We start from the raw sequence: 51608 nt of genomic DNA on the forward strand, positions 1-51608 counted from the left end.
GCGGCGAGGACACAGGCGCGGACGCGGCGGCGACGGCGCGGGAGTGGCGGCGAGGGCGCGGGAGCGGCGGACGGGGCGGGGTGCGGGGGCCGGGGCGGGAGCACTGGGCGTACCGACGACTAGCGGGAAATGATCGTGAACACGCCGCCGTTGGGGTCCTCGATCACGGCCAGGCGGCCGTGCGGGGAGTCGAACGGGCCGTGCTGCACGCGGCCGCCCGCGGCCACGACGCGCTGTGCGGCGGCGTCGGTGTCGTCGGTGGCGAAGTAGACCGTCCAGTGCGCCGGCACGCCGTCCCAGGCCGACGTCATCGTGAGGCGGCCCGCGACCGGGTCCGCGTCACCGAGGCTCCACGCTGAGTAGTCGAAGGGTTGGTCCCCCGAATCGGACACGGTGCCGGCGATGCGGGTTTGGCGGTAACCGAAGAGGCCGTGGTAGAAGAAGTCGGTCACCGTGGGTTCACGGGTGTTCACCTCGGCCCAGCACATGGCGCCGTTCTCGTCGAACAGCTGCGAGCCGGTGTGCCGGCCCGGCTCCCACGCGCCGAACGTCGCGCCCGACGGGTCCATCGCGAACAGCATGCGGCCGTTGTCCGGGATGTCCATCGGCGCGACGAGCAGCTTGCCGCCGTGCTCCTCGATGCGGTGCGCGGTGCCCGGCAGGTCGTGCGACATGAGGTACAGGCTCCAGGCGGCGGGGAGCTGCTCGGACCCTGGCATCGGCGGGCTCATCCCGGCGACGATGCGGCCGTCCTTCAGGCACATCACGTAGTGGCCGAACTCGGCACCGGTGTCCACGTACGTCCACCCGAACAACGCCTCGTAGAAGTGCCGCGCGGCCGGCAGGTCGGCCGCGACGACGTCCGCCCAGCACGGCTCGCCGTCGATGTACCCGGTGCGCTCGACCATCGCTACGCCGCCTCCCGTCGAATCGGTCAACTGCCTCCCTACCAGCCGCAACGGCAGCGCGCGGGCGAATCGCGACAGACGGCACGATCGGCTTAACCGCAAAGTGGGCAACCCGAACCGCGAACCGGCGAAAATGGCAACGGTCGCGGGGGCGGTCAGCCGATACCATGAAGAGCCTGGACATGAGTGCAGGCTGGAGCGAGCCCGGAAGCAGGTGCTTGAGGCCCAACGCGGCCAAGGTATGACCGAGACCCCAAACCCCGTGCCGGCAGCATCGTCGGAGCAGCCCGTGCGGGCCATCAGCAAGATCACGGTTCCCGACCCGCACGTCATGGTCAGGCTGCTCGGCGCCGGGGACGAGATCCTCAAGCTCGTCGAGCGGTCGGTGCAGAGCGATGTGCACGTGCGGGGCAACGAGATCACCATCACCGGCGCGGCCGCGGACAACGCGCTGGCCGAGCGCATCTTCAGCGAACTCATCGAGCTGGTACGCAAGGGCGAGATCCTGACCACGGACAACGTCCGGCGTACCGTCGGGATGCTGCAGCAGAACACGGCCGAGCGCCCGGCCGAGGTGCTGACCCTCAACATCCTGTCCCGCCGCGGCCGCACGATCCGGCCCAAGACCCTGGGCCAGAAGCGCTACGTCGACTCCATCGACCAGCACACCATCGTGTTCGGCATCGGCCCGGCAGGTACGGGTAAGACCTACCTCGCCATGGCCAAGGCCGTCCAGGCGCTGCAGGCCAAGCAGGTCAACCGGATCATCCTGACCCGCCCGGCGGTCGAGGCCGGCGAGCGGCTGGGCTTCCTGCCCGGCACGCTCTACGACAAGATCGACCCCTACCTGCGGCCGCTGTACGACGCGCTGCACGACATGATCGACCCCGAGTCCATCCCGAAGCTGATGGCCGCCGGGACGATCGAGGTGGCGCCGCTGGCGTACATGCGCGGCCGCACCCTCAACGACGCCTTCATCATCCTGGACGAGGCGCAGAACACCACGCCCGAGCAGATGAAGATGTTCCTGACCCGCCTCGGCTTCGGGTCGAGGATCGTCGTCACCGGCGACGTGACGCAGGTCGACCTCCCCGGGGGGACCCGCAGCGGCCTTCGCGTCGTACGTGAGATCCTCGACGGCGTCGAGGATGTCCACTTCGCCCAGCTCGGCAGCGCCGACGTCGTGCGCCACCGGCTGGTCAGTGACATCGTCGACGCATACGCCCGCTGGGACGAAGCGCAGGAGGCACAGCAGCCGGTGCGCGCCGTCCCGGACCGAGCCGCACAGGGCGGCCGGCCCGGGCGACGCAGATAGCCACGGGAGCGCTGTTGTCCATCGAGATCGCCAATGAGTCCGGCGTCGACGTCAACTCCGACACCATTCTCGCGGTGGCCCGGCACGCCCTCGACGACATGGGCGTCAACCCGCTCGCCGAGCTGTCGATCCTGCTCGTCGACGTGGAGTACATGACCGAGCTCAACCACCGCTGGATGGACGGCGACGGCCCGACGGACGTGCTGGCCTTCCCGATGGACGAGGGCAGCGTCGACCACGGGCCCGGCGAGGGCTCCGGCGAGCCGGCCCTGCTCGGCGACATCGTGCTCTGCCCGGAGGTGGCCGCCAAGCAGGCCGCCACCGCCGGGCACGCCACGATCGACGAGCTCGCGCTGCTCACCGTCCACGGCATCCTGCATCTGCTCGGGTACGACCACGCCGAGCCCGAGGAGGAGGCCGAGATGTTCGGCCTGCAGGCTCGTCTACTGGAGAGCTGGCGAAAGTCATGACCGCGAGCGGTTCGGAGCGGGACGGAGGGGCCGGGCACCATACGCACCGCCGGCTCCCGCGCGGGAGCCGGAACGAAGCGGAGGTGGCGGCGTGAGTGATGTCACGCTGTTGACCACGGCGGCCGGCCTGGTCGTGCTGGCAGGCCTGTTCGCCATGACCGACGCCGCGCTCAACGTGGTCTCGCCGGCGCGCGCACACGAGCTGGCCCGCGAGGGCCGCCCGGGCGCGGGCGCGCTGGAGGTCATCGCCGCCGACCCGGCCCGATACATCAACCTGCTCCTGCTGCTGCGCCTGCTGTGCGAGCTGACCGCGACCACGCTCGTGGCGCTGGAGACCGCCGCCTGGGTCGGCGGCGACCGGGACTGGCTCGCCGCGCTCATCACCGCCGGCGTCATGAGCGTCGTCAGCTTCGTCGTCGTCGGCGTTGCGCCGCGCACGATGGGGCGCCAGCACGCCTATAACGTGGCCCGGTTCGCCGCGCCGCCGGTGCGCTGGCTCGGCACGGCGCTGGGCCCCCTCGCACGCCTGCTGATCCTCATCGGCAACGCGGTCACGCCCGGCAAGGGGTACCGCGAAGGCCCCTTCGCCACCACCATCGAGCTCCGCGAGCTCGTCGACATCGCCGAACAGCGCGGCGTCGTCGAGCACGGCGAGCGGGACATGATCCACTCCGTCTTCGCCCTGGGCACCACGATCGCCCGCGAGGTGATGGTGCCCCGCACCGAGATGGTCTGGATCGAGGCGCACAAGACCGTCCGGCAGGGGCTCATGCTCGCGATGCGCAGCGGCTTCTCGCGCATCCCCGTCGTCGGCGAGAACGTCGACGACGTGCTCGGCATCGTGTACCTCAAGGACCTCGTGCGCCGCACCGCCGGCGACGACCCGGCGGCGTCGGAGATGCCCGTGGCCCAGGTCATGCGCGACGCCACGTTCGTGCCGGAGTCCAAGCCGGTCGACGACCTGCTGCGCGAGATGCAGGCCAAGCGCACCCACATGGCGGTCATCATCGACGAGTACGGCGGAACGGCCGGCCTCGTCACCATCGAGGACATCCTCGAGGAGATCGTCGGCGAGATCACCGACGAGTACGACGTGGCCGAGCGCCCGCCCGTCGAGGAACTGCCCGACGGCGCCGTCCGGGTCACCAGCCGCCTGCCGATCGAGGACCTCGGCGAGCTGTTCGACGTGGAGCTGCCCGCCGACGAGGTCGAGACGGTCGCCGGCCTGCTCGCACAGGCCCTGGGCCGCGTCCCGATCCCCGGCGCGACCGCGGTCGTCGGCGGCCTCGTCCTCGTCGCCGAGGGCACCGCGGGCCGGCGCAACCGCATCGACACCCTGCTCGTCCGGCGGGCCGAGCCGTCCGACGAGGACCAGGCCAGCCACGACACCGAGAGGCAGCACGCCGATGCCTGACCTGTCCGCCGAGGACGCCAAGCTGGTCACCCTGGCCCGGGCGGCGCGCGCCCGGGTCGGCGCCGCGGAGGGTGCGGCCGTGCGCGACCAGGACGGCCGCACGTACAACGCGGCCTCCATCGCCCTGCCGTCCCTCTCGCTGACGGCCCTGCAGCTGGCGGTCGCGGCCGCGGTGTCCTCGGGGGCGACGAAGCTGGAGGCGGCGGCGGTGGTCACGGAGGCCTCGACCCTCGACGGGCTCGGGCACGCTGCGGTGCGCGACGTGTCCCCGGCGGCGCCGATCCACCTGGCCGCCCCGGACGCCACGGTCTTCGCCACCGTCGACGACTGACCGGCCGCGCCCTGCGGCGCTTTCTGTCCACGATCGTGCATTTTCGACCCTCGTGCGGGCCGGTTTCTCGTGATCGTGGAGCAACAGCGTCGCCCTGGGTACGTTATGTCTCCACGTTGATGCAGAACCGGCCTGAACGCATCATCGTGGAGCGAAAATGCTGCCCGTCGACCGATGACGGCGGCGTTGTGGCTTACGCGCCGATGTATCTCCTGCCGGGGTATAAATCCGACAAGTCGTGGCGCGCCAGCGCCCGACTTGTCGCAAAAGCCCGCGCCTACGTGGTCAGCGTGGGGATGACCGGGTTGGGGATGGCGCCGCCGAAGCGGCGGTCGCGCTTCGCGTAGACCTCGCAGGCGTACCAGAGGTGGCGGCGGTCGAAGTCGGGCCACAGGGTGTCGATGGAGACGAACTCGGCGTACGCGGCCTGCCAGATCATGAAGTTCGACGTGCGCATCTCGCCGGAGCTGCGGATCATCAGGTCCACGTCCGGGAGGTCGGGCTCGTCGAGGTAACGCGCGAAGGTCTTCTCCGAGATGCGGTCGGCCTTCAGGCGGCCGGCGGCCACGTCCGCGGCGATGCGGGCCGCGGCGTCGGCGACCTCGGCGCGGCCGCCGTAGTTGACGCACATGGTGAACGTCAGCTTGTCGTTGTGGCGGGTGAGGTGCTCCGCGTACTCGAGCTCGTTGATCACCGAGCGCCACAGGCGGGGGCGGCGGCCGGCCCAGCGCACGCGGATGCCCATCTCGTGGAACTCGTCGCGGCGGCGGTGGATCGTGTCGCGGTTGAAGTTCATGAGAAAGCGGACCTCGTCGGGGGAGCGCTTCCAGTTCTCGGTGGAGAAGGCGTAGGCGCTGACGTACTTGACGCCGAGCTCCAGCGCGCCCTCGATGACGTCGAAGAGCGCCGCCTCGCCCGCCGTGTGGCCGGCGGTGCGCGGCAGGCCGCGCTGCTTCGCCCAGCGGCCGTTGCCGTCCATGATGATCGCCACGTGCTGCGGCACGGCCTCCTTCGGCAGCGCCGGCGGGCGCGCACCGCTGGGGTGCGTCGACGGCGGGCGGAAGTCCCTGTCCCTGCTCACGAGCGTTCCTTTCCAAGCGGGCGATCGTCCCGGAGGGGGCGTTCATCGCGGTCGACCAGCGGGAGCGAGCGTAGTGCGCGCTCCAGGTGCCACTGCAAGTGCGCGGCGACCAGGCCGCTCGCCTCGCGCTGGTGGTTGGGCGCGGAGGCGTCCGCCACCGTCCAGTCTCCCTCGGCCAGCGCCGACATCAGCTCCAGCGTGGCGGGGGCCGGATGGGCGGCGCCGGGCGGGCGGCAGTCGGGGCACACGGCGCCGCCGGCCGGGACGGAGAAGCCCCGGTGCGGGCCGGGCGTGCCGCAGACCGCGCACCCGCGCAGCGCGGGCGCCCAGCCGGCCACGCTCATCGCGCGCAGCAGGTAGGCGTCCAGCACCAGGCCGCCGGCGTGCTCGGCGACGGCGAGCGCGCGCAGGGCGCCGAGCGTGAGCTGGAAGAGCCGCAGCGACGGCTCCTGCTCGATCGGCGTGAGCCGCTCGGCGGTCTCGGCGATGGCGCTGGCCAGGGTGTACCGCGAATAGTCCTCGAGGAACCGCCGCCCGAACAGGTCGACGCCCTCCACCTGGCTGATCACGTCGAGGCTGCGCCCCTCCAGCAGCTGCACGTCGACGTGGCCGAACGGTTCGAGGCGGCCGCCGAACTTCGAGGTGGTGCGGCGCACGCCCTTCGCCACGGCGCGGATGCGGCCGTGGTGGCGCGTGAACAGCGTGATGATCCGGTCCGACTCGCCGAGCTTCTGCACCCGCAGCACCACGGCGTCGTCCCGGTAGAGCTTCCCCCTGAAGCCGGAGCCGGGCATCAGAAGCCCAGGCGGCGCAACTGCTTCGGGTCGCGCTGCCAGTCCTTGGCCACCCGCACGTGCAGGTCCAGGTACACGCGCCCGCCGAGCAGGTCCTCGATCGCGCGGCGGGCCCGGGTGCCGACCTCCTTGAGCCGGCTCGCCTGGTGGCCGATCACGATCGCCTTCTGGCTCGAGCGCTCCACGTAGATGTCGGCGAAGATGCGGGTCAGCCCGCTGTCCTCCACCAGTACCTCCTCGACCAGAACGGCGATCGAGTGCGGCAGCTCGTCGCGCACGCCGTCCAGGGCGGCCTCGCGGATGAGCTCGGCCATCAGCACCTGCTCGGGCTCGTCGGTGAGCATGTCGTCCGGGTACAGCTGCGGCGAGCGCGGCAGATGCCCGATTATGACGTCGACGAGGGTCTGCAACTGCGCGCCGGAGACGGCGCTCACCGGCACGATGTCGGCGAACTCACCCAGCTCCTGCACGGCCAGCAGGCGCTGGGCCAGGGTGCCCCGGTCCACCAGGTCGGTCTTCGTGACGATCGCGACCAGCTTCGCCTTGAGCTCGGCGATCTCGCCGCTGATGAACCGGTCGCCGCGGCCGATCTCCTCGTCCGCGGGCAGGCACAGGCCGATCACGTCGACCTCGCTCCACGTCGAGCGCACGAGGTCGTTGAGGCGCTCGCCGAGCAGCGTCCGCGGGCGGTGCAGCCCGGGCGTGTCGACGAGGACGAGCTGGGCGTCCGGCCGATGTACCACGCCGCGCACCGTGTGCCGCGTCGTCTGCGGCTTGGGCGAGGTGATCGCGATCTTCTGGCCGACGATGGCGTTGGTCAGCGTCGACTTGCCGGCGTTGGGACGGCCGACGAAGCAGGCGAAGCCCGCGCGGTACTCACCTTCACGTTGCTGCACGATGCTTCAGGGTACTCAGACTTCCAGCTGCAACTGGCGGGGGCGCTGTGAAGGAGTTGTGGGCAACGCCTGCGCGGCCCGCTCGCCGGCGGTGGCCACCTGCAGTTCGATGGTGTTCTCGACCAGTCCCCGGCCCGCCGAGCGCAGCACGATCCGCCCCGGCATGAGCCGCGACAGCGACGTCGGCACGGCGCTGCGCTGCTCGGTGGCGAGCACCAGGTGCACGCCGACCGCCCTGCCGCCGGCGGCCACCGCGGTGAGCGCGTCGTTGAGCTGCGGGTCGTGGCCGTCGACCAGCACCAGCACCCGGGCGACGTCCGGCTCCTGCAGGTCGGCCCGCTCGGCGACCAGGTCCCCGAGGATGCCCAGCAGCTCCGCCGCGGTCGCCGCGTTGGTGCCGTCGATGCGGCACACCCGCAGCGCGGCGGCGTCGTAGAGCCGGCCGAAGGACGCCGCGATGGTGTCGAGCAGCGTGGTCTTGCCGGAGCCGACCGGGCCGTACACGAGCACGTGCCCGATCTCGTCGAGGTCCAGCGGCCACACCTGCACCGACTGGGAGCCGGGCAGGTCGACCATCCCGATCGGCGCGGCGAACGCGGCCTTCGCGCCGATCGCCCGCGCGCCGTGCTCGCTGTCGCGTCCCGGCGCGCCCGGCGAACCGGAGAAATCCGAAATCTCCGAGATGTCGTACGTGGCGGCCAGCGGCGGCTGCCACGCCCGCGGCTGGTCCGGCACGCGAGCCTCGCGATGCGCCCCACCGATCGCCGCCACGAGCCGCTGCAGGTCGCTCGGGCCGTCGAGCGGCACCAGGGCCGAACCGGAAGCATCGGAGACATCCGATGCTTCCGTCGCCTCCAGCAGGCCGGACTCGAAACGCCACTCGGTGACGATCGTCGGGCCGGCCGAGCGGTCCGAAGGCGAGCGAGCACCGCCGTAGGCGACCTGCACCGGCTCCGGGTCCGAGGCGCCCGAGCGCACGAACGCCCGCCCGGGCAGCAGCGGCGACAGGTGCGCCGCGTCCGGCCGCTCGAGGATCTCGAGGCTGTCCTGCTCCGTCTCCACGCGCAGCGCGATCCGCAGCGGCGCCTCGGCGCGCAGGTCGTCGTCGAGGACGTCGTGCGGCTGCGCGGTCGACAGCAGCAGGTGTACCCCGGCCGGCCGCCCTCGCCGCGCCAGCTCCCGCAGCCCGGTCACGAAGTCGGCGGGCGTCGCCGCGAGCTCGGCGACGACGATGAGCAGGTTGGCCGGGGCCGCGCCCGGGTGGCGCCGCTCCATCTCCACGATGTCCTTGACCGCGTGCCGGCGCAGGACCGCCTCCCGGCGGCGCACCTCGGCGCCGAGGGAGACGAGCACGCGCCGGGCCTGGTAGCCGTCGTCGCTGGTGAAGACCCCGACGGTGTGCGGCAGGTCGGCGCACTCCCCGAACGTGTCGCCGTCGGGGTCGACGAGGACGAAGGTCAGCCGGCTGGCCGGGTACGTCGCGGCGAGCCCGGCCAGGTAGGAGCGCAGCAGCCAGGAGCGGCCCGACCCGGCGGCGCCGGCGATGATGCCGTGTGGCCCGTCGCGGCGAAGGTCGACCACGACCGGGCCGGCGCCGCCGAGCCCGATCGGCGCGGCGAGGCCCCGGTCGCGGGTCGACGGGACCCAGCGCTTCACGATCGCGCTCGGGGCCGGCTCCCCGCCGAGCCTGAGCGCCTCGCCGAGCGTGGCGATGCGCGGCGCCGCGCCGCCCACGGTGTCGCGGGTGGCGGCCAGGGCGTGCGCGACCCGGTCGGCGACGGCGTGCGCGATGCCCTCGCCGTCCAGGGCGACGACGCCGGGCGGCAGCCGGTGCGCCGTCTCGGCGGCGGTGAGCAGGCTGATCCCGCCACGGGGGCCGTCCTCGACGAGGCGGGCCAGCGACTCCCGCGGTACCGAATCCGGATCCGGAAGCACCACCACCACATGCGGCGTGAACTGCTCGGCGATCGCGTGCCGGCCCAGCCGCCGCTGCCGCAGCAGCGCCTCGACCAGGGCGAGCACCCGCCGCCGGTCGTCCTCCTGGGCCGCCACCGTGCGCGCGCCGGGCGCGAACGCGCTGGTCAGCGTCCTGGTGTGCGGCAGCCAGCCGGTCCACACCCAGTGCTCGGCCTCCTGCGGCGAGCACAGCACGACCAGGGCCAGGTCGGCGGCCCCGGCGAGCGTCGTGAGCTGCACGATCCAGGAGCGCAGCACCGCGCGGCGCTGCTCGGGCGGGCCGGCCGCGCCGAGCGCGCCGAGGGCCCGCAGGTCGGCCTCGAGCGGCACGTCGGGGTCGACGGCGTAGCGCCGGCGCAGCGCCGCGATCCGGCCGGTGTGCGCGGGGTCGACGTCGCCGGCCGGCGGCGCCTGCTCGAAGCGCAGCCGGCTCGGCTGGTCGGCGGTGGCCAGGCGCAGCGCGAGGAAGTCCCGGTCGTCGGGGCGGCGGGCCGGCTTCTCCTGCCGGTCGGCGGCCCGCGCCAGGTGCGCGACGCTGGGCGCCTCGGCCCGCCGCGCCTGCACCACGGCCCGGTGCTTGATCGCCGCGTCCACCTCCGCGCGGTCCATCGCCGCCGCGAACTCCGCGGCCGGATCGGGGCCACGGCGGCGCAGCGTGAGACGGCGTCGTTTCGGCGGTTGCGGTACCACGGGAAGCCACACCGCCGGCGGCGGACCCTTCGGCGCGGGCGGCTCCGCCGGCACCTCTTCGACGGCGATGAGCGTGTCGCCGAGGCGCAGCACCTGTCCGCCGGCCAGCGTCACGGTCCCGCGCAGCGGCTCCCCGTCGAGGCGGGTGCCGCCCGGCGAGCGCAGGTCGGTGGCGGCCACCTCGTGGCTGCCGATGCCCAGGTGCAGGTGGCGGCGCCCGGCGCCGGCGTCGGTGAGCACGAGGTCGCTCGCCGGGTCGGTGCCGATCACGAACTCGCCCGGCGGCAGCGGCGCCCAGGCGCCGGCGTCCGGCCCGGCCACGACGAGCAGCTCGAAGCGGTGCGCCTCGCAGCGGGCCGGCTGCTCGGGCCGCTGCTCGGGCGGGGCCAGCAGGATCGTGTCGCCGCAGCGCAGGCCCTGGTCGCCGAGCGGCCGGCCCGGGTCGAGGCGGCGGCCGGTGCGCGCCAGCCAGGCCCACGTCGTCTGCTGCGGCCGGTCGGCCGGGTCGAGGAGGTCCAGCAGTGCGGTGACCAGCTCCGCCACCGCGCCGCTCGGGTCGGCCCGCAGCCGTACGGTGCGATCCAGTGTCGCGGTCGAATCTCGCCTCGCCACTCGCACGTCGATCAGCAGGTCCATCGACCAGCCCCTTTCTTCCCGCGCAGCATCGATCCGTCGTCGGTTCCAGAAAGCCTGGTGGCGGGGCGGGCGCACTGCAGGGCTCTGCCTCGACAGTAAGCGCCGCAACGCCGAGTGGATCGCATCGACGCGCGCCAGGATTTCGCGCTATTCGCAGTAAAACGGGCGGAACGCCGCGTGGGTTACCCTCGTGGACCATGACGGTGCGAGTCGCGATGTGGTCAGGACCCCGCAACATCTCCACGGCGATGATGCGCAGCTTCGGCGCGCGGCCCGACACGGTGGTCGTCGACGAGCCGCTGTACGCGCACTACCTGGCCGAGACCGGGCTCGAGCACCCCGGCCGGGAGGAGATCCTCGCCTCGCAGCCGCGACGCTGGGCCGACGCCGTCGCCGGGCTGCTCGCGCCGGTGGGCGCCGGGGTGTACTACCAGAAGCACATGACGCACCACCTGCTGGCGCAGGTCGGGCGGGAGTGGCTCGGCGAGGTCGCCAACGCCTACCTGATCCGCGACCCGGCGCACGTCGTCGCCTCCTACGCCAAGGTGCGCGGTGAGCCGACCCTGGAGGATCTCGGGTACCCGCAGCAGGTCGAGATCTTCCGCGCGCACGGCGGCCCGGTCGTCGACGCGGCCGACGTGCTGCGCGACCCGGCGGGCACGCTGTCGGCCCTGTGCGCGGCGCTGGGGCTGCCCTGGGACCCGGCGATGCTGTCCTGGCCGGCCGGCCGGCGCGACACCGACGGGGTGTGGGCGCCGCACTGGTACGCCGCGGTCGAGCGCTCCACCGGCTTCGCGCCCTACGACCCGCGCCCGGCCGAGGTGCCGGTTCGACTGTTGCCGCTCGTCGAGCGCGCGATGCCGCTCTACGAGGAGCTCGCCGCGCGACGGCTCTAGACGGGCACCGCGTTGGCGCGGGCGTGCGCGCGGTAGAGCTCGGCGATCTGCCGGGTCACCGGGCCGACCTTGCCGTCGCCGATGGGGCGGCCGTCGATCGTCACCACGCCCGCGATCTCGCCCATGGTGCCGGTGCAGAAGACCTCGTCGGCGGTGTACATCTCCACCTGGGCCAGGTCCCGCACGTGCACCGCAACGGGGGAGATGCGCAGCACCGTGTCGCGGGTGATGCCCTCCGGGCAGGCGACCGCGCGCGGGGTGTGCAGCTCGCCGCCGGCGACGGCGAAGAGGTGCGTGGCGTTGGTCTCGGCCACGAAGCCGCGCCCGTCGAGCATCATCGCATCGTCGGCACCGGCCACGTTCGCCTCGATCTTGGCCAGGATCGAGTTGATCAGGTTGTTGTGGTGGATGCGCGGGTCCAGCACGTCCGGGCCCGGCCGGCGCACGCTGCTCGTCACGAGCGTGAGGCCGCCGGTGTCGTACACCGGCGCCTTGAACTCGGCGAGCACGATGAGCGTGCAGCCCGAGGCGTTGAGGCGCGGGTCCATGCCGCTGGTGACCTTGACGCCGCGGGTCAGCGTGAGCCGCACGTGCGCGCCGTCGCGCATCCCGTTGGCGGCCAGGGTCTCGCGCAGTGCCGCGATGATCTCCGCGTCGGCGGGCACGCCCTCGAAGCCGAGCGCGACCGCCGAGCGCCGCAGCCGGGCCAGGTGCTCGTGCAGGCCGTAGATGCCGCCGTCGTAGAGCCGCAGGCCCTCCCACACGGCGTCGCCGCCCTGCACGACGGAGTCGAACGGCGAGATGCCGGGCTCGTCGCGATGGCGCAGGGCGCCGTTCACCCAGTAGCGCAGGTCCGCGTTGCGTTCGTCGTAGCGCTGCAGCATCAGTCTTCCTTTGCGATGTCCCCGAGGGCGATCAACACGTCGCGCAGCCGGTCCGCGGCCTCGCCGACGAGCGCGTCCGGCGCCGGCGCGAACAGCCGCGCCTGCGCGCCGGTGACGGCCCGCACGATCTTCTCGGCCGCGGCGACGCCGGCCTCGCTCAGGCGCACCCAGGCCACCCGCGCGTCGGCGGCGTCGCCCGCCCGCTCGATGAGGCCGTCCTGCTGCAGCCGGCGCAGCACGTTGCTGATCCCGCCGGAGGTGAGCAGCAGCCCGCTGGCCAGGTCCGAGGGCTTCACCGCGTAGGGCGGGCCGGCCCGGCGCAGCGCGGAGAGTACGTCGTACTCGGCCGGGGTCAGCCCGGCGGCGGCGGTCTCGCTGCGCACGACCTCCTGCAGCCGCAGCGCCAGGCGGTGGATGCGCTTGCCCAGGGCCATGGACGGCCCGACGACGTCGGGCAGCTGCTCGCGCCACTCGTCGATGACGGCGTCGAGGTGGTCTCTGGGCATGTCAGAAGACTAGTAGGGCCCGCCGCGATGCGACGGGCCCCCTGATCAGTGCTGCTCAGTGATCGGCGCAGCAGGGCCGGTTGTTCGGCGGTTCGAACGGGACCAGCACGCCGTTGCGAGCGAACTGGGTCACCAGCGTCAGGACGCCGTCGCGCCAGATGGGGCGCACGAAGTCCCGCGTGTCGACGAGCATCTCCGGCACCGCCGTCATGCCGCCGAGGATCACCACCTGGTCGATCGCCGACCCGGCCAGGATGGCCTGGACTGCGACCGTGCCCTTGAGCCGCTCCGCGCCCTCGAAGAGCACCTGGCGGGCGCCCTCCGGTGGCGTTTGCGCCTCGGCGCCGACGGCGACCTGGCCGCCGTCGAAGTACGTGAACGCGGGGCGGCCGGCCGCCAGGATGTGGTGGTCGGCCGCCTGCACGTCGGCGAAGCGCGTCATTACCGCGGGTAGACGAAGATCGGGTTCGCGTAGAACCAGAGGTCCTTCCACGGGTCGGCGTCGCCGAGCACGTCGATCGCCGGGCCGACCGGGTCGATGGCCGCGCCGAGGTAGCCGGGGGCGGTGCGGTTGCCGTCGGTGCCGCGCAGGCGGACGTAGAACGGCTGGTCGGCGACGCCCAGGTCGTAGGTGAACGACACGGTGCCGGTCGACTTGTTGACCTCGAAGGACTGCACGACCTTCGTGTTCGGGGCCTTGAACGTGTCCTGGTCGGACACGGCGCCCTTGATGTCGCCGCGGATGACGTCGACGCGGGCCAGGGTCGGCACGAAGTTCGCCCAGTTCGGCGTGTTCGCCAGGTTGATCTTGATGACCAGCTCGGCGCGCTGGCCGCGCCGCAGCACCAGCGAGTCGCCCAGGGTCACGCCGAACGGCGTGCCCTTGACCCGCACCTGGACGTCGAGGTCGCTGATCAGGGCGCCGTGGTCGACCCAGACGCGACCGGCGCGCAGGCCGTCCATGACCGAGGCGTAGCTGAAGTTGCGCGAGCCGACGTGGGTGCGGCTGTAGTAGCCCGGCCAGAAGTCACCGGCGGTGAGGTTGGTCGGCTGGCCGTACACCGGGTCGAAGTGGAACCCGTTGGTGTTGAAGTCCGTGTTGTCGGGGCGCTTCGCCGTCTCCTCGTAGACGACGTGCGAGTCCGAGTTCGCGGTGATCCACCACGTCTTGCCCTCGGCCAGGAGGCTGTCCCAGAGGCCGCCGACGGTCGCGGTCATCCAGTCGAAGCCGCCCCAGGTGCGGTAGCTCTCCAGCGGGAAGCCGGGGAACGACTTGGCGTTGGGGGCGTTCTCGTAGAAGCCACGGCCGGCGCCGCCGCCGTTCGGCTTCGCGATGCCCGCGGCCTGGTGGCCCGGCGCGCCCTCGAAGCCGATCGCGATCTTCGGGTTGGCGTCGCGCCAGCCGCGGATCTCGTGCGGCGAGTCGATGCCGTTGCGGGCCGGGTGGTTGGCCAGGAACAGCGCGTCCTGGACCCGCCGCTTGGTGACCTGGTCGCCGAGGAACTTGATGCCGGCGATGGCCAGGGCCTCGGTGACGGCGTTGGGGTCAACGGCGCCGACGACCGAGCCGTCGAACGTGCCCTCGAACTCCTTGAGCACGGCGAGCTCGTTGGCGCCCGGGTGCACGAACACGGTGCCGTGCTCGGCAGCCGGGATGTTCCACTCCAGGCCCTGGAAGACCAGCATGTCCTTGAAGTCGTCGCGGGCGGCCCGGATGAGCGGGTTGACCTTGTCGACGCCGATCTTGGAGTGCTGGACGGTGCCGTGGTCGGTGATGACCATCCAGTCCAGGCCGTAGGCGGAGGCGTGCTTCACGTGGTCGGAGACCCGGTACATGCCGTCGCTGGAGAACTGGGTGTGGATGTGGTGGTCGCCGGCGAGCCACTTGAAGTTGTTGAACGTCGGGCGGCTGTGCCCGTGGCGGTCCCAGCCGTCGAAGTCGTGGTCGCCGTTCTCGTCGTGCGCGTGCGCGACGCCGGCGTTGGCCAGCGCGCCGCCCGCGGCGGCGGCGGCGCCGAGCAGGCCGGCGCGGCGCAGGAACCCGCGGCGGGAGACGTCACCGGGGGAGAGCTCGCTGTCGGGGATCGACGCGTCGAGCACCGCGGGGACGTCGCCGGCGGCCTGCGGCATGTCCTCGTGGTGGTGGTGATGGTGGCCACTAGAGCTGCCCATGGAGGCTCCGTTCAGGGTCGATGGTCCTCACGGGCGAATCTCGACGGCTCGGGCGAACAACAGGTAGCGATATGCCTATGTCCGCGCGAACTTCAGCGCGATCACGGCCGTCGCGAGTGCCACACCAGCGATGACCACCAATGCGTCCGACCAGCCGAAACGGGTCTCGCGGGCGATGGTGCGCGGCCCCCGGTCGAAGCCGCGGGCCTCCATCGCCGTCGCCAGCCGGATGCCCCGGCGGATGGCGGCCACCAGCAGCCCGAACAGGGTGGAGAAGAGCCCGCGGCGGGTACCGCGGGCCCGCCGCGCCAGCCGGATCAGCCGGTACTCGGCGGCCAGCAACGGCGCCAGGCGCAGCGCCGCCAGGGCGCCGATCGCGAAGCGGGGCGAGATGCGCAGGTGCGCCACGAGCGAGTCGGCGAGGTCCGTCGGGTCGATGGTGGCGAAGACCACGAACCCGGGCAGCCCGACCGCGAGCAGCCGCAGCGCGTACCCGGCGGCGTTCTCGCGCACCGCGAGCCCGCCCAGCTGCCACACGACCGGCGAGTCCGCGGCGCCGAAGAGCACGCCGAAGGTGAGGATGCCGGCGGCGGAGGCGAGCAGCGGCCAGCCGCGCCGCCACAGCGCGGCGGGGGAGTACCCGGTGAACGGCAGCACCACCAGCAGCACGCCGATGACGGTCAGCGAGGCGAGCGGGTCGAGGGTGGTGACCACCGCCGCGGTGACGAGCAGCGCGGCGAGCAGCTTCGCGGTGGCGTCGCGCCGTCCCAGCCAGGTCGTCATCGGGTCAGCTCCAGGCGCCGGTCGCCGATCGCGTCGACCAGCTGGGGGTCGTGGGTGACGAGCACGAGCGCGCGGCCCTCGTCGCGCAGGTCGGCCAGCAGCCCGACCAGCTCCCGCCAGGTGCGCAGGTCCTGGCCGAACGTCGGCTCGTCGAGGACCAGCACCCGCGGCGCCGCGGCCAGCGCGGTCGCCACGCTGAGCCGGCGCTGCTCGCCGCCGGAGAGCGTGAACGGGTTGGCCAGGGCGAGCCGGTCGAGGTGCAGCCGGGCCAGCAGCTCGTCCACGACCGCGGGGCTCGCGCCGCCCAGCGCGAGCTCGGCGCGCACGGTGTCGGTCACGAACTGGTGCTCCGGGTTCTGGAACACCGAGCCGATGCGCTGCGCCAGCCGGGCCGCGCGCCACCGGTGCGGCGGGCGGCCCGCGTCGCGCCCGGCGAGCGCCGCCGACGCCACGACCCGGCCGGCGGCGGGCTTCGTGAGGCCGCCGAGCAGCAGCGCGAGCGTGGTCTTGCCGGCGCCGTTGGGCCCCTGCACGGCCAGGGCCTCGCCCTGGCGTACCACCTCGTCGAGCTCGGTGAACGGCAGCCGCAGCGCCTCCGCGGTGAGCAGCGCGTCGCCCGGCGGCCCGGGCGCGCGGCGCGCGGGCAGCGCCGCGCCCGGCGCCCACACCGCGCCGGAGTCCTCGCCGATCACGATCGTGCGGTCGACCAGCGGCATCGCCTCCTCGACCCGGTGCTCGACGAGCACCATCGTCGCGTCGAGGTCCTGCAGCGCCTTGGCGATGGCCGTGCGCACCAGCTGCGCCCCGTCCGGGTCCAGGTTGGCGGTCGGCTCGTCGAGCAGCAGCAGGCGGGGCCGCAGCGCGATGGCGCCGGCGATGGCGAGGCGCTGCTGCTCGCCGCCGGACAGCGCCGCGGTGTCGCGGTCGCGGCCGTAGGGGAAGCCGACGGCGGCCAGCGCCGCGTCGACCGCGGGCCAGATCTGCTCGCGCGGCACGGCCCGGTTCTCCAGGCCGAACGCGACGTCGTCGCCGCTGCGGCGCATCACCAGCTGGGTCTGCGGGTCCTGGAAGACGATGCCGGTCTCGTGGCGGGCCTGCGTCGCGGGCCTGCCGTCGACGAGGACCTCGCCCTCCTGCTCGCCGGAGTCCTCGGCGAGCAGGCCGGCGAGCGCGGCGAGCAGGGTCGACTTGCCCGCGCCGGAGGCGCCGAGCAGCAGGACCCGCTCGCCGTGCTCGATGCGCAGGTCCAGGTGGCGCACCGCCCAGGCTTTACGCCCGGCGTGGCGCCACCCGAACCCGCGGAGTTCGACCGTGCTCAGACCGCGACCCGCTCCCGGCCGGAGGGGAAGCGGTCCAGCACGCCGGTCCTGGACAGCGCGCGCTGCAGCGCCCAGCTGCCGGCGCCGGCGACCACGGCGCCGCTGAGGACGACGAGCGCCACGTAGGTCCACTTCTGGCCGACCGTGAACGTGCTGCTGTAGTACACGGTCAGGTCCAGCAGCGACGCGCCCAGCCCGGCCAGGCCGCCCGCGACGACGGCGTTGCCGACGCGGTACCCGCGGTAGCCGGTCGCGGCGAAGCCGAACTCGCCGCCGATGCCCTGCACCAGGCCGGACACGACGACGCCCAGCCCCCACGCGGAGCCGAACAGCGCGGACACGGTCGCGGCGACGATCTCGGTGTAGAGGCCGGCGCCGGGCTTGCGGATGACCATCGGGCCGAGCACGCCCGGGATCAGCCACACGCCGTAGATGACGGCCCGCCACGGCAGCGCGAAGCTGCCCTCCAGGGCGGTCCAGAGGTTGTTCCAGGCGTAGAACACCGCCGCGAACGCCACGGCGATGACGGACGCCACGACGATGTCGACGGTGCGCCAACGGGTCTGCATGGTTGGTGAACCTCCTAGTTCGGGGGGAACCAGAAGGAGACGCGCCGCCACGACCGCCTGATTGTTGGACGGACATGGCGGTCTGGCGTGAGGTGACCGAGCTCCCTGCGCTGGCATTACCCAGATCAGGTTCGAGGGTCTGCGACGCCCGCATGGCGGCCGCCGCACTCTCAGCGCTGTGCGCTCCCCTGTCGGATGTGAAGTTGTTTCCCGAAGGTAACAGTGAACCTTCTTGACTCGTAGTCTCTGGTCATGAAAATCACGGCGCGCGATCTGACGTTCGACGTGGTCGCCGGCGGGCCGGACGGCGGGGCGCCGGTCCTGCTGCTGCACGGCTTCCCCCAGCACAGCGGCGAGTGGGCGGCGGTCACCCCGGCGCTGCACGCCGCCGGCCTGCGCACCTACGCCCTCGACCAGCGCGGCACGTCGCCGGGCGCCCGGCCGCAGGGCGCCGAGGCCTACCGCATCGCCGAGTGCGCCCTGGACGCCGTGGCCGTTCTCGACGCCCTGGATCTTGCGTCGGTACACCTGGTGGGCCACGACTGGGGGGCCATCTGCGCCTGGCATGTGGCGCTTCGCCATCCGGCGCGGGTCCGCACGCTCACGGCGGTCTCGGTGCCGCACCCGCACGCCTCGGCGTACGCCTACGCCAACGACCCCGACCAGCGCGCCCGCTCCGCCTACATCAAGCTCTTCCGCCAGCCCGGCAAGGCCGAGGAGGTGCTGCTGGAGGGCGACGCGCGGCGGCTGCGGGCGATCTTCGACGGCGCCGGGCTCGATGCGGCCGGCGTGGACGCCTACGTGCGGCCGCTGCTCGAGCCGGGCGCGCTGACGGCGGCGCTGAACTGGTACCGGGCGATGAGCTCACTCGACCTGGTGGGCCTGGGGCAGGCGACGGTCCCGACGACGTACGTGTGGAGCGACGGCGACCTGGCCATCGGCGCCACGGCCGCCCGGGCCTGCGCGGAGTACGTGAGCGCGGACTACCGGTTCGTCCCCCTTGCGGGGGTCAGTCACTGGATCCCCGATCAGGCGCCATCTGAGGTCGCCGCCGCCGTGGTTGCCCGCTGCCTGGCTTGAGGCATGGTGCCGGCTACCCGCGGGTAATAACCTGGTGTTAGGCCCGTCTACCTGGGGGTGGCCATGGTTTCCACGGAGGTGCGCGCGGAACGGGAGGCGCGCAAGGTCATCGAGGAGAGTCGCGAAACCGAGTGGAGGAAGCCCAGCTTCGGCAAGGAGCTCTTCCTCGGCCGGCTCCGCCTCGATCTCATCGACCCACTGCCGGAGCTCGACCCGGTAGCCGAGGCCCGCGGCGCCGAGTTCCGCGCGAAGCTGGCCGCGTTCATGTCCGCCGAGGTCGACGGGCAGCAGATCGAGCGCGACGCGCGCATCCCGGACGAGGTGCTCACCTCCCTCGGTGAGCTGGGCGCCTTCGGGATGAAGATCGACGAGAAGTACGGCGGGCTCGGCCTGACCAACCTGGACTACTGCCGCGCGCTGATGCTCGTCGGCTCGGTCAACCCGTCCATCGGCGCGCTGCTGTCGGCGCACCAGTCCATCGGCGTGCCGCAGCCGCTCAAGCTGGTCGGCACCGACGAGCAGAAGCAGCGCTTCCTGCCCCGCCTGGCCGGCGGCGAGGTGTCGGCGTTCCTGCTCACCGAGCCGGAGGTCGGCTCCTACCCGGCCAACATGCGCACGTCCGCGGTACCGACGCCGGAGGGTGACTACCTGCTCAACGGGGTCAAGCTGTGGGCCACCAACGGCACCCTGGCCACACTGTTCGTGGTCATGGCGCTGGTGCCCAAGAGCGAGGGCCACCGCGGCGGCATCACCGCGTTCGTGGTCGAGGGCGACGCGCCCGGCGTCACGATCGAGCGGCGCAACGCCTTCATGGGCCTGCGCGGCCTGGAGAACAGCGTCACCCGCTTCCACGACGTGCGGGTGCCGGCGGCCAACGTCATCGGCGGCGAGGGCCAGGGCCTTCGCATCGCGCTGAGCACGCTCAACACGGGCCGGCTGTCGCTGCCCGCGATGTGCGTCGGCGCCGGCAAGTGGTGCCTCGGCGTCGCGCGCTCCTGGTCGGCCGAGCGCGTGCAGATGGGCCGCCCGATCGGCGCCTACGAGGCGATCGCGAAGAAGATCGCGTTCATCGCGGGCTCGACGTACGGCATGGAGGCGATGCTCGAGGTCTCCTGCCGCCTGGCCGACGACAACCGCAACGACATCCGCATCGAGGCGGCCCTGGTCAAGCTCTACGCCAGCGAGCTGGCCTGGAAGGTCGCCGACGAGCTGGTGCAGATCCGCGGCGGCCGCGGCTACGAAACCGCGGACTCGCTGGCCGCGCGCGGCGAGCGCCCGATCCCGGCCGAGCAGATCCTGCGCGACCTGCGGATCAACCGCATCTTCGAGGGCTCGACCGAGATCATGCACCTGGCGATCGCCCGCGAGGCCGTCGACGCCCACCTCTCGGTCGCCGGCGACATCATCGACCCGGAGGCCGGCCTGGGCCGCAAGGCCCGCGCGGCGGGCCGGGCGGGCGGCTTCTACGCCAAGTGGCTCCCGACGCTGGTCGCCGGCAAGGGCCAGCTGCCCGGCGGCTACGGCGAGTTCGGCCCCCTGGCCGCGCACCTGCGCTACGTCGAGCGCGCGTCGCGCCGCCTCGCGCGCGAGACGTTCTACGCGATGGCCCGCTGGCAGGGCAAGCTCGAGCACAAGCAGGGCTTCCTCGGCCGGGTCGTGGACATCGGCGCCGAGCTCTTCGCCATGTCCGCGGCCTGCGTCAAGGCGCGCGCCGAGCGGGCGGAGCGGCCCGAGGGCGTCGAGCTCGCCGACCTGTTCTGCCGGCAGGCCGCGCTTCGGGCCGAGGCGCTCTTCCGCGAGCTGTGGGACAACGCCGACGCCGTCGAAGTGGCGGCCACCAAGCGGGTGCTCCAGGGACGGTACCTGTCGCTGGAGGAAGGCGTCGTGCCCGCGCCCGCGGAAGGCTCGTCCACGGCGTCGTGGTCGCCGGGGCCGTCCACCGAATCCGACGTCCGTCGCCGGCCGCAGTGACGGATGCCAGGTGCCGTGAGCGCGCCTCCTGCTTCATCGCACGCTACACCCGGCCACCAAACCGCTCGGACAAAACGGGCGGCGTAACTCCGGAACGTAACCGCAACGCTACCTGAGGCCGAGGGACCGCAGTTCCAGGCGGGCCAGGGCCTCGACCGCATCGGGATCGCCGCGCCGCCACAGCGCGGCGATCTCCGGGTCGACCCGCAGGAGACGCCGCAAGGGCTGCGTCGCCAGGGCGCGCAACGCCAGCAGGTCCCGGCCGGCCGCCACCGACCGCAGGCGCGCGGCCGAGCCGGCCCGGCGGATCCAGCGGATGCGCAGCGGCAGCCACACGCCGACCACCAACAGCAGCGGCACCACCACGACCACGATCGACAGGACCCACGCCAGGTCGTTGACGATGTCCTGCTGCTCGCGGCCGGCGTTGGCCAGCGACATGGCGGCGTTCGCGGCGTTGGTGAACGGCGCGGCCACCGAGTCGGGCACGCCCGGCACGCCCTTGATCTTGTCGCCGGCCGAGTTGAGATTGGCGGCGAGCCCGTCGCCGGCGCCCTCGAGCTTGCGGCCCGGTGCGGCCAGACGCTGGATCAGGTCGAACAGTGCCATGCCCAGCCTCACCCAGGCGTAGACCCACGCCACGACGAGGGCGTCGGTGAGGAGCTGCCGGATGGCGACGGGGGTGCGGTCGGCATAGAGCTTCATGACTCCAGCGTGCGGCACCCGGCCGTCCGCCGCAGCGCACGCCGGCGTGGGGTTACTGCAGGGCCTGGTACAGCTCGTCCGGCGCCTGCTGGACCTCCGCGGAGTCCGGCCGCTCGATGGCGATCGGCTGTGCGAAGTCGGCGAACTTCGACGTCGACGTCGAGGCGGGGCCGCTGCCGACCGGCGGGGTGTGGATGACCAGCGACGTGACGTACCCCTGCGGATTGACCGTCGCCTCGAACGGCACGCTCTTGAGCGCCTCGCTCACCCCGCCGGCGCCGGCGACGACCGGGTTCTTCGTGCGGTCGAGGGTGCCGCTGTAGGCGCCGGGCGCGGTCCGGGTCACCGCGACCACCTCGGCGTCCAGCGTGCCGAGGTTGGTGGGGTTGCCGCTGGCGTCCAGGCCGAGCTTGGACAGCGACTTCACCTTCGTCATGTCCATGTGGGCCCAGCGGTCGCCGCTGGTGACGCCGGGCACCTTCAGGTACAGGTCGGAGCCCACGAGGATCGCATCGATCGTGACGCTGCGGCCCGACAGGGTGAGGTCGGAGTGGTACCCGGTCGCCTTCGCCTTCGGGTCGGCCGCGCCGCTGGCCTTCTGTGAGCCCAGGGTGCCGAGGTCGGCGTCGATCGTGAACGTCATCGTCGCCTGGTTGGTCTTCGTCACCGCCGCCTTGAACGCGGTCGCCGGGTCGGAGGCCTCCACGGTCGGGGCGGCGCTCGCCACCGCGCCGTTCTCGGCCGATTTATCCGATTTATCGGTACACCCGGACAGCGCCACCAGCGCCACCAGGCAGACGGCCGCGGCGCGCTTACCCCTCACGGGCGTGGCTGACCGCATCGGCGACGATGTGCGCAATGTGCTCATCAATCAGAGAATATGCGATTTCGCGGCCCCGCCGAGCGCCGTGCACCACGCCGGCGCCGCGCAGCACGCGCAGGTGCTGCGAGATCAGCGGCTGCGGCGCCTCGAGCGTCTCGACCAGCTCGTGCACGCACCTGGGCCCCTCGGCGAGCTCGGTGACGATCCGGATACGCAGCGGCGCGGACAACGCCCGCAGCAGCTCCCCGGCGGCCTCGTAGCCGTCGGGCCGAGTGGCCGCGCGGCGGCCCTCAGGCGCCGGCCCGCTGCGGCCGTCAGGCGCCGGCCCGCTGCGGCCGTCAGGCGCCGGCCCGCTGCGGCCGTCAGGCCCCGGCACGCGCTTCACCCGTGTGGTCCAGCGGCCCGGCCCCGCCCGGCGCCGCGGCGGTCAGGCCCGGTTCGGCGGGTGCGGACGGTTCGCCGGCGCCGGTATCCGACGACCGGTGCCGTGCGCCGCGCGCGGCCCGCGCGGCCGAGGCGCCGACCGTGACCGCGAAGAAGCCGGCGATCGCGAGCAGCACCACCGTGGCACCGGGCCCGGTGTCGATCGCGGTGGACAGCCACACCCCGCCGCCGGAGACGAGCAGGCCGAGCCCGATCGCGGCCAGCATGGTGGCCCGGAAGCCGCGGGTGAGCTGCTGCGCGGTCGCCACCGGCACCACCATGAGCGCGCTGACGAGCAGCAGCCCGACGGCCCGCATGGCGACGGTGACGGTGACCGCGGTGGTGATGGCGAGGATGAGGTTGAGGGTGCGCACCGGCAGGCCCGACACCCGCGCGTACTCCTCGTCGTGGCACACCGCGAACAGCCACGGCCGCAGCAGGATCGACACGGCGAGCACGGCGACGCCGAGGATGAGCATCACCGTCAGGTCCTGCCGGCTGGTCGTCAGCGGCGAGCCGAACAGGTAGGTCACCAGGCTGCGGCTGCTCTGCGCGTCGGAGAGGTTCACCAGCACCACGCCGCCGGAGATGCCGCCGTAGAACAGCATCGACAACGCGATGTCGCCGGAGGTGCGGCCCCGCTCGCGGACCAGCTCGATGACGACCGCGCCCGCCGCGGCGGCGATGACCGCCATGATCACGGGGGAGCGGTGCAGCAGCAGGCCGAGCCCGACGCCGGTGAGCGCGACGTGTCCGAGGCCGTCGCCGATGAGCGAGAGCCGCCGCTGCACCAGGTACACCCCGATGGCCGGCGCCGCCGCGCCCGTGATCAGCGCCCCGAGCAGGGCGCGGATCATGAAGTCGTACGTAAAGATGCTCATGCCGTGGCGGCGTGCGGGTGCACGTGGTCGTTGTCGATCGCCGGCGGCGCACCGTCGTGGACGATCTCGCCGCGACTCACCACGACCGCGCGGGTGATCAGCGGGCGCAGCGGGCCCAACTCGTGCGCGACGAACACGACCGTGCCGCCGTACGTGACGAAGCGTTGCAGGCACCCGGCGAACAGCTCCTGGCTGACCGCGTCGACGCCCGCCGTGGGCTCGTCGAGCACCAGCAGCTCGGGGCCGCCGGCCAGGGCGCGGGCGATGAGCACCCGCTGCTGCTGGCCGCCGGAGAGCACCGAGACGGGCTCGCGGGCGCGCTCGGCGAGGCCGACCGCGTCGAGCGCCTCGGCGACGGCGCGCCGGTCGGCGGTGGACGCGGGGCGCAGGAAGCCGCGCCGGGCCAGCCGCCCCTCGGCGACGACCTCGGCGACGGTGGCGGGCACACCGCTGCCGGCGCCGACGCGCTGCGGGACGTAGCCGATGCGGTGCCAGCCGCGGAAGCGCCGCAGCGGGGTGCCGAACAGCCGCACCTCGCCGGCGGTCAGCGGTGCGAGGCCCATCGCGGCCTTGACGAGCGTGGACTTGCCGGAGCCGTTGGCGCCGAGCACGGCGACCACCTCGCCGGCGTGCACCGTGAGCGAGACCCCGTCGAGCACGGGCCGGCCATCGTAGGCGACGACCGCCCGTTCGACCTGGAGAACCACCCTCCGAGCGTGCCTGATAATGGGAATCGTTGTCAACTTGCCTCGTAGGCGGCCACGCAGACGAGCAGCAGGAGAATGATCACGCGGACGGCTCGCAGCGGGGGAGGCGTCACCGCCCAGGTGCGGCTGAGCACCCAGCCCAGGCCGGCCGCCAGGACCAGCAGGATCGCCGAGCCCACGACGCCCGGCAGCAGCATGCCGGCGAACACGACGGCGGCGCCGGCCAGGAAGACGAGGGTCTTGTTGAGCCGGGCCAGCCGGATGAGCACGCGCTCGGTCATGGGGCGGGGGTCCTTCCGTATGCTCGTTGCATGCTCGTGATCACCAGATTTGTGGTCGAGGACGGCGAGGACTTCGCGGGGCGCGCCCACGCCGCGCTCAACGCCCTCGCGGCCTGCCCAGGGTACCGGCGCGGAGCGCTCGGACGCGCGTACGACGACCCGGAGCACTGGAGCATCCTCACCGAATGGGAGTCCGTCGGGTCCTACCGGCGGGCGCTGTCGAACTTCGACGTGAAGGTGCACGCCACCCCGCTGCTCGCACAGGCGCACGACGAGCCCTCGGCCTTCGAGGTGCTGGCCGAGAGCGCGCCGGGCGGGGCGCTCGAGGTCACGACGAGTGACCGCGCCTGACGTTGGATAGGCTGATCGCATGATGCCGCCTCAGGTCGGCCCCCAGCCGCAGTGGCAGGCACCCGACGAGGTTCCACCGCCGCCGCGCGGACCGGGCGTGCTCACCCCCTTCGCCGCGCCGCCGCGCGACCGCGACCTGCGCGGGCTGTGGATCGGCCTGGGCATCGGCGGCCTGGCGCTGGTGCTGTGCTGCATCGGCGGCGTGGTCGGCATCGCCTTCCTGCTGCCATATGCCGACAACATCGCCAAGTCGCAGGTCGCCTCTGTCGTGGAGGTGTATCTCGCCGCCGTGCGCGACGAGGACTACACCACGGCCCGGCGCCAGCTGTGCGACGCCGAGCAGCGCACGCACACCATCGGCTGGTTCGAGGACCACTTCGGCCAGTCGCCGATCATGGACTACCGGGTCGACCCGGCCGACGTGCGGATCGGCAACGAGAGCATCACCGTCGACGCCCAGGTCCTGCAGAACGGCAGGTGGGCCGACGAACGCTACGACATGGAACAGGCCGGCAGCCGCTACGTGATCTGCGGCGGACTGGATTAGGCCGCCCGGCGGCCCGCCGCCCGGCGCTCGCCGGTTAATCTGGTGCGGCCCGCCCCGGCGTAACCGTACCGTCGATGGTGACGTTGACGGTTTGTCCAGGGTCGACCGGCTTTTTGCGCTGAACCCGACCAATCCGACAAACACGACCAGCCTTGCCGACAGCCAGTCGCCGTAAGGCCGAGGAGGAACCATGGCCGCAGATCGCATCGATTCCGTCGTCAGCCTCGCGAAGCGCCGCGGCTTTGTCTTCCCGTCGAGCGAGATCTACGGGGGCACGCGCTCGGCCTGGGACTACGGCCCGCTGGGCGTGGAGCTCAAGGACAACGTCCGCCGGCAGTGGTGGCGCACCATGGTCCAGCAGCGCGACGACATCGTCGGCCTGGACTCCGCGGTCATCCTGGCCCGCGACGTGTGGGTCGCCTCCGGCCACGTCGACGCCTTCGTCGACCCGCTGACCGAGTGCGCCTCCTGCCACAAGCGCTTCCGCGCCGACCACCTCGAGGAGGCCTGGGTCGAGAAGAACGGCACGAGCAAGCCGTTCGTGCTGAGCGAGATCAACTGCCCGAACTGCGGCAACAAGGGCACCTTCAGCGAGCCGCGCATGTTCAACGGCCTCATGAAGACCTACCTCGGCGCCGTTGAGAACGACGAGGGCCTGCACTACCTGCGCCCGGAGACGGCGCAGGGCATCTTCGTCAACTTCAACAACGTCGCCCTCGCCGCGCGCAAGAAGCCGCCGTTCGGCATCGCGCAGGTCGGCAAGAGCTTCCGCAACGAGATCACCCCGGGCAACTTCATCTTCCGCACCCGCGAGTTCGAGCAGATGGAGATGGAGTTCTTCGTCGAGCCCGGCAGCGACGAGCAGTGGCACGAGTACTGGCTCCAGGAGCGCTGGAACTGGTACATCGACCTCGGCATCTCCCCGGAGAACATGCGCTTCTACGAGCACCCGAAGGAGAAGCTGTCGCACTACTCGAAGCGCACCGTCGACATCGAGTACCGCTTCCGCTTCGGCGGCCAGGAGTTCTCCGAGCTCGAGGGCATCGCCAACCGCACCGACTTCGACCTGAACACGCACTCGAAGCACTCCGGCGTCGACCTGTCCTACTTCGACCAGGAGAAGAAGGAGCGCTGGGTCCCCTTCGTCATCGAGCCGGCCGCCGGCCTCACCCGCGCGGTGCTCGCCTTCCTGCTCGAGGCCTACGACGAGGACGAGGCCCCGAACACCAGCGGCGGCGTCGACCGGCGCACCGTCATGCGGTTCGACAAGCGCCTCGCCCCGGTGAAGGCGGCCGTGCTGCCGCTGTCGCGCAACGCCGACCTGTCGCCGAAGGCGCGCGACCTCGCCGCCCAGCTGCGCAAGCGCTGGACGGTCGACTTCGACGACGCGCAGGGCATCGGCCGGCGGTACCGCCGCCAGGACGAGATCGGCACGCCGTTCTGCCTCACGGTGGACTTCGAGACGCTCAACGACGACTCGGTGACCGTCCGCGACCGCGACTCGATGAGCCAGGACCGGGTGTCGCTCGACCAGGTCGAGCGCTACCTGATCGAGCGCCTCCCGGGCTGCTAACCCCAAGAACGGGCTGCCAGCTACGAGAAGCTGAACCCGCCGGGCCGGTCGTTCCTGTCGGCGACCAGCCCGGCGAGGGTCGCCAGCGCGATCTCCGCCGGCGTGCGGGAGCCGATGTTGAGGCCGATCGGCCGGTGCACCCGGGCGATGTCCGCCTCGGCGACGCCCAGCTCCCGCAGGGCCGCCACGTGCGGCGCGGTGTGCCGCGGGCTGCCCATCACCCCGACCCAGCGGGCCGGCGAGGCCAGCGCGTCGCGCAGCGCCGCGCCGAGCTCGGGCCGATCGTGGTCGCACACCACCACGTCGGTGTTCGCGTCGATGCTCACCCCGGACAGGCCCGGCTCGGCCAGCGCCACCCGGTAGCCCAGCGTGGCGGCGAGGTGCAGCAGGTGGGTGGCGACGGGCGAGTCGAAGACCGCTACCACGGCGCGGCCGTCGGGCGCAGCCTCGACGGCGCCGTGTGCCAGTGCGCACGCCTGAGAGTCAAACATGGATTCACGCTCCGAAGTATTCGTCGGCGCTTCATGCCGACGGTACCTAACGGCTTACCGTCAATCGGGCGCGCCGCCCAGCGCACGCGGTAGCCTCCTCACCGTGACGCTGACCGCCGGCCCCGATCCCGCGACGAGCGCGCCGCCGGAGGCGCCGCCCGAGCGGAAGCGGTGGCGACCCGGCTCGGTCGAGGTGCTCGCGGCACTGCTCGTCCTCGTGGTGCTGCTGCGCGGGCCGATCGCCCGGTCGCTGGCCACGCCGGCGCTGCAGACCTGGCTCACCGTGTTCGTGTCGGTGCTGACCCAGGCGATCCCGTTCCTCGTCTTCGGCGTCGTGCTCTCCGCGGTCATCGCCGTCTTCGTGCCGCCGTCGTTCTTCGCCAAGGCGTTGCCGCGGCACCCGGCCCTCGCGGTGCCGACGGCGAGCGTCGCCGGCGTCGTGCTGCCCGGATGCGAGTGTGCCTCGGTGCCGGTCGCCGGCGCCCTGGTTCGCCGCGGCGTCACCCCGGCGGCCGCGTTCGCGTTCCTGCTCGCCTCGCCCGCCGTCAACCCGGTCGTGCTCGTCTCCACCGCCGTCGCCTTCCCGGGCCAGCCGCGGATGGTGCTCGCCCGGGCCGTGGCCAGCCTCGTGACCGCCTGCGTCATGGGCTGGCTGTGGCAGGCGTTCGGCAAGGGCAGCTGGCTGCGCATGCCGTCGCGCGCCCATCTGGACGGCATGGCGAAGTGGCCGGCGTTCTGGGCGTCGGTACGTCACGATGTGCTGCACGCCGGCGGCTTCCTCGTCGTCGGGGCCGCGTGCGCCGCCGTCATCGCCGTGGTGGTGCCCAAGTCGTGGCTCGAGCACGTGGCGTCCAACCCGGCCCTCGCGATCGTCGTGCTCGGCCTGCTCGCCGTGCTGCTGTCGATCTGCTCCGAGGCCGACGCGTTCGTGGCCGCCTCGCTGACCCAGTTCTCGCTCACCGCGCGGCTGGCGTTCCTGGTCGTCGGCCCGATGATCGACCTCAAGCTGTTCGCGATGCAGGCCGGGATCTTCGGCCGCCGCTTCGCCATGCGCTTCGCGCCCGCCACCTTCGTCGTGGCGATCCTCGTCTCCGCCGCGTTGGGACCGGTACTGCTGTGAACAAGCAAGCCCAGGCCGTCATTCTGCTGCTCGTGGGCGGCGCGGTGCTGCGCGCCAGCCTCACGGGGCAGTACCTCAACTATGTGAAGCCCGGCCTGCAGCCCTACCTCGTGGCCGCCGGCGCCATCCTCGTGCTCGCCGGGGCGTTCACGCTGTGGTACGAGCTGCGTGGCCCCAAGAACGCGGCAGCGCACACGAACGCCGAAGAGCGCACGAACGCCGAAGAGCACAAGGGGGCCGAAGAGCACGCGCACGACGACGACGGGCACGGGCACGCGCACGGCGGGCCGAAGGTGGCCTGGCTGCTGCTCGCCCCGGTGCTCGGCCTGCTGCTGTTCGCGCCGCCGGCGCTGGGCTCCTACGCGGCCGGGCGCTCCGGCTCGGCGGTCACGGCCCGCTCGGAGTACGCGCCGCTGCCGGCCGGCGACCCGCTGCGCCTGACGATGCTCGACTACGCCTCCCGGGCCGTGTTCGACAAGGGCGCCTCCCTCGGCGAGCGGCGCATCCGGCTCACCGGCTTCGCGATGCGCGGCCCGCAGGACACCTGGCTGCTGGCCCGGATGATGGTCAGCTGCTGCGCTGCCGACGCCCGGCCGGTGAAGGTCGCGCTCGGCGGCGACCTGCCCGACGGCCTCGCCGACCAGCAGTGGCTCGACATCACCGGCAAGTACAGCGGCCGCGAGCTGCAGGACGAGGTCAACGGCGAGGCGATCCCGTTCATCGAGGTGTCGGAGGTCACCTTGATACCCGTGCCGCAGGAGCAGTACGAGTCGTAGGTGGCCTTTTCACACCCCGCACTGCTCGTCCTCGTGCGGCACGCCGAGTCCGCGCGCAACATCGCCAAGAAGGGCAGCGTCTACTTCGCCGACGACGCGGCCCGCCAGGTGGTGCGCGGCGTGCCCGACCACCTCATCGAGCTCACGCCGGACGGCCGCAAGCAGGCCCTGCAGACCGGCAATGGCATCCGGGAACGTTTCGGGACCTTCGACTACGTGTACACCAGCGGCTATGCCCGAACCGAGCAGACCGCCGAGGGGATTCTCGAGGCATATCCGGCCGCCGAGCGCTCCGCGATGCGCGTCAAGCCGGAGCTGTTCATCCGCGAGCGCGACTCGGGCTTCGCCTACGACATGACGACCGCCGAGGCCGAGGCGGCGTTCCCCTGGCTGAACGAGTACTGGCAGACCTTCGGCGGCTTCATGGCCCGCCCGCCGGGCGGCGAGAGCCTCGCCGACGTCGCCGGCCGCGTGCACATGTTCCTCGTCGAGCTGGCCGCCCGCCACGCCGGGCAGAAGATCCTCGTCGTCACGCACGGCGGCACACTGCGCTGCTTCCGGTTCCTGCTGGAGGGCTGGAGCTACTCGCAGGCCCAGCAGTGGCCCGAGGGCGGCGCACCGGCCAACTGCGGCGTCACCACCTACCGCGGCACCGGCTCCGGCCTCGAGCTGGAGGACTACAACCGCGTCTACTGGACCGTCGGTTCCTCCACCGACGGCATCTGAGCCATCTGAGCCACCGCCGGGACCTGGGCCGCTCGCAGCTGGTCGACCTCCGCCCGGAGGCTGGCCAGCTCCGCGAGGACGAGCGCGATGTCGCTCTTCGTCGCGTCCTGCGTCTTGTCGTCCTTCACCGAGATCCGGTCCACGATCCACGTCGCCAGCGACCCGGTCACGAAGCCGATGAGCCCGATACCGCCGATCATCAGCCCGACGGCGACGAGCCGGCCGTCGGTGGTGACCGGGAAGTGGTCGCCGTAGCCGACGGTCGTGATCGTCACGCACGACCACCACAGCGCCTCGGTGTAGCTGGTGATGTTCGCGTCCGGGTTGTTCCGCTCGGCGTCGAGGACGGCCAGCGCGGCGACGAAGATGAGCAGCACGCTCGTGGCGCCGACGTACAGCGCGAGCCGCCCGCGAGCCCACTCCTCGGTCCGCCGGGTCAGCACCAGCACCGCGGTGAACAGCCGCATGACCCGCAACGGGCGCAGCGCCGGCAGCAGCAGCACGGCGAGGTCGAACATGTGGCTGCGGACAAACCGGGCCCGGTTGACATGCAGCCAGAAGCGCACCGAGTAGTCGGCCACGAAAAGCGCCCAGATCGCAACATTGGCCGCCTCGCAGGCATCGTGCCAGGCCCGGGGGATGCCGGGGCGCAGGATCGGCACCGCGTACGCCACCAGGAACACGACCGCGAGCCCCGTCAGCGGGCCGGCGGTGCGCCGCTCCCAGGCGTCCGCGCGCAGGTCACTGCGGATGTTCATGCCGACAGCATGCACCCCGGGTGCCGCGGCGGACAGGGATCGGCGATGGCGTACTGTCGCCCCAGCAATCGATGAACGGGGAACCATGCACATCACGCTGACGGTCCAGCCGGACAGCGGCCGGACGCGCAGGTCGCTGCGGGCGCGGATGCGCGGCGGGCTGCGTTCGTGGAACCTCATCGGCGGCGGGCTCTCGGCGGCCGGCCTCGGCGCGCTGCTGCTCGGCGCCCCGGTCGGCGGCGGAGTCATGCTGACCCCCGGCGTGGTCATGCTGGTCGGGCCGTGGCTGCTCACCCGCGCGGCGGCGAACGCCCGCACGGGCGTGTTCGTCGAGATCGCCACCTACGAGCTCACCGACGACGCCGTCCGCGTGCGCACCCCGAGCCTGCGGGCCGGCTACAAGTGGTCGACGGTCGAGCGCGTCGAGGACAACGGCGAGTTCTGGGTCGTGGTGACCGGCGGCACCGGCGTGCTCGTGCTGCCGTGGACGCTGCTGCCGGCCGTCGACGTCGCCCAGGCCCGCGACTTCCTACGCCAGCGCGGCCTGCTCGTCGCCGTCTAGGCGCTCAACGCCGCACCGCCACTGCGTAGAAGCGGTCCTCGCCGTCGTCGTACTCGCACAGCTCCCACCCCGACCGCTCGCACGTCGCGGCGAGGGGCCCGCGGGCCAGCGGCTCGTCCGGGCGCAGCACCCGGCCGTGGCGCGCGGCCAGCGCCGCCCGGCCCGACGGGTGGAACAGCACGAGCCGGCCGCCCGGCCGCGTGACCCGGGCCAGCTCGCGGAAGCCCTCGCCGGCGTCGGGCAGGTGCATGACGAGCCCGGCGGCGAAGATCGCGTCCAGGGCGCCGTCGGCGAACGGCAGCCGCCGCGCGTCCGCCAGGACCAGTCGCTCGCCCCGGGCGCGGGCCACGTCGAGCATCTGCGGGGTGTGGTCCAGGCCCAGGACCAGGCCCGCCGGGCCGACGGCGTTGCGCAGGGCCGGCAGCGCGCGGCCGGTGCCGCAGCCGGCGTCGAGCACGACGCCGCCGCACGGCAGGGCGGCGCGGCGGACCGCGGCGGCGTAGGCGGGCCCGTCGTCGCCGAACTTCGCGTCCCACGTCGCGGCCCGCACGCCGAAGAAGGCGCGGGACTCCCGCAGATACCACCGGCCGTGCTCGAGCAGCCGCGGCGCGACGTGGCGCACCACCGGCCACGCCGGGTCGTGCAGGTCGACGACGATGTCGGCGGCGTCGCCCCGGTTGGCCTCCGCGGCGTGGTGATGCCGGGACGTCCGCAGCCACACCAGCACCGCGTCGCCGCCGCCGTCGACCGCGATGGTGCGCTCGTCGTCGACGGCGGCGCGCAGGGTGTCGGCCAGCCGCGTCGAGGTCGAGCGCACGGTCGCCGGGTCCGTGCCGTCGACCACCACGGTGACCGGGCCGCGGGCCGTGACGGCCGCCGCCACCAGGTCGAGCACCTCGCGCCACCGCTGCGTCATGCCTCCATCATGCCCCGCGCCGATTCTCTTGGGCAGATGCGAGCCCATTGGCCTATTCGTCCTCGCAAGTGCGGCCACTAGGCTTTCGTTCATGACCATGTTCCGGATCGGCGAAGCGGCCGAACTGCTCGGCGTCAGCGCCGACACGCTGCGCCGCTGGGTCGACTCCGGGCGGCTCGCAGCGGGCCGGGACGACAACGGCCACCGCGTGATCGACGGCGTCGACCTGGCCGCGTTCGCGCGGGCGCAGGCCGCCGAGGCGGAGGAGCGCTCCGACGGCTCGTCGGCCCGCAACCGCCTGCGCGGCATCGTCACCGCGGTGGTCAAGGACACGGTCATGGCGCAGGTCGACATCCAGGCCGGGCCGTTCCGGATCGTTTCGCTGATGAGCCGCGAGGCCGCCGACGAACTCGACCTGCAGGTCGGCTCGCTGGCCGTCGCGGTGATCAAGTCGACCACCGTTGTGGTGGAGCGTGTCGACAAGGGGAGGAGTCACTCATGAGGCGCACCGCACTGGCGGCGCTCATGGTCGCGCTGGTCGGGCTCGCCGGGTGCGGCGACAATGCCGACAAGCCCGCGAATACCGCACAGCCCACATCGAGCGGCACCGCGAGCACGGTCAAGGGCACCGTCACCGTCTTCGCGGCGGCGTCGCTGACCGAGTCGTTCAACCAGATCGGCAAGGACTTCGAGGCGGCCAACCCGGGCGCCAAGGTGACGTTCAACTACGCCGGCAGCTCGGCCCTGGCGACCCAGATCAACAACGGCGCGCCGGCGGACGTGTTCGCCTCGGCGGCGCCGGCCAACATGAAGACCGTGACCGACGCCGGCAACGGCTCCGGCGCCCCGACCACGTTCGTCAAGAACCAGCTCGTGATCGCCGTGCCGAAGGGCAACCCGAAGGGCGTCAAGGGCCTGTCCGACCTCACCAAGCCCGGCGTGAAGGTGGCGCTGTGCGCGGAGCAGGTGCCGTGCGGCGCGGCCGCGAAGAAGGCCCTCGACGCCGCCGGCGTGAAGCTCACCCCGGTCACGCTGGAGCAGGACGTCAAGGGCGCCCTGTCGAAGGTGAAGCTCGGCGAGGTCGACGCGGCGCTGGTGTACCGCACCGACGCCAAGGCCTCCGCCGCCGACGTCGAGGGCGTCGAGTTCCCCGAGTCGGCGGGTGCCATCAACGACTACCCGATCGTCGTGCTCAAGAACGCGCCCAACGCGGCCGGAGCACAGGCGTTCGTGGCCTGGGTGCTGTCCGACAAGGGCAAGACCGTCCTGGCGAATGCCGGCTTCCAGGCGCCGTGACCGCTCGCGGCGGGTGCCGGCAGCACTGCTGGTACCCGCCGCGCTCGGCCTCGCCTTCCTCGTCCTGCCGCTGGCCGGCCTGCTGATCCGGGCGCCGTGGACCACGCTGCCGCAGCGGCTCACCCAGCCGGGCGTGCTCACCGCGCTGCGGCTGTCATTGCAGAGCGCCACGATCGCGACGGTGGTGTGCATGCTGCTGGGGGTGCCGCTGGCCTGGCTGCTCGCCCGGGTCGAGTTCCCGGGCCGGCGGGTCGTGCGCGCGCTGGTGACGGTGCCGCTGGTGCTGCCGCCCGTGGTCGGCGGTGTCGCGCTGCTGCTCGTCTTCGGCCGCCGCGGCCTGCTCGGCGAGTGGCTGGACCGCACGTTCGGCGTCACGCTGCCGTTCACCACGACCGCGGTCGTGCTCGCCGAGGCGTTCGTGGCGATGCCGTTCCTCATCATCGCCGTCGAGGGCGCCCTGCGCGGCGCCGACAGCCGCTACGAGGAGGCCGCCGCCACGCTGGGCGCCGGGCGGTGGACGACGTTCACGCACGTGACGCTGCCGCTGGTGGCGCCCGGCATCGCCGCCGGCGGCGTGCTGTGCTGGGCGCGGGCGCTGGGCGAGTTCGGCGCCACCATCACGTTCGCCGGCAGCTTCCCGGGCAGGACCAGGACGATGCCGCTGGAGGTTTACCTGGCGTTGGAGACCGACCTGCAGGCGGCGATCGTGCTGAGCCTCATCCTCTTGGCCGTCTCGGTGGCGATCCTGGCCTCGCTGCGCGACAAATGGGTCACCACGGCATGACCTACCTCGATGCGCACCTGGTTGTGGAGCGGGGCTCGTTCCGGCTCGACGCACGCCTCGGCATCGCCGCCGGCGAGGTCGTCGCGCTGCTCGGCCCCAACGGCGCCGGCAAGACCACGGCGCTGCGGGCCCTCGCCGGCCTCGCCGCGCTCACCGACGGGCACATCGCGCTCGACGGGCGCGATCTGGACCGGCCCGAAACGAGGCTGTGGACGCCGCCGGAGAACCGGCCGATCGGCGTGGTGTTCCAGGACTACCTGCTGTTCCCGCACCTGAGCGCGCTCGACAACGTGGCGTTCGGGCCGCGCCGGCACGGCCGCGACCGGCGCGCCGCCCGGGTCGAGGCGCTGGCCTGGCTCGACCGCGTCGGCCTGGCCGACCATGCGCGCCGCAAGCCCCGCCAGCTCTCCGGCGGCCAGGCGCAGCGGGTGGCCCTGGCGCGGGCTCTTGCGGTACAACCGCGGCTGTTGCTCTTGGATGAACCCCTCGCCGCGCTCGACGCCGGCACGCGGGCCGACACCCGGGCCGAGCTGCAGCGGCACCTCACGGATCATCCGGGCGCCACGCTGCTGGTGACACACGACCCGCTCGACGCGCTGGTGCTCGCCGACCGGCTGGTGATCCTCGAGGGCGGCGCCGTGGTGCAGGAGGGCGACGCGGCCGAGATCACCGCGCGGCCCCGCACCGAGTACGTGGCGCGGCTGGTCGGGCTCAACCTGTACCGCGGGCGGGCCGACGGCCACGCGGTCGACGTCGGCGGCGTGGCGCTGACCACGGCCGACGCGCTGCAGGGCGAGGCGTTCGTGGCGTTCCCGCCTGCCGCGGTCGCGCTGCACCCGGCCCGGCCCGACGGCAGCCCGCGCAACGCCTGGCCGGCCACCATCGCCGGCATCCAGCGCCACGGCGACAACCTGCGCATCCAGCTGACCGGCGCGCTGAGCGTGGCCGCCGACGTCACGCCCGCGGCGGCGGCGCACCTGCAGCTCACGCCGGGCCGCGAGGTCTGGGTGGCGGTCAAGGCGGCCGAGACCCGGGCATATCCCGCCTCCTAGGATGGGCGGATGCGCACAGTGTTGATCATCGGTGTCGGCGCCGGCGACCCGGAGCAGGTGACCGTCCAGGCGATCAACGCGATGAACGCCTGCGACGCGTTCTTCGTCCTCGACAAGGGCGAGGCCGCGGCGGAGCTGACCGAGGCCCGGCGGGCGCTGTGTTCGCGATACGTCACCGGCTCGTACCGCACGGTGATCATCCCCGATCCGCCCCGCGACCGCGCCGCGGCCGACTACGAGGGCGCCGTGCGCGACTGGCGCGACGAGCGCGCCCGGCTGCTCGCCGAGGCGGTCGAGCGCGAGCTGCCCGACGGCGGCGTCGGCGGCATCCTGGCGTGGGGGGACCCGGCGCTGTACGACGGCACCATCCGCGTGCTGGACAGCATCCGGGCGGCGGGGCACGACGTCGGCTACGAGGTGATCCCGGGCATCTCCAGCGTGCAGATCCTGACGGCGCGGCACCGGGTGACGCTCAACCGGGTCGCGGGGCCGGTGCACATCACCACGGGGCGCCGGCTCGCGGCGGGGTGGCCCGCCGGCTGCTCCGACGTGGTGGTGATGCTGGACGCGGGGCTGGCCTGCTCGGCGTACCGCGACCTGCCGATCGACATCTACTGGGGCGCCTACCTCGGTACCCCCGACGAGATCCTGATCGCGGGCCGCCTCGACGCGGTGATCGACGAGATCGCGTCGGTCCGCGCCGAGGCCCGTGCCCGCAAGGGCTGGATCATGGATACATATCTACTGCGGCTGCACCCAGAACCCACGGCGTCGTCTGACTGATGAAGTCGGCGGGGAAGCCCTTTTGGAAGCCCGTCGCTGCTTCGAGGGTCTCGGCCTGCTCATCGGTCAGGTTGATCTGCAGGCAGCCCAGGTTGTCGCGGATCTGGGCCTCGCTGCGGGCGCCCAGGATGGGTAGGACGCCCTTGCGCCGTCGTGTCCACGCCAGCGCTACCTGGGCCGACGTGGCGCCGATCTCGTCGGCCACGTTGCGCACGGCTTGGGCGATGGCGCGGTCGCGGTCGCTGAGGGCGTCGGGGGCTAGCCGGAATTTTCCGGACATTTCAGATTTATCGTATTTTCCGGTGAGGATGCCGCCGCCGAGCGGGCTCCAGGCCGTCACGGCCATGCCGTAGGCCTCGGCCATCGGCAGCAGTTCGCGCTCGGCGTCGCGGTTGACCAGGCTGTACGGCACCTGCAGCCCAGCGAACGGCGTCCAGCCGCGCCACTCGGCGAGCGTGTTCGCGCGCGACACCACCCAGGCCGGCGCGTCGGAAATGCCCACGTAGAGCACCTTGCCGGCCGACACCGCGTCGTCGAGCGCGCGCATCGTCTCCTCGATCGGCGTGTGCCGGTCCCAGATGTGCACCCAGTAGACGTCGACGTGGTCGGTGCGCAGCCGCCGAAGGCTCGTCTCCAGCGACAGCCGCAGGTTGCGCCGGTGGTTGCCGCCCCCGTTCGGATCGGCGGCGTCCCTCGTCACCGTGTACTTCGTGGCGAGCACGAACCGGTCCCGTTCGCCGATGATCTGACCGAGGATCTCCTCGCTCGCCCCGCCGCGGTAGTTGATCGCCGTGTCGATCATGTTGCCGCCGGCCTCGGCGTAGGCATCGAGGATGCGCCGGCACTCCTCGAGCGGCGCCCCGACGCCGCCCTGCTCCCCGAAGGTCATCGCCCCGAGCACCAACTCGGGCACCCGCAGTCCCGTGCGCCCGAACGTCGTGTACCGCATTCCCATGGGGGCGACCATACAATCTGTCTGGTCACTATGTCCAGACTGCATATACGGTACCGTGGGAGCCGTGAACGCCCGCCATCCTTCGTCGGGGGACCTTCGCGAACGAGTCCTGGACGCGCTGCGCGACCTGCTCGCCGAGCGCACCTTCGACTCGCTGAGCGTCGCCGAGATCATCGCCGCCGCCGGGGTGTCCCGCGCGAGCTTCTACTTCTACTTCCCGGGCAAGCAGGCGGTCCTCGCTGAGCTCGTGCGCCGCGCCGTCGGCGCCGGCCACGAGGCCGCGCAGCCGTGGATCGCCGCGGAGACGCCCCCGCGCGAGGCCCTGCGGGCCGGCATCGACGCCGGCGCAACCTTGTGGCTGGCCAACGCGGGCGTGCTGCGCGCGATCGTGGAGAGCTGGGGCTCCGACCCGCAGCTGCGCGAGCTCTGGCTCGCCCAGATGGCGACGTTCACCGAGGCCACCGTGGCCCGCATCCGGTCCGACACGCATCTGGCAGGCGTCGACGTGCCGGCATTGGCCGCGTCGCTCACGTGGCTCGGCGAGCGCCTGTACTACCTGGCCGCCTGCGGGGTGGCGCCGTTCTCCGACCGCGCGGTGCTCGTCGACACGCTGACCCACCTGTGGGTCTCGGCCTTGTATCCGCAGGCTTCTTCGGAGGCTTCTGCGCACGCTTCTTCGGAGGCTTCTGCGGAGGCTTCTCCGCAGGCTGGAACTAACTCGCCGTGAGCGGCGACAATCCAACCGTGGAGTGTGTGCGGTACCGAGAGGCGCTGTCGGCCCGGATCGACGGCGAGGACGAAGCGATCGAGCCGGCGCTGGTCGACGCCCACCTGGCGTCCTGCGCGGCCTGCCGGGACTGGGAGCGAGAGGCCCTGGCCGTGACCCGGCTCGTGCGCCTGCAGCCGATGCCCGCGTCCCCGCCGCCGGTCTCCCGGCTGATGGCGGGTTTCCCGAAGCAGCGCCGCCGCCTGGTGCTCGTCCTGCGCACCCTGCTCGGCGCATTCGGCGCCGCCCAGTTCGTGCTCGGCATCACCCAGGCCGCCGCCGCCGCGACCGCCACCCACCTGCACGGCTCCGGCCACGTCTTCCACGAGTCCGCCGCCTGGAACGTGGCCATCGGCGCGGGCTTCGCCTGGATCGCCACCCGCCGCGCCACCCCGGCCGGCGCCCTGCCCATGCTGACCGCGTTCGTGGCCCTGCTGGCCCTGCTCAGCACGAGTGACCTGATGGCCGGCACCGTGGAGACGACGAGGCTGATCAGCCACGGCTTCGTCCTGGCCGGCTACGCGATCGTCATCGCGCTGTCCCGCCCGGCCCTGGACCCCGGCCGCCCGCCCGCCGGCCGCCAGGGCCCACCGTGGCGCTTCCGCCGCCCACCGGCGCTGGACGAGGAGCCGGCCGCACCGACTCCCGCCCCGGCCCGCCTGCGCCTGATCCAGGGCGAGGCCCATGTCAGTCGCCCCCTGCGCCGGGCAGCTTAACCACGGAGGGTTGTGGATTATCGCTCTGCGTGGTCGGCTCGGGCTTTGATTTGGTGGCCTCATGTACGGTTGAGGGAGATCTGACGGCCCGCCGCCGAAGTCGCGCCGTTGACGCTCACGAGGACGGCATTCGCTTCGACACACGGCTCTCGCATCGAGGAGATCGCTTACGCGCGCGCTACTTTTTCCCGAGACCGGCTTGATTCACGGAAACTGCGGCACCCCGTCGGGTCGCACCAGCGGCGCCCGCTCCGGCCCGATACCCGGTGACGCGGCCGTCAGGTGATCGAGCCGGCGGACCACGACCGGCGGCCCGGCCGGCTGGGTTACCGCCCCCACGAACCCGGGCACGGCGAGTAGCGGTGAGCCATGGGTCCGAGCAGATCGCCGAACGCAGGGGTCAACCGCGGACGGCGTAGATTCGGCAGCATGCGCGTCGTCTTCGCCAGCCTTGCGGCACCGGGTCATGCCTACCCGCTGGTGCCGCTCGCCGTCGCCGCGCAGCGCGCCGGGCACGACGTGCACTTCGCCGTGGGTGAGGAGGTCCACGCGGCGCTGCGCGGGGCCGGGCTCGCCGTGCTGCGGCCGGGGGACTGCTTCTACGAGATGTACCCGGAGGACCTCCAGCCGGAGCTCGAGCGCCTGCGCGCCGAGCTCGTCGTGCACGAGTGGGGGCTGCCGGGCGCCGCCGTCGCGGCCCAGCGGGCGGGGATTCCCTCGCTCTGGCACGGGTTCGGGCGGATGTACCCGGCGGGGATCGGGCTCGACCTGCCCGCCGATGTCGCCGACCGGCCGCACCTGGACATCTGCCCGGCCTCGTTGCAGGAGCCCGGGTTCCTGGCCACGGCCGAGCGGATCCCGCTGCGGCCGGTGGCGTTCTCGCCGCCGGGCGAGGCCGTGCGGATCGACGGGCCGTTCGTCTACGTCACGCTCGGCACCTCGTTCGGCACCCCCGAGGTGCTGCGTGCGGCCGTCGCCGGGGTCGCCGGGCTCGGGATGCGGGTCGTGGTGGCCGCCGGTCAGGTGCCGCCGGCGCGGCTCGGGCACCTGCCGCGCAACGTCGCCGTGCACGGGTGGGTGGCGCAGGCCGACGTGCTGCCGCGCGCCACGCTCGTCGTGCACCACGGCGGGAGCGGCACGACGCTGGGCGCGCTCGCCGCCGGGGTGCCGCAGCTGCTCCTGCCCCAGGGCGCGGACCAGTTCGGCAACGCCGAGGCGGTGACCACCGCGGGCGCGGGGCTCACCGCGGAGTCCGGCGCCAACGCGGACGCGATCGAGGACCTCGCCTGGCGGCTGCTGCCGGGGCGCGGCGACGAGTTCCGGGCCGCGGCCCGCACGATCGCCGCCGAGATCGCCCGGATGCCGCCGCCCGACGACGTCGTCCGGGACCTCATGACATAGACCACCCCCTGCGGCATACACTCATTGCGATCTATGCCGACCATGCGGGGGAGCAGTCCGCCATGAGATGCGTTTCATGAAGGCCGTCACATTGGCGCGCAGCTGATGGCGGCCGGCCTCGACTACGCGTTCTCCAACGACGACCCGGAGGCCGTCGACCGGCACCAGTTCCTGGCGGCGATGCTCGACCCGGCGACCCGCGAGCGGCTGGCCGGCCTCGGCCCGCTGGCCGGCCGGCGCTGCCTGGAGCTCGGCGCCGGCGGCGGCAGCGTCGCGGCGTGGCTGGCCGCCGAGGCGGGTCCGGCCGGGCGGGTGCTGGCCACCGACATCAACCTGCGGCACCTGCCCGACGGCGCCGCATACGAGACGCTGCGGCACGACCTGCGCAGCGAGCCGGTGCCGCCGGGCCCGTGGGACCTCATCCATGCCCGGCTGGTACTGCTGCACATACCCGACCGCGAGGACATCCTGCGCCGGCTGGCGGCCGCGCTCGCGCCCGGCGGCGCGCTGGTGCTCGAGGAGTGGTCGACCACCACCCTCAACCCGGGGCTGGTGCTCTCGGCGCCGAGCGTGCGGGCGCGGGAGCTGGTCGAGGAGTACCACCGCACGCTCATCACCGACGTGCTGCCGGCCCGCGGCAACGACCCGAGCTGGGCGCCCCGGCTGCACCGGGCGATGGAGGACGCCGGCCTGACCGGCGTCACCACCCGCATCAGCGCAGACTCGTGGCCCGGCGGCTCGCCCGGCGCCCGCCTGATCCACGCCAACGTCGCGCAGCTGCGCGACGACTTCCTCGCCGCCGGCTTCACCCCCGAGCGCCTCGACGAGCTGCGCGACGTCGTGCACGACCCGCGGCTGGTGCTGCGCAGCCACCTGCTCTACTCCACCGCGGGCCGCCGGCCGTGACGGCCCGCGGCCCGGTCCCGCCGCTGCCCACCCGGGCTGCGGCGACTAGCGGTGCTGTTCCTTCTCCTTGCGCGACCAGACCATCCGCTCGATGATTCGCTGCACCTGCCCGTTCTTCCACGCCATCTGCAGCCGACCGTGGTCGTCGTGCCCGTCGGACACGCCGACTCCGACCTGGATCTTGTCGCCGTCGAGCAGCGACAGCACGAAGCTTTGGTCCAGGAAGGTCTCCTGGTACTGCCCGGAGCCGTCGTCGAACAGCATCCGGCCGGCCTCGTCGATCTCCTTGCGAGACGAGATGGTGTGCGAAGAGATGGCGACAACGTCGGCGTAGTGGAACGCCTGTGTGGCGTGGCTCGTGGCTCGGCCCGTCGCGAAGTCGAGCTCGCAGCGGTACACGCACACCCGATGCTTGCTCAGGTACGTCACCAGGACGTGGTAGTGATCGGAGCGGATCTTTCCGTCAGCGCCGACGCGGCTGCGCGCCACCAGCGTGTTGGTCTGCGTCCGCACGATGCGGTACGCGTGCCGCAACGGCCCGTCCTGGACCCGCCGGTATTCGGCCCGCTTCTGGCGCAGCCGCGAGACGCCGACCACCGTCTGGGGCTCCGCGAGCAGGTCGCCGCCGCGATCCTGTGAGCCCGGGTCGAGCCGGTGCCGCTGTGCCCCCTCGGCCTGTATCCGCTCGACGTCCTGCCGCAGCCACTCGTCGAGCTGCGCGTCGCTGGGCCGCATCGCCGCGATCTCCTGGCCCTCCTCGTAGATCGCGAGCTTGCGGCGGTACACGCGGACGTCCTGGTAGAGGATCATGCCGACGACGACGGCCACCGCCGCCACGACGAGGGCGGCGACGACGATCGCGACGCGAGCCGCCATCGCGATGGAGCTCGTCGCGATCGCGATCGCCGTCGCGCCGCTGAGTGGCCCGCCGATCAGCAGGGCGACGGTGGTCCGGATCGGCACGTCGTCCGGGCGGGGTGGCAGCTCCTTGAAGTACCGGCGGACACCAATGCGACGCTCGTCGTCGGGCACACGAACCTGCGGGCCGCCGGTCTCGTGTTCGAGCACCTCGATGTCCAGCTCGGCGGCCCGCTCCACGAGCAGGCGCCAGGTCACGCCCGGCGTGGGCACGAGGTGCTTGGTCACGAGCCGCACCTCGTCGGCGTTGAGGCGCGCGACGGCACCGCGGTCGGCGATCCGCCCGAGCGGGCGAGGCTCGCTCATGCTGTCCGCCTGGTACCAGTCCTCCTGTACGAGCGCCGCGAGGAACCCGGCGAGCGGCATCTTCTGGGCGTTGCTCAGACACATGACCACGTGGTCGATCTCGGCCGGTGGACGGTACGCGGGCCTGACACGTGCCAGCTTCGCCAGCGCCGTGTAGCAGTAGGCGGCGGCCCGCTCCTCGTCCCGGCGGTCCTGGTGCAGTGCCTTCTCGAATGCCTCGATGGCTGCGGGGTAGTACTCCTCGGCGAGCTCGCGTTGACCGATGGCGAGCCAGTCGGTCTGGTCGCCGTACGCAACGTTGATGTTGTTGATGTTGTCGGCGTTGTTGATGACGCCGAACTGGTCGCCCGCGATCCGATCTCGGATGCTCATCATGTGCTCATCGCAGGATGCCGGCCGCCGCAGCCGCAGCGGCGGTCAATGCGGCGCCGAGCTGGGCATACGGCAGGGCGGTCGAGGCCGCCTGAACCAGGCGTGCCGCGCGGCCCAGGTGCGCGGCCGCGGCGGGCGCCGGACCGGAGCGGACGACGTCGCCCGCCGCGACCAGCTCCGCATCGACCGCATCGGCGACGCCGGGCTCGATGAGGTTCTCCTCGCGCGCTCGAACGACATCGGCGCGCAGCGCATCGATCGTCCGCTCGAGCGAACGAGCGTCGATGCTCGCGCCGGCGCCCACTCCGCCGTAGTTGTTGATCGCGTCGGCGTTCTGGATCACTCCGTACTGATTGCCCTTGATCTCCACAGAAGCCCCCCTAAATCCATGGAAGTCGATTAGGCAATGCTAGGAGCGTTCATGCCTGCCTGTCGATGGCGTGCGGTTACGTCAATCAGACAGGGCCTGCGGGGGCGATCACCGCGGATAGGGAAGTAAGCGTCAGGACGGTCTCCGGGTGGTCGGGGCCGAGCGTGCGGCGCTTGCCGTCCAGGGCGCGCCGGTAGAGGGCCGCCGCCTCGGCCTTGTCGCCCAGGTCGGCGCGCACCGCGGCCAGGTTGTGCAGGGCGGCGAGGACGTCGATGTGGTCCGGGCCGTAGCGCCCGGGCGCGGCGAGGGTCGCGATCGCGGCGCGCAGCAGCGGCTCGGCCTCGGCCGGGTGGCCCGCCGCGTGCAGCAGCGCGGCGAGCTGCGCCTCGTCGGCGGCGATGGCCGGGTGGCCGGGCGGGTACGCGAGCCGGTGCAGCGCCAGCGAACGCCGGGCGTATGCCACGCCCTCGGCGGGCTCGCCGCGGGCGTGCGCTAGGCCGGCGAGGTTGTGCCAGACGGGGGCCAGCTCGGGCGCGTCCGGGCCGTGCGCCGCCTCCAGTGCGGCGCGCGCCCGCGCGTAGCAGGCGTGCGCCTCGTCGAGCCGGCCGGCGAAGCGGTGGAGCACGCCGAGGTCGTTGTGCAGCGGCGCCAGTTCGAGCTCGGTGCAGCCCGCGGCGTCGTCGCGCGCGGCGCGGTACAGCCGCTCGGACTCCGCGTAGCGGCCCTGCCGGCGCAGGCAGCCGGCCAGGCCCAGGGCCGCCTGGACGCGCAGGCGCAGCAGGTCGCCGCCGGCGTGCGGGAAGGCGGCCAGCACCGCGACCGCGCGGCGGTGTCCGGCCTCGGCCTCGCGGTGCGCGCCGAGCTCGTCCTGCGCGCCGGCCAGCAGCGTCAGCACGTTGGCGACGTCGGGGTGGCCCGCGCCGGCCTGCGCCTCGAGCAGTTCGAGGGCCCGCCGGCACAGGCGCACCGTCTCGGCGTAGCGGCCCTCGTCCCACGCCGTCAGGGCCGCCGCGTGCCGCGCTACCGCCTCGTCAACGGGGTCCGGCGGCGCGGTCACGGTCGGTGCCGGCCGGGGCGGCCTGGCTGTGGTTGGTGGCGAGGCCGCCCGAGCGCACCGCGGTGCGCACGACGGGCGTGGAATCGGTCTTCTGCATCTCAGTCTCCTCGAACGAGCTCCGGTGGTACGACCAAAGGCTCCCGCGCCCCGCTTGGCCGGAACTTGCGGCGGACTTGGAGCGGCGGCTCAAGCGGGCGCCAATCGGCCCGCCGCAGACTGCCGCCATGAACCGTGCGGTCCGATGGTTGTTCCTCGGCGACGTGATCTCGGCGGCCGGCATCGGGCTCACGCAGCCCTACCTCGTGATCCTGCTGCACGGCGCGAAGGGCGTGCCGCTGGCGACCGCGACGGCGATGACGTCGCTGCTGGCCCTCGCGAGCCTGCCCGGCAACGGGCTCAGCGGCGCCCTAGCCGACCGCTACGGCGGGCGCCGCGCGATGACCGCCGGGCTCGTGGCCACCGTCGCCGGCCTGTCCCTGGTCGCCGCCGCCCGGGACCCGGTCCTGCTCGGGCTCGCCGTCGCCGCGGTCGGCTTCGGGTGGTCGGTGACGCTGCCGGCGTACTCGGCGCTGCTGGCCGCCCTCGTGCCCGCCGGCGCGCAGGGGCGCGCGTTCACGCTGCAGTTCGCGCTGTTCAACGCCGGCATGGGTGCCGGCGCGGCCATCGGCGGCCCGATCGTCGGCGGTTCGGCCGGCGTCGATCCTTCGGCGCTGTGGTGGGTCGCCGCCGCCACCTGCGCGGCCGCGGTGGCCTGCGTGTGGGCGTCGGGCGCCCGCCCGGCGGGCCAGGCGCGCGACGCGGGCGGCTACCGGGCGCTGCTGGCCGACCGGGCGCTGCTGCGGCTGCTGCTCGTCGCCGGGCTGGTGTCGGCCGCGGGCTACGGCGTGTACAACGCCGGTCTGCCCGTCCTCGCGGTCCTCGCCGGCGACCCGGCCGGCATGTCGTGGGCGAGCGTGACGAACTGCCTCACCATCGTCGCGGGCCTGCCCGTGGCGCTGCGCCTCGGCCGCCGCCTGCGCCCGGCGGGGCTGATCGCCGCGGCGGCGGCCGTGTGGTCGGCGGGCTGGGTGCTGTGCGCCGTGCAGGCGGCCGCGCACCCGCTCGGCGGCCGCGCGGCGCTGGCGGTGGCCGCGGCGCTCATGGGCGCGGGCGAGCTGCTGCTGTCCGGGGCGCTGCCGGCGCTGGTGAACGCGCTGGCCCCGGAGGCGCTGCGCGGCCGCTACAACGCGGCGCTGACCTTCGCCATGACGGCCGGGATGTGGGCCGGCCCGCTGCTGGCCGCCGGCGCCACCGCCCTGGGCGAGGTGTGGCTGCTCTTCGCCCTGGCGGTGGCGCTCCTGGCCGTCGTGGTGCCCCTGGTCCGGGCCCCTCAGGCGAGCAGGTCAGCCAGCGGGACCTCGGGGTCGGCGAGGCGGTCCAGGTCGACGGCGCGGCCGGCGAAGCCGGCGCGGACCAGGTTCTGGATGTCGTCGGTGACGTCCCAGACGTTGACGTTCATGCCGGCCAGCACCCGGCCGTCCTTGGTCCAGAAGACCACGACCTCCGGTGCCTTGCCGTCCACGATGGACGGGTCGCCACGGAACACCACCCGGTCGTAGCCGCCCGGTGCCGCATAGCCGCTGTACTCCATGCCGAGGTCGTACTGGTCGGAGAAGAAGTACGGCACCCGGTCGTAGACGACGTCCTCGCCGAGCAGGGCGCGCCCGGCGTACTTGCCGCCGTTGAGGGCGTTGGCCCAGTGCTCGACCCGGACCCGCTCGCCCAGCAGCGGGTGGTTGAGGTTCACCACGTCGCCGGCGGCGTAGACGTCCTCGGCCGACGTGCGCAGGTTGGCGTCGACGAGGATGCCGTTGTCGACGGCGAGGCCGCCGTCCACCGCGAGCTCCGTGCTGGGCCGGATGCCGATGCCGATGACGGCGACGTCGGCGGGCAGCTCGGTGCCGTCGGAGAGCACGACGGAGGTGAGCCGGCCGTCGCTGCCGCGGAACTCGGCCGCCGACGTGCCGAACCGGAAGTCCACCCCGTTCGCGCGATGCAGCTCGGCGAAGATGGCGGCCACCTCGTCGCCGAGGACGCGCTGCAGCGGCAGGTCGGCCATCTCGGCGACGGTGACGTTCGCGCCGTGGTGGCGGGCCGCGGCGGCGGTCTCCAGGCCGATCCAGCCGGCGCCGATGACCACGACGTTGGCGGCCTTGCGCAGGTGGTCCAGCAGCGCGTCGGACTCGTCGATCGTGCGCAGGTAGCGCACGCCGGTGAGGTCGGAGCCGGGGATGTCCAGGGTCCGCACCCGCGAACCGGTGGTCAGCAGCAGCTTGTCGTAGCGCAGCTCGTCGACCCCGTCGAGGGTGATCGTGTGGGCCGCCGGGTCGAGGTGCGTCACCCGGGTAGCCAGGCGCAGGTCGACGTCGTTGTCGGCATACCAGTCCGGGGAATGCACGAACGCCTTCTCGCGGGCCCCCTCCTTGCCCTGCAGGTGGCCCTTCGACAGCGGCGGGCGCTCGTAGGGCCGCTCCATCTCCTCGCCGATCAGGACCACCTTGCCGGTGAAGCCCTCGGCGCGCAGCGTCTCCGCCGCCTTCGCGCCGGCCAGGCTCGCCCCGACGATCACAAAGATGCGCTCATCAGCCATGTCTCCAGCCTTTCACGGTCCGGTCAGGCGCGCGTGGCACGCCACTCACGATCGGGTAAGGCGCGCGTGCCACGCCACCGCGGCTGGATCGGTCAGGCTCGCCACCTGGTCGATCACCACCCGCAGGCGCGCCGCGTCGTCGGGGGCGCTTCGCCACATCGGGGCGAAGACCGGGTCGAGGCCGTCGCCCTCGCGCGCCAGGAGCGCGGCCACGAGCGACTGCAGGATGTGTACCTCGTCGGCGTACCGCTGCGAGGAACCCGGCCGCCGCATGACGTAGCGCAGCGCGATCCCCTTCAGCAGTGCGCAGTGCGCGCGCACCAGGGGCGGCACGAGCAGGTCCGCGTCGTAGCGGCGCAACGGGCGGGGGCCGTAGCGCTCCCGAGTGGCGGCCACCGCGGCGGCGGCGAACCGGCCGGTCAGCACGCTCGTCATCCGCTTCAGCGCGATCTGCGCGCCGTGGCTGCCGTCGTAGTCGTCCAGCGGCTCGAAGACCGGGTCGGCGAGCAGCTCCAGCAGGATGGCGTCAAGGTCGGCGGCCGGTTCCTGCGAGTACGCGGCGGCGACGTCGGCGCACAGCGCCTCCCGCTCGTCCGCGTCGGTGCGCAGGGGCGCCAGGTGGACGTACCCACCGTGAATGCCGTCCTCGAGATCGTGCACCGAATAGGCCACGTCGTCGGCCCAGTCCATGACCTGCGCCTCCAGGCAGCGCCGGGAGCCCGGCTCGAGGCGCAGCCACTCGAAGACCGCGAGGTCGTCGGGGTACACGCCGAACTTGCGCCGCCCCGGCTGCCGCTGCCACGGATACTTCGACACCGCGTCGAGCGAGGCGCGGGTGAGGTTGAGCCCGGCGCCGGCCACCTTCGCCTCCAGGCGGGTGAGCACCCGCAGTGTCTGCGCGTTGCCCTCGAAGCCGCCGCACGCCGCGGAGACCGCGTCGAGCGCGTCCTCGCCGTTGTGGCCGAAGGGCGGGTGGCCGAGGTCGTGCGCGAGCCCGGCCACGTCGACGACGTCGGGGTCGCAGCCCAGGCGCGCGCCCATCTCGCGGCCGATCTGCGCCACCTCCAGCGAGTGGGTGAGCCGGGTGCGCAGGAACGCGTCGGTGCCGGCCGTGTGCACCTGCGTCTTGGTGGCGAGGCGGCGGAACCCGGCCGAGTGCAGCACGCGGGCCCGGTCGCGCTGGAACGGGCCGCGGCCGTTGTCAGCGGGCGTGGTGACCGTGTCCTTGACCGGTTCGGCCACGAAGCGATCGGCATCGGCGTTGGTCACGTGTCGAGCTTAGAAGAGTCCTCATCTCGCGGCGTCGGGATCGGCACCGGCGGATCGGCCGGCGGCTCGTCGCGGGCCGGCGGCTCGTTGAGCGCCTCCACCACCGGGGTCATGAGCACCTTGGCCGCGGCGACGACCGGGATCGCCATCAGCGCGCCGACGACGCCGAGGATGGCGCCGCCGGTCAGCGCGGCCAGCAGGACCGCGATCGAGGACAGGTCGACGGTGTTGCGCAGCACCCGCGGCGCGATCAGGTAGTTCTCCACCTGCTGGTAGGCCACGAAGAACACCACGAGCACGATCGTGGACACGATGTCGCCGGTCACCAGGGCGACCAGGCAGCAGCCGGCGGCGCCGACCGTCGCGCCGATCATCGGGATGAGGTCGGTGAGCGCCACCCACACGGCCAGCGGCAGCGCGTAGGGCACGTCCAGCACGAACAGGCACACGCCCGAGGTGACGCCGGCGAAGACCGAGATGATCAGGTTGCCGATCATGTATCCGCCGACCTTGTCGACGACCACGTTGATCGCCTGCGCGGCCCGCGGCCGCCTCGAGCGCGGCACCAGGCGGACCAGGCCGCGGCGGATGCGCGGCAGGTCGGCCATGAAGTAGATCGTGAGCACGCTGACCAGCAGGATGTTGATCAGCGCGCTGAAGACGCCGGTGAGCACGCCGAGCGCGCCGCCGCCGATCTTGGCCGGCAGGGACTTGGCGAGGTCGGTCAGGCGCTCGGTGAGCCCGTAGCGGTCGGCGATCTCGCGGTAGGCGCGCGAGCGGTCCGGCAGCTCCTGCAGGTAGCGCGGCACGTTGTCCAGCAGCTGGCCGGCCTGCCCGACCAGCGGCGGCGCCAGCGACCAGATGAACCCGGCCAGGATCGCCAGCCCCAGCAGCAGGATGATGCCGACCGCGATCGAGCGGCGCACGCCGTGGCGGATCAGCAGCCGCACCGCGGGGTCGAGGCTCACCGCGACGAACAGCGCGATGATCACCTGGACGAGGACCTGCCGGACGGAGTACAGCGCGAAGGCCCCGGCGGCGACCGTGAGCAGGCCGAGGCCCGCCGCGATCGCCAGCCGGTAGGTCTTGGCGAAGGTCATCGCTTCGGCCGGATGATGCAGAACTCGTTGCCCTCGGGGTCGGCCAGCACCACCCAGGCGGCACTCTCGGGCTGGCCGACGTCCACGTGCCGGGCGCCCATGTTCACGAGCCGCTCCAGCTCGGCGTCGAGGTCGTCGGGGCGCAGGTCGAGGTGCAGCCGGTTCTTGGACTGCTTGGCGTCGTCGTGACGGAGGAAGACGATACGTGGATGACCGTCGATGGCCGGGCCGATCACGACCTCACGCGGCGATACGCTCTCGATGCGGTGGTCGAGCACCTCGGCCCACCACCGGGCCAGGCGTTCCGGGTCGACCGCGTCCACGATCAGGGCGTACCAGCGACTCCCCATACACACCTCCGCGGTCGACGTGGGGACCCACCATACGCCGGGTCGACGACCGTCGCAGCCGCAAGTTGCACCGTGGGGAGAGGGCACGGTATTCCCTTTCCGGCACGCATGTAGGTCAAACGTGCACATTGCAAAATTCGAAAACCGTCCGGTCAGTCATTCCTGGACGGATGCGGGGAGTGCTGATCACCGAACGCACGGTAATCTGCCCGTTGTGCTGGCCCGCCGGCTGGGCGCGGACGGCTCGGTAAACGCGGACCAGGTGTGCGACCACGCCGACCGCCGGCGGCGCATGCTCGAGGAGGCGCAGCCCGCTGTGGTGGGCGTTCGCCCTCGGCGCCGGCCGGACGAAGTGCCGAACCTTCCCCTAGCAGAAAGCTCACGGAGGCTGCCATGGCGGACATGGAGACCGCGCTCAAGGAACTCATGCAGATCGACGGCGCGATCGGCGTCGCGCTCGTGGACTACAACAGCGGCGCGGCGCTCGGCGTGCTCGGCGGGTCGAAGGACCTCGACCTGACCGTCGCGGCGGCCGGCAACACGGACGTGGTGCGGGCCAAGATGCGCACCATCGAGATGCTGAACGTGCAGGACGACATCGAGGACATCCTGATCACGCTGGCGAACCAATACCACCTGATCCGCCCGGTCACCGGCCGCTCGGGCAAGGACCTGTTCCTCTACCTCGTGCTGCTGCGCACGCGGGCCAACCTGGCCCTGGCGCGCCACCAGCTCGGGCGCGTCGAGGATGACCTCGAAATCTAGGTCGGCGCCTGGAAAAAGGCCGGGGCGCCGTTGCCCCGGCCTTTCTCGTGCCTCATCGGGGACTCGAAACCCGACGACGCTCACCGGGGACTCGAAACCCGGTGACCTTGCACCTGCCCGACTCGCCGGCGCTGCCTAGCGCGAGTCGGAGCCGGTGGACTCGATGGCGGCGCGGCCCGCCTCCAGGCGCGCGACCGGCACCCGGAACGGCGAGCAGGACACGTAGTCCAGGCCGACCTCGTGGAAGAAGTGCACGGAGTCGGGGTCGCCGCCGTGCTCGCCGCAGACACCGAAATGCAGCTCCGGGCGGGCGGCGCGGCCCTCGTCGACCGCGATGCGCACCAGCCGGCCGACCCCGTCGCGGTCGATCGACTCGAACGGCGAGACGCCGAAGATGCCCAGCTCGAGGTACCGCCAGAAGAACGCCCCTTCGACGTCGTCCCGGGAGAACCCCCAGCCCATCTGGGTCAGGTCGTTGGTGCCGAACGAGAAGAAGTCGGCGGCCTGCGCGATGTCGCCGGCGGTCAGCGCCGCCCGCGGCACTTCGATCATCGTGCCGATCTTCACGTCGACGTCGAACTCGCCGATGATCTTCTCGGCCTCGGCCCGGATCGTCTCCAGCTCCTGCACCGCGCCGACGAGCGGCACCATGATCTCCGGTTGCGCGCCCGGCACGGCGGCGGCCGCCTCGACGATCGCCCGCACCTGCATCGCGAAGAGCCCCGGGATCACCAGGCCGAGGCGCACGCCCCGCAGGCCCAGCATCGGGTTCTCCTCGTGCATCCGGCGCACGGCGTCGAGCAGGTCCTTGTCCCGGCCCGGGTCCTCGCCGCGCTCCTCGGCGACGGCGACCTTCACCGCGAGGTCCTCCAGGGGCGGCAGGAACTCGTGCAGCGGCGGGTCGATGAGGCGCACCGTGACCGGCAGGCCGGCCATCGCGCGGAACAGCTCGGTGAAGTCGGCGCGCTGCAGGGGCAGCAGCTCGGCGAGGGCGGCGTCGCGCTGCTCGGCGGTGCGGGCCAGGATCAGCCGCTCCACGAGGGCCCGGCGCTCGCCGAGGAACATGTGCTCGGTGCGGCACAGGCCGATGCCCTGCGCGCCGAAGCGCCGCGCCCGGGCCGCGTCCTCGCCGGTGTCGGCGTTGGTGCGCACCCGCAGCCGGCGCCGCTCGTCGGCGTGGGTGAGGATGCGGTGTACCGCGGAGACGAGCGGGTCGGCCTGCGGGTCGAGGGTGCCCTCGAAGTACTGGACCACGGGCGAGGGCTGGACGGGCACCTCGCCGAGGTAGACGCGTCCGGTCGTGCCGTCGATGGAGATGACGTCGCCCTCGGACACCACGTGGCCGTTCACGTTGAACTGTCCCTTGTGGACGTTCACGTCGAGCTCGTCGGCGCCGCACACGCAGGTCTTGCCCATGCCGCGGGCGACCACGGCGGCGTGCGAGGTCTTGCCGCCCCGGCTGGTCAGGATGCCCTGCGCGGCGATCATGCCCGGCAGGTCGT

General features: G+C 72.8%; 55 protein-coding genes, 1 pseudogene and 1 riboswitch. Of the genes and pseudogenes, 25 read left to right on the top strand and 31 right to left on the bottom strand.

The genetic code is table 11. The features are described 5' to 3' along the window. Positions 1–119: 119 nt before the first annotated feature. Positions 120–938 carry a VOC family protein gene (locus tag ABD901_RS52225; protein WP_345141892.1) on the bottom strand — a complete coding sequence of 273 codons (819 nt, stop codon included), beginning with the start codon at positions 936–938 and terminating at the stop codon, positions 120–122. A 211-nt stretch (positions 939–1149) separates the two neighbouring features. Between ABD901_RS52225 and ABD901_RS52230 the strand changes: the two genes are divergently transcribed. From ABD901_RS52230 to ABD901_RS52245, 4 genes are all read left to right on the top strand, one after another. After that, a complete protein-coding gene (locus tag ABD901_RS52230) occupies positions 1150–2223 on the top strand; it encodes a PhoH family protein (RefSeq protein ID WP_345141895.1) in 1074 nt (357 codons plus the stop codon). A gap of 14 nt (positions 2224–2237) precedes the next feature. Then, the gene (gene ybeY / locus ABD901_RS52235; RefSeq protein WP_345141898.1) at positions 2238–2693 is read left to right on the top strand and encodes an rRNA maturation RNase YbeY; all 456 of its coding nucleotides are present in this window, start codon (positions 2238–2240) and stop codon (positions 2691–2693) included. 91 nt (positions 2694–2784) lie between these two features. Then, positions 2785–4107 carry a hemolysin family protein gene (locus tag ABD901_RS52240; protein ID WP_345141901.1) on the top strand — a complete coding sequence of 441 codons (1323 nt, stop codon included), beginning with the start codon at positions 2785–2787 and terminating at the stop codon, positions 4105–4107. Next, positions 4100–4438 carry a cytidine deaminase gene (locus ABD901_RS52245; RefSeq protein ID WP_345141903.1) on the top strand — a complete coding sequence of 113 codons (339 nt, stop codon included), beginning with the start codon at positions 4100–4102 and terminating at the stop codon, positions 4436–4438. Before ABD901_RS52240 ends, ABD901_RS52245 begins: the two co-directional genes overlap by 8 nt. Positions 4439–4715: 277 nt before the next feature. Here the strand turns inward: ABD901_RS52245 and ABD901_RS52250 are convergent, their stop codons facing one another. Genes ABD901_RS52250 through ABD901_RS52265 form a run of 4 tightly spaced genes read right to left on the bottom strand, consistent with a single transcriptional unit; the run spans position 4716 to position 10491 of the window. Then, positions 4716–5519: an isoprenyl transferase gene (locus ABD901_RS52250; protein WP_345141905.1), complete on the bottom strand. Its 804-nt coding sequence runs from the start codon at positions 5517–5519 to the stop codon at positions 4716–4718. Then, on the bottom strand, positions 5516–6313 hold the full coding sequence (gene recO, locus ABD901_RS52255) for a DNA repair protein RecO (RefSeq protein ID WP_345141910.1): 798 nt from the start codon (positions 6311–6313) through the stop codon (positions 5516–5518). The genes ABD901_RS52250 and recO overlap by 4 nt, the downstream gene beginning before the upstream one ends. Further along, entirely contained in the window at positions 6313–7209 is an 897-nt protein-coding gene (gene era / locus ABD901_RS52260) for a GTPase Era (RefSeq protein WP_345141913.1), read from the bottom strand. The genes recO and era overlap by 1 nt, the downstream gene beginning before the upstream one ends. 15 nt (positions 7210–7224) lie before the next feature. Further along, positions 7225–10491, bottom strand: coding sequence for a type VII secretion EssC family protein (locus ABD901_RS52265; protein WP_345141916.1), 3267 nt, complete (start codon positions 10489–10491; stop codon positions 7225–7227). Between the two features lie 197 nt (positions 10492–10688). Between ABD901_RS52265 and ABD901_RS52270 the strand changes: the two genes are divergently transcribed. Beyond that, positions 10689–11387 carry a sulfotransferase-like domain-containing protein gene (locus ABD901_RS52270; protein ID WP_345141919.1) on the top strand — a complete coding sequence of 233 codons (699 nt, stop codon included), beginning with the start codon at positions 10689–10691 and terminating at the stop codon, positions 11385–11387. Here the strand turns inward: ABD901_RS52270 and ABD901_RS52275 are convergent. The 7 genes from ABD901_RS52275 to ABD901_RS52305 all read right to left on the bottom strand — a co-directional run bounded on the left by ABD901_RS52275 (position 11384) and on the right by ABD901_RS52305 (position 17620). Continuing rightward, entirely contained in the window at positions 11384–12271 is an 888-nt protein-coding gene (locus ABD901_RS52275) for an aminotransferase class IV (protein WP_345141922.1), read from the bottom strand. The genes ABD901_RS52270 and ABD901_RS52275 overlap by 4 nt on opposite strands. Next, positions 12271–12777 (bottom strand): MarR family winged helix-turn-helix transcriptional regulator, encoded by a 507-nt coding sequence (locus ABD901_RS52280; RefSeq protein ID WP_345141925.1) that lies wholly within the window; start codon positions 12775–12777, stop codon positions 12271–12273. The genes ABD901_RS52275 and ABD901_RS52280 overlap by 1 nt, the downstream gene beginning before the upstream one ends. A 55-nt stretch (positions 12778–12832) precedes the next feature. Next, complete coding sequence (locus ABD901_RS52285) at positions 12833–13219, bottom strand: hypothetical protein (protein WP_345141928.1); 387 nt, start codon at positions 13217–13219, stop codon at positions 12833–12835. Continuing rightward, a complete protein-coding gene (locus tag ABD901_RS52290) occupies positions 13219–14949 on the bottom strand; it encodes a PHP domain-containing protein (protein WP_345141931.1) in 1731 nt (576 codons plus the stop codon). The genes ABD901_RS52285 and ABD901_RS52290 overlap by 1 nt, the downstream gene beginning before the upstream one ends. Positions 14950–15024: 75 nt before the next feature. Continuing rightward, positions 15025–15732, bottom strand: coding sequence for an energy-coupling factor transporter transmembrane component T family protein (locus tag ABD901_RS52295; RefSeq protein WP_345141934.1), 708 nt, complete (start codon positions 15730–15732; stop codon positions 15025–15027). Then, positions 15729–17051, bottom strand: a complete 1323-nt coding sequence (locus ABD901_RS52300) for an ABC transporter ATP-binding protein (RefSeq protein WP_345142050.1) — start codon at positions 17049–17051, stop codon at positions 15729–15731. Before ABD901_RS52300 ends, ABD901_RS52295 begins: the two co-directional genes overlap by 4 nt. Beyond that, the gene (locus ABD901_RS52305; RefSeq protein WP_345141936.1) at positions 17048–17620 is read right to left on the bottom strand and encodes an ECF transporter S component; all 573 of its coding nucleotides are present in this window, start codon (positions 17618–17620) and stop codon (positions 17048–17050) included. Before ABD901_RS52305 ends, ABD901_RS52300 begins: the two co-directional genes overlap by 4 nt. An 84-nt stretch (positions 17621–17704) precedes the next feature. Continuing rightward, a riboswitch (TPP riboswitch) is annotated at positions 17705–17820 on the bottom strand. Between the two features lie 52 nt (positions 17821–17872). On the opposite strand from ABD901_RS52305, the gene ABD901_RS52310 reads away from it, so the two are divergent. Together ABD901_RS52310 and ABD901_RS52315 are read left to right on the top strand one after the other, a co-directional pair. Next, positions 17873–18700, top strand: a complete 828-nt coding sequence (locus tag ABD901_RS52310; RefSeq protein ID WP_345141938.1) for an alpha/beta fold hydrolase — start codon at positions 17873–17875, stop codon at positions 18698–18700. A 63-nt stretch (positions 18701–18763) separates the two neighbouring features. After that, positions 18764–20671 carry an acyl-CoA dehydrogenase family protein gene (locus tag ABD901_RS52315; protein ID WP_345141943.1) on the top strand — a complete coding sequence of 636 codons (1908 nt, stop codon included), beginning with the start codon at positions 18764–18766 and terminating at the stop codon, positions 20669–20671. Positions 20672–20779: 108 nt separating this feature from the next. Here the strand turns inward: ABD901_RS52315 and ABD901_RS52320 are convergent, their stop codons facing one another. The 6 genes from ABD901_RS52320 to ABD901_RS52345 all read right to left on the bottom strand — a co-directional run bounded on the left by ABD901_RS52320 (position 20780) and on the right by ABD901_RS52345 (position 24581). Continuing rightward, complete coding sequence (locus ABD901_RS52320) at positions 20780–21376, bottom strand: hypothetical protein (protein ID WP_345141946.1); 597 nt, start codon at positions 21374–21376, stop codon at positions 20780–20782. Between the two features lie 52 nt (positions 21377–21428). Beyond that, positions 21429–22199, bottom strand: coding sequence for a LolA-like protein (locus tag ABD901_RS52325; RefSeq protein WP_345141949.1), 771 nt, complete (start codon positions 22197–22199; stop codon positions 21429–21431). After that, positions 22189–22440, bottom strand: a complete 252-nt coding sequence (locus ABD901_RS52330; RefSeq protein ID WP_345142053.1) for an ArsR/SmtB family transcription factor — start codon at positions 22438–22440, stop codon at positions 22189–22191. The genes ABD901_RS52325 and ABD901_RS52330 overlap by 11 nt, the downstream gene beginning before the upstream one ends. Before the next feature lie 121 nt (positions 22441–22561). After that, a complete protein-coding gene (locus ABD901_RS52335; RefSeq protein WP_380138168.1) occupies positions 22562–23503 on the bottom strand; it encodes a metal ABC transporter permease in 942 nt (313 codons plus the stop codon). After that, positions 23500–24210, bottom strand: a complete 711-nt coding sequence (locus tag ABD901_RS52340; RefSeq protein WP_345141952.1) for a metal ABC transporter ATP-binding protein — start codon at positions 24208–24210, stop codon at positions 23500–23502. The genes ABD901_RS52335 and ABD901_RS52340 overlap by 4 nt, the downstream gene beginning before the upstream one ends. A gap of 32 nt (positions 24211–24242) precedes the next feature. Continuing rightward, the gene (locus ABD901_RS52345) at positions 24243–24581 is read right to left on the bottom strand and encodes a DUF6703 family protein (RefSeq protein WP_345141955.1); all 339 of its coding nucleotides are present in this window, start codon (positions 24579–24581) and stop codon (positions 24243–24245) included. On the opposite strand from ABD901_RS52345, the gene ABD901_RS52350 reads away from it, so the two are divergent. The 3 genes from ABD901_RS52350 to ABD901_RS52360 all read left to right on the top strand — a co-directional run bounded on the left by ABD901_RS52350 (position 24522) and on the right by ABD901_RS52360 (position 26962). Then, positions 24522–24842 (top strand): antibiotic biosynthesis monooxygenase family protein, encoded by a 321-nt coding sequence (locus tag ABD901_RS52350; RefSeq protein ID WP_345141958.1) that lies wholly within the window; start codon positions 24522–24524, stop codon positions 24840–24842. The two genes, ABD901_RS52345 and ABD901_RS52350, sit on opposite strands and share 60 nt — an antisense overlap. Before the next feature lie 19 nt (positions 24843–24861). Beyond that, positions 24862–25389 carry a hypothetical protein gene (locus tag ABD901_RS52355; protein WP_345141961.1) on the top strand — a complete coding sequence of 176 codons (528 nt, stop codon included), beginning with the start codon at positions 24862–24864 and terminating at the stop codon, positions 25387–25389. A 190-nt stretch (positions 25390–25579) separates the two neighbouring features. Then, positions 25580–26962, top strand: coding sequence for a glycine--tRNA ligase (locus ABD901_RS52360; RefSeq protein WP_345141964.1), 1383 nt, complete (start codon positions 25580–25582; stop codon positions 26960–26962). A gap of 20 nt (positions 26963–26982) precedes the next feature. On the opposite strand, the gene ABD901_RS52365 is transcribed toward ABD901_RS52360, so the two are convergent. Further along, positions 26983–27453, bottom strand: a complete 471-nt coding sequence (locus ABD901_RS52365) for an XdhC family protein (RefSeq protein WP_345141967.1) — start codon at positions 27451–27453, stop codon at positions 26983–26985. A 109-nt stretch (positions 27454–27562) separates the two neighbouring features. Here ABD901_RS52365 and ABD901_RS52370 point away from each other — a divergent pair, with 109 nt between their 5' ends. Genes ABD901_RS52370 through ABD901_RS52380 form a run of 3 tightly spaced genes read left to right on the top strand, consistent with a single transcriptional unit; the run spans position 27563 to position 30075 of the window. Next, positions 27563–28573 carry a permease gene (locus ABD901_RS52370; protein ID WP_345142056.1) on the top strand — a complete coding sequence of 337 codons (1011 nt, stop codon included), beginning with the start codon at positions 27563–27565 and terminating at the stop codon, positions 28571–28573. Further along, positions 28570–29349, top strand: coding sequence for a TIGR03943 family putative permease subunit (locus ABD901_RS52375; protein ID WP_345141970.1), 780 nt, complete (start codon positions 28570–28572; stop codon positions 29347–29349). Before ABD901_RS52370 ends, ABD901_RS52375 begins: the two co-directional genes overlap by 4 nt. Then, positions 29350–30075 (top strand): histidine phosphatase family protein, encoded by a 726-nt coding sequence (locus ABD901_RS52380; RefSeq protein ID WP_345141972.1) that lies wholly within the window; start codon positions 29350–29352, stop codon positions 30073–30075. On the opposite strand, the gene ABD901_RS52385 is transcribed toward ABD901_RS52380, so the two are convergent. Beyond that, positions 30039–30833: a potassium channel family protein gene (locus ABD901_RS52385; RefSeq protein ID WP_345141975.1), complete on the bottom strand. Its 795-nt coding sequence runs from the start codon at positions 30831–30833 to the stop codon at positions 30039–30041. The two genes, ABD901_RS52380 and ABD901_RS52385, sit on opposite strands and share 37 nt — an antisense overlap. An 85-nt stretch (positions 30834–30918) precedes the next feature. On the opposite strand from ABD901_RS52385, the gene ABD901_RS52390 reads away from it, so the two are divergent. Beyond that, on the top strand, positions 30919–31395 hold the full coding sequence (locus ABD901_RS52390; protein ID WP_345141978.1) for a YcxB family protein: 477 nt from the start codon (positions 30919–30921) through the stop codon (positions 31393–31395). A gap of 4 nt (positions 31396–31399) precedes the next feature. Here ABD901_RS52390 and ABD901_RS52395 read toward each other — a convergent pair whose 3' ends face one another. Beyond that, positions 31400–32311 (bottom strand): class I SAM-dependent methyltransferase, encoded by a 912-nt coding sequence (locus ABD901_RS52395; RefSeq protein ID WP_345141982.1) that lies wholly within the window; start codon positions 32309–32311, stop codon positions 31400–31402. Between the two features lie 91 nt (positions 32312–32402). On the opposite strand from ABD901_RS52395, the gene ABD901_RS52400 reads away from it, so the two are divergent. Genes ABD901_RS52400 through cobF form a run of 5 tightly spaced genes read left to right on the top strand, consistent with a single transcriptional unit; the run spans position 32403 to position 36226 of the window. Further along, a complete protein-coding gene (locus ABD901_RS52400) occupies positions 32403–32813 on the top strand; it encodes a TOBE domain-containing protein (RefSeq protein WP_345141987.1) in 411 nt (136 codons plus the stop codon). Next, complete coding sequence (gene modA / locus ABD901_RS52405) at positions 32810–33607, top strand: molybdate ABC transporter substrate-binding protein (protein WP_345141991.1); 798 nt, start codon at positions 32810–32812, stop codon at positions 33605–33607. Before ABD901_RS52400 ends, modA begins: the two co-directional genes overlap by 4 nt. Further along, entirely contained in the window at positions 33585–34391 is an 807-nt protein-coding gene (locus ABD901_RS52410; RefSeq protein WP_345141994.1) for an ABC transporter permease, read from the top strand. The genes modA and ABD901_RS52410 overlap by 23 nt, the downstream gene beginning before the upstream one ends. Beyond that, positions 34373–35443 (top strand): ABC transporter ATP-binding protein, encoded by a 1071-nt coding sequence (locus ABD901_RS52415; protein ID WP_380138179.1) that lies wholly within the window; start codon positions 34373–34375, stop codon positions 35441–35443. Before ABD901_RS52410 ends, ABD901_RS52415 begins: the two co-directional genes overlap by 19 nt. Before the next feature lie 9 nt (positions 35444–35452). Then, the gene (gene cobF / locus ABD901_RS52420) at positions 35453–36226 is read left to right on the top strand and encodes a precorrin-6A synthase (deacetylating) (RefSeq protein WP_345142000.1); all 774 of its coding nucleotides are present in this window, start codon (positions 35453–35455) and stop codon (positions 36224–36226) included. Here the strand turns inward: cobF and ABD901_RS52425 are convergent. Next, positions 36171–37181: an aldo/keto reductase gene (locus tag ABD901_RS52425; protein ID WP_345142003.1), complete on the bottom strand. Its 1011-nt coding sequence runs from the start codon at positions 37179–37181 to the stop codon at positions 36171–36173. The genes cobF and ABD901_RS52425 overlap by 56 nt on opposite strands. 64 nt (positions 37182–37245) lie before the next feature. On the opposite strand from ABD901_RS52425, the gene ABD901_RS52430 reads away from it, so the two are divergent. The 4 genes from ABD901_RS52430 (at position 37246) to ABD901_RS52445 (ending at position 40970) form a co-directional block, all read left to right on the top strand. Continuing rightward, the gene (locus ABD901_RS52430; protein WP_345142007.1) at positions 37246–37908 is read left to right on the top strand and encodes a TetR/AcrR family transcriptional regulator; all 663 of its coding nucleotides are present in this window, start codon (positions 37246–37248) and stop codon (positions 37906–37908) included. A gap of 26 nt (positions 37909–37934) precedes the next feature. Beyond that, the gene (locus tag ABD901_RS52435; RefSeq protein ID WP_345142010.1) at positions 37935–38663 is read left to right on the top strand and encodes a zf-HC2 domain-containing protein; all 729 of its coding nucleotides are present in this window, start codon (positions 37935–37937) and stop codon (positions 38661–38663) included. Positions 38664–39092: 429 nt separating this feature from the next. Further along, complete coding sequence (locus tag ABD901_RS52440; protein WP_345142014.1) at positions 39093–40064, top strand: glycosyltransferase; 972 nt, start codon at positions 39093–39095, stop codon at positions 40062–40064. A gap of 105 nt (positions 40065–40169) precedes the next feature. Then, positions 40170–40970, top strand: coding sequence for a class I SAM-dependent methyltransferase (locus ABD901_RS52445; protein WP_345142017.1), 801 nt, complete (start codon positions 40170–40172; stop codon positions 40968–40970). A 45-nt stretch (positions 40971–41015) separates the two neighbouring features. Here the strand turns inward: ABD901_RS52445 and ABD901_RS52450 are convergent, their stop codons facing one another. From ABD901_RS52450 to ABD901_RS52465, 4 genes are all read right to left on the bottom strand, one after another. Next, positions 41016–42569: a hypothetical protein gene (locus ABD901_RS52450; RefSeq protein WP_345142020.1), complete on the bottom strand. Its 1554-nt coding sequence runs from the start codon at positions 42567–42569 to the stop codon at positions 41016–41018. A gap of 4 nt (positions 42570–42573) precedes the next feature. Then, positions 42574–42936 carry a hypothetical protein gene (locus ABD901_RS52455; protein ID WP_345142023.1) on the bottom strand — a complete coding sequence of 121 codons (363 nt, stop codon included), beginning with the start codon at positions 42934–42936 and terminating at the stop codon, positions 42574–42576. Between the two features lie 85 nt (positions 42937–43021). Continuing rightward, positions 43022–43993 (bottom strand): tetratricopeptide repeat protein, encoded by a 972-nt coding sequence (locus ABD901_RS52460; protein ID WP_345142026.1) that lies wholly within the window; start codon positions 43991–43993, stop codon positions 43022–43024. Continuing rightward, the gene (locus tag ABD901_RS52465; RefSeq protein WP_345142031.1) at positions 43968–44090 is read right to left on the bottom strand and encodes a hypothetical protein; all 123 of its coding nucleotides are present in this window, start codon (positions 44088–44090) and stop codon (positions 43968–43970) included. Before ABD901_RS52465 ends, ABD901_RS52460 begins: the two co-directional genes overlap by 26 nt. Before the next feature lie 127 nt (positions 44091–44217). Here ABD901_RS52465 and ABD901_RS52470 point away from each other — a divergent pair. After that, a pseudogene (locus tag ABD901_RS52470) lies at positions 44218–45429 on the top strand (MFS transporter); the annotation flags it as partial. On the opposite strand, the gene ABD901_RS52475 reads toward ABD901_RS52470, so the two are convergent. From ABD901_RS52475 to ABD901_RS52490, 4 genes are read right to left on the bottom strand one after another with little or no spacing between them, the layout of a single operon-like run. Further along, positions 45363–46622 carry an NAD(P)/FAD-dependent oxidoreductase gene (locus ABD901_RS52475; RefSeq protein WP_345142033.1) on the bottom strand — a complete coding sequence of 420 codons (1260 nt, stop codon included), beginning with the start codon at positions 46620–46622 and terminating at the stop codon, positions 45363–45365. The pseudogene ABD901_RS52470 and the gene ABD901_RS52475 overlap by 67 nt on opposite strands. Before the next feature lie 45 nt (positions 46623–46667). Then, positions 46668–47891, bottom strand: a complete 1224-nt coding sequence (locus tag ABD901_RS52480; RefSeq protein WP_345142036.1) for a deoxyguanosinetriphosphate triphosphohydrolase — start codon at positions 47889–47891, stop codon at positions 46668–46670. Further along, positions 47888–48991, bottom strand: a complete 1104-nt coding sequence (locus tag ABD901_RS52485) for an AI-2E family transporter (protein ID WP_345142039.1) — start codon at positions 48989–48991, stop codon at positions 47888–47890. The genes ABD901_RS52480 and ABD901_RS52485 overlap by 4 nt, the downstream gene beginning before the upstream one ends. Continuing rightward, positions 48988–49341: a VOC family protein gene (locus ABD901_RS52490; RefSeq protein WP_345142041.1), complete on the bottom strand. Its 354-nt coding sequence runs from the start codon at positions 49339–49341 to the stop codon at positions 48988–48990. Before ABD901_RS52490 ends, ABD901_RS52485 begins: the two co-directional genes overlap by 4 nt. A gap of 393 nt (positions 49342–49734) precedes the next feature. Between ABD901_RS52490 and ABD901_RS52495 the strand changes: the two genes are divergently transcribed. After that, positions 49735–50106, top strand: a complete 372-nt coding sequence (locus ABD901_RS52495) for a hypothetical protein (protein ID WP_345142045.1) — start codon at positions 49735–49737, stop codon at positions 50104–50106. Between the two features lie 135 nt (positions 50107–50241). Here ABD901_RS52495 and ABD901_RS52500 read toward each other — a convergent pair. After that, on the bottom strand, positions 50242–51608 hold a 1367-nt coding region (locus tag ABD901_RS52500), incomplete at its 5' end, for a putative PEP-binding protein (RefSeq protein ID WP_345142048.1).

The organism is Dactylosporangium darangshiense (genome assembly GCF_039537565.1).
Lineage (GTDB): Bacteria > Actinomycetota > Actinomycetes > Mycobacteriales > Micromonosporaceae > Dactylosporangium > Dactylosporangium darangshiense.

Excerpts from the sequence above, each read along its gene's own strand:
- ABD901_RS52230 (WP_345141895.1), top strand. The coding sequence starts at position 1,150 with ATGACCGAGACCCCAAACCCCGTGCCGGCAGCATCGTCGGAGCAGCCC.
- ABD901_RS52245 (WP_345141903.1), top strand. The coding sequence starts at position 4,100 with ATGCCTGACCTGTCCGCCGAGGACGCCAAGCTGGTCACCCTGGCCCGG.
- recO (WP_345141910.1), bottom strand. The coding sequence starts at position 6,313 with ATGCCCGGCTCCGGCTTCAGGGGGAAGCTCTACCGGGACGACGCCGTG.
- ABD901_RS52265 (WP_345141916.1), bottom strand. The coding sequence starts at position 10,491 with ATGGACCTGCTGATCGACGTGCGAGTGGCGAGGCGAGATTCGACCGCG.
- ABD901_RS52270 (WP_345141919.1), top strand. The coding sequence starts at position 10,689 with ATGACGGTGCGAGTCGCGATGTGGTCAGGACCCCGCAACATCTCCACG.
- ABD901_RS52275 (WP_345141922.1), bottom strand. The coding sequence starts at position 12,271 with ATGCTGCAGCGCTACGACGAACGCAACGCGGACCTGCGCTACTGGGTG.
- ABD901_RS52280 (WP_345141925.1), bottom strand. The coding sequence starts at position 12,777 with ATGCCCAGAGACCACCTCGACGCCGTCATCGACGAGTGGCGCGAGCAG.
- ABD901_RS52285 (WP_345141928.1), bottom strand. The coding sequence starts at position 13,219 with ATGACGCGCTTCGCCGACGTGCAGGCGGCCGACCACCACATCCTGGCG.
- ABD901_RS52290 (WP_345141931.1), bottom strand. The coding sequence starts at position 14,949 with ATGGGCAGCTCTAGTGGCCACCATCACCACCACCACGAGGACATGCCG.
- ABD901_RS52295 (WP_345141934.1), bottom strand. The coding sequence starts at position 15,732 with ATGACGACCTGGCTGGGACGGCGCGACGCCACCGCGAAGCTGCTCGCC.
- ABD901_RS52305 (WP_345141936.1), bottom strand. The coding sequence starts at position 17,620 with ATGCAGACCCGTTGGCGCACCGTCGACATCGTCGTGGCGTCCGTCATC.
- ABD901_RS52310 (WP_345141938.1), top strand. The coding sequence starts at position 17,873 with ATGAAAATCACGGCGCGCGATCTGACGTTCGACGTGGTCGCCGGCGGG.
- ABD901_RS52315 (WP_345141943.1), top strand. The coding sequence starts at position 18,764 with ATGGTTTCCACGGAGGTGCGCGCGGAACGGGAGGCGCGCAAGGTCATC.
- ABD901_RS52320 (WP_345141946.1), bottom strand. The coding sequence starts at position 21,376 with ATGAAGCTCTATGCCGACCGCACCCCCGTCGCCATCCGGCAGCTCCTC.
- ABD901_RS52335 (WP_380138168.1), bottom strand. The coding sequence starts at position 23,503 with ATGAGCATCTTTACGTACGACTTCATGATCCGCGCCCTGCTCGGGGCG.
- ABD901_RS52350 (WP_345141958.1), top strand. The coding sequence starts at position 24,522 with ATGCTCGTGATCACCAGATTTGTGGTCGAGGACGGCGAGGACTTCGCG.
- ABD901_RS52355 (WP_345141961.1), top strand. The coding sequence starts at position 24,862 with ATGATGCCGCCTCAGGTCGGCCCCCAGCCGCAGTGGCAGGCACCCGAC.
- ABD901_RS52360 (WP_345141964.1), top strand. The coding sequence starts at position 25,580 with ATGGCCGCAGATCGCATCGATTCCGTCGTCAGCCTCGCGAAGCGCCGC.
- ABD901_RS52365 (WP_345141967.1), bottom strand. The coding sequence starts at position 27,453 with ATGTTTGACTCTCAGGCGTGCGCACTGGCACACGGCGCCGTCGAGGCT.
- ABD901_RS52385 (WP_345141975.1), bottom strand. The coding sequence starts at position 30,833 with ATGAACATCCGCAGTGACCTGCGCGCGGACGCCTGGGAGCGGCGCACC.
- ABD901_RS52390 (WP_345141978.1), top strand. The coding sequence starts at position 30,919 with ATGCACATCACGCTGACGGTCCAGCCGGACAGCGGCCGGACGCGCAGG.
- ABD901_RS52395 (WP_345141982.1), bottom strand. The coding sequence starts at position 32,311 with ATGACGCAGCGGTGGCGCGAGGTGCTCGACCTGGTGGCGGCGGCCGTC.
- ABD901_RS52400 (WP_345141987.1), top strand. The coding sequence starts at position 32,403 with ATGACCATGTTCCGGATCGGCGAAGCGGCCGAACTGCTCGGCGTCAGC.
- modA (WP_345141991.1), top strand. The coding sequence starts at position 32,810 with ATGAGGCGCACCGCACTGGCGGCGCTCATGGTCGCGCTGGTCGGGCTC.
- ABD901_RS52410 (WP_345141994.1), top strand. The coding sequence starts at position 33,585 with ATGCCGGCTTCCAGGCGCCGTGACCGCTCGCGGCGGGTGCCGGCAGCA.
- ABD901_RS52415 (WP_380138179.1), top strand. The coding sequence starts at position 34,373 with ATGGGTCACCACGGCATGACCTACCTCGATGCGCACCTGGTTGTGGAG.
- cobF (WP_345142000.1), top strand. The coding sequence starts at position 35,453 with ATGCGCACAGTGTTGATCATCGGTGTCGGCGCCGGCGACCCGGAGCAG.
- ABD901_RS52425 (WP_345142003.1), bottom strand. The coding sequence starts at position 37,181 with ATGGGAATGCGGTACACGACGTTCGGGCGCACGGGACTGCGGGTGCCC.
- ABD901_RS52440 (WP_345142014.1), top strand. The coding sequence starts at position 39,093 with ATGCGCGTCGTCTTCGCCAGCCTTGCGGCACCGGGTCATGCCTACCCG.
- ABD901_RS52445 (WP_345142017.1), top strand. The coding sequence starts at position 40,170 with ATGGCGGCCGGCCTCGACTACGCGTTCTCCAACGACGACCCGGAGGCC.
- ABD901_RS52450 (WP_345142020.1), bottom strand. The coding sequence starts at position 42,569 with ATGATGAGCATCCGAGATCGGATCGCGGGCGACCAGTTCGGCGTCATC.
- ABD901_RS52465 (WP_345142031.1), bottom strand. The coding sequence starts at position 44,090 with ATGCAGAAGACCGATTCCACGCCCGTCGTGCGCACCGCGGTGCGCTCG.
- ABD901_RS52475 (WP_345142033.1), bottom strand. The coding sequence starts at position 46,622 with ATGGCTGATGAGCGCATCTTTGTGATCGTCGGGGCGAGCCTGGCCGGC.
- ABD901_RS52485 (WP_345142039.1), bottom strand. The coding sequence starts at position 48,991 with ATGACCTTCGCCAAGACCTACCGGCTGGCGATCGCGGCGGGCCTCGGC.
- ABD901_RS52490 (WP_345142041.1), bottom strand. The coding sequence starts at position 49,341 with ATGGGGAGTCGCTGGTACGCCCTGATCGTGGACGCGGTCGACCCGGAA.
- ABD901_RS52495 (WP_345142045.1), top strand. The coding sequence starts at position 49,735 with ATGGCGGACATGGAGACCGCGCTCAAGGAACTCATGCAGATCGACGGC.